Origin of the sequence: Kocuria aegyptia (assembly GCF_039530085.1) — a bacterium.
GTDB classification, from domain to species: Bacteria; Actinomycetota; Actinomycetes; order Actinomycetales; family Micrococcaceae; genus Kocuria; species Kocuria aegyptia.
In genome coordinates, this window is sequence record NZ_BAAAOA010000024.1 from 1 (window position 1) to 57,671 (window position 57,671).

Consider the following 57,671-nt stretch of genomic DNA (forward strand, 5'->3'; position numbering starts at 1 on the left):
CAACCGAATAAAACATCCGGTATCAACAAACATGGCACACTATTGAGTTCTCAAACAACAGACCGGTCAGCGTGTCGCTTTGACACCTTGCTGCCGGAGTGCTCTGCAACCTTAGCCCTCGCGGTCGGCCCCGGTCAATCTCAGGTGAACACTTGGTTACCTGATCGTGACGGCGCCGCCTTTCGGCGAAGCTCACAATCTCCCACTCTAACACTTCTCCGGCTCCGTGCAACTCGCTGGCTGCTCGGAGCGGACCGTTCCGGGTGGGATGCCGTCCCGTGGATCTCCCGGAGGAGTTCCTCGCCGCGACGACTTGGAAGAAGTTACTCCCTTTCCGCGGACCGTGCAACCCGGCCTCGGCGACCACGCTGCCGCCGCCTGACGACGGCTCCCGCGAGGTGGCCGCGCCACCGGGCCGCGGACGGCGGAAGGGCCCGGATCCGAGGATCCGGGCCCTTCCCGTGGTTCGTGGTCCGCGCCCGCTGGGCGGATCAGTGCTCGGCGGGCTTGAGGTACAGGACCGCCAGCGGCGGGACGGTCAGCTCGGCGGAGGCGGGGCTGCCGTTGTGGGCGCCCTCGGTGGCGGTGACCATGCCGAGGTTGCCCACGCCGGAACCGCCGAAGAGCTCGGAGTCCGTGTTGAGCGTCTCGACCCACTCACCGGCCCACGGCAGGCCCAGCCGGAAGTTCTCGTGCGGGTTGCCGGCGAAGTTCGCCACGCACACGAGCGGGTTGCCCTGCTCGTCCCAGCGGGTGAAGGAGAGGGTGTTGCGCCCGGCGTCGGCCGCGTCGATCCACTCGAACCCGGCGGGGTTGTTGTCCCGCTCGTACAGCGCGGGGGTCTCGCGGTAGATCCCGTTGAGGGTGCGCACCAGCTCCTGGACCCCCTTGTGCGGCGGGGTCTCGGAGAGCCACCAGTCCAGCCCGTGCTCCTGGGACCACTCGGACTCCTGGGCGTACTCCGTGCCCATGAAGATCAGCTGCTTGCCGGGGTGGGCCCACATGAACGCCAGGTAGGCGCGGACGTTGGCGAGCTGCTGCCACCGGTCGCCCGGCATCTTGCGCAGCAGGGAGCCCTTGCCGTAGACGACCTCGTCGTGGGAGATCGGAAGCAGGAAGTTCTCCGAGAACGCGTAGACCAGCGAGAACGTGAGCTTGTTGTGGTGGTAGTACCGGTTGACCGGGTCCTCCGCCATGTACTCGAGGGTGTCGTTCATCCACCCCATGTTCCACTTGAGGCCGAAGCCCAGGCCGTCCGCGTCGGTCGGCCGGGTCACGCCCGGGTAGGACGTCGACTCCTCGGCGATCATGACGATCCCCGGGGTGCGCTTGTACGCGGTGGCGTTGGCCTCCTTGAGGAAGGCGATGGCCTCGAGGTTCTCGCGGCCGCCGAAGGCGTTGGGCTCCCACTCCCCCTCGTTGCGGGAGTAGTCGAGGTAGAGCATGGACGCGACCGCGTCCACGCGCAGGCCGTCCACGTGGAACTCCTCGAGCCAGTAGGAGGCGTTGGCCACCAGGAAGTTCCGGACCTCGTTGCGGCCGTAGTCGGGGATCAGCGTCCCCCAGTCCTTGTGCTCACCCCGCCGGGGGTCGGCGTGCTCGTACAGGGGCTCCCCGTCGAAGCGGGCCAGCGCCCACTCGTCCTTGGGGAAGTGGCCCGGGACCCAGTCCACGATCACGCCGATGCCGGCCTGGTGGAGCTGGTCCACGAGGTAGCGGAACTCGTCCGGGCTGCCGAAGCGGGAGGACGGCGCGTAGTAGGACGTCACCTGGTAGCCCCAGGACCCGCCGAACGGGTGCTCGGCGACGGGCATGAACTCCACGTGCGTGAAGCCCTGCCAGGTGAGGTACTCGACGAGCTCCTTCGCGAGGTCCTTGTAGCCGAGTCCCTTGCGCCAGGAGCCGATGTGCAGCTCGTAGACGCTCATGGGCGCGTTGTGCGGATCGGTCGCCGCGCGGCGGGCCATCCAGGCGTCGTCCTGGAACTCGTAGTCGGACTCGAAGACGCGGGACGCGGTGGACGGCGGCACCTCGGTGCCGAAGGCCATGGGATCCGCCTTCTCGCGCCAGCCGCCGTCCCGGCCCAGGATGCGGAACTTGTAGGTGGCGCCGGAGCCCAGGCCCGGGATGAAGATCTCCCACACGCCCGAGGAGCCGAGGGAGCGCATGGCGTGCTCGCTGCCGTCCCAGCCGTTGAAGTCGCCGATGACCCGCACCGCCTGGGCGTTGGGCGCCCACACCGAGAACGCCACGCCGGTGATGTCGCCCATCACCGAGGGATAGCGGCGCACGTGCGCGCCGAGGACGGTCCACAGCGTCTCGTGGCGGCCCTCGCCGATGAGGTGGAGATCCAGCTCGCCGAGGGTCGGCCCGAAGCGGTACGGGTCGTCCAGCCGCTGCGGCTCCAGGTCCCGGTAGGTCACGTCCACGCGGTAGTCGGGGATCCGCCCCGGCTCGTGCGCGGGAACCACGCCCGTGAAGATGCCGCCCCACTCGTGCTCGAGCTCGAAGGTGCCGTCCTGCGTCACGACGGCCACGGCCGTCGCGAACCGCCGCAGCGTGCGCACGGTGACGCTGCCGTCCGGGTTGAGGTGGGCGCCCAGGACGCCGTGCGGGTCGTGGTGGCGGCCCTCGGAGACCGCGGCCAGCAGGTGCTCGGGCACAGGCACCGGTCCGGCGGGGGCCACGTCGTGGCCGGCCGGAGCGGTGCGGGACGTCTGGACGGGGTCGGATCGGTCCTGCGGAGTGCTGGGGCTCACTGCGTCCTCGATTTCCGTTCCCGCTGCCGCCGAGATGAGCCGCGCGGAGCGGGAGCTGTCGTCGTCGTGATCGGTGCCGGGCGCGGGGTCCGCACCGGCGGTATCAGGGTTCACGCTACGCGACCGGAGGCTCTCCAGTGAACGGCGAACCGCCGTGGCCGGGACGTCCACCCAGTCGGGGCGGTTGCGCTGCTCGTAGACGACCTCGTAGAGGGCTTTGTCCAGCCACAGTGCGAGGAACAGGGGGGAATCCCGGTCCACCGGGTGTCCCGCGCCCTGCTCGTAGCCCGCCAGGAAGGCGTCGCCGGCGCGCCGGCCCCAGGCCTCGGCGTCCTGCGCGCCGGCACGGGCGCCGAAGGCCGCGGCGTAGTCGAAGGAGCGCAGCATGCCGACCACGTCGCGCAGGGCGACGTCCGGCCGGGTGCGCTCCTCGATGGCCCGCAGGGGCTCGCCCTCGAAGTCGAGGACCTTGAACTGCCCGTCCTCCGTCTGCAGGACCTGGCCCAGGTGGTAGTCGCCGTGGATGCGCTGCAGCGGGGGCAGCTCCGGCACGTCGTCGAGGGAGGTGATCAGCTGGTCGAGGGCCGCCGCGTGCTCCGAGAACAGGGACCCGGTCTCGGTGCGGGCCCAGCGCAGGCGACCGCCGAGGTCGTTCAGGAGGCGGGCGCGGGCGGCGTCGTCGGGGTCGGCCGCGCCGAAGGCCCGGCCCAGGTCGCGGTGCACGCGCGCGGTCGTGCGACCCAGTTCCCGGGCCTCCTCGGAGAAGTCCGCGCCCTGCTCCGCAGCCTCGACGGCCCGGCCCCACGCGTCGGCGGAGCCGGCCAGGAACTCGGTGGCCACGGCCAGCTGACCCTGCACGGTGCTCAGCCCGCGGCGCCAGCGGGCGTCGAGCCACCCGAAGGTGCTCGGCACCGCGGGGCAGCCGAGCGCGGTGAGCTCGCGGCCCACCTCGACGTCCGGGTTGTCGCCCTCCCCCACCACGCGGAAGAACTTCACGATCACGGCGTCGGCGTCCGCCCGCCCCGCGGGCGGGGTGAGGATCACCGAGGAGTTCGACTGCTCGCTCGAGATCACGCGGACCTGCTCGGACGTCTCCACCGCGTAGGGGACGCGCAGCACGTCGCCGTGCGCGCCGGTCATGGTCAGCCCGAGGGGACCGGAGCCGACCGACTCCGCGCGCTGCATGAGCCCGAGGACCGGCCCGACGAACGCCGGGTCCCCGACGCCGTCGTACACCCAGGGACCGGCCACGGCGTCCTCCGCCCCGGGCAGCGGCAGCCCGGTGCGGTGGGCCACGGCTCGGCCGGCGCGGGCGGCGCGCTCCCGCAGGAAGCGCGCGGCCCGGCGCGGGGTGGCGTCGTCCTCCGGCGGGACGCCCGTCCCGGCCTCCTCGGCCGCGGCCGGCGCCAGCTCCCCGACGAGGAAGCGCTCGGCGCCCTCGAGGGGTGCGGAGCGGAAGCTCAGCGGCACCTGGAGGAGTTCGGTGCGCGCTCCCTCGGAGGCCTCCAGCAGCAGGATCCGGGCCCCGGCTCCCTCCTGGTCCGGCAGGGCCAGCTGGGCGGCGACCCGCAGTTCCACGCCCGCACCGCCGTCCGCGAACGGGAACCACCGCTGCCGCGGCAGCCACCGGCGCAGGAGGTCGAGGAGCTCGTCGGGGTGCTGGTCGGTCATGGGTTCGGGTCCTTCCGGAGCGGGCGAGGAGGTGGCCGGATGCGCGGACGCGCTCAGGACTTGGTCGCGGTGATGATCGGCATGGCCGTGGTCTGGGGGTGCGTGCCGTCGTCGCGGGGAGCGGCCCGGAGGCGCAACCAGAAGAAGTCCTGGCTGCCGAGGGTGATGCGGTACTCCCCGGCCTCGTCCACCTCACCGAACAGGTCGCCGCCGAAGAGCTCGCGCAGTCCGCGGCCCGCGAACTGGGGCAGCCGGATCCGGGCGCACGCGGGGGTGTGGGCGAGGTTGAACAGGCACAGCACGGTCTCGCCGCGCCCGTCGTCGGCCTCGTCGTCGGAGAGCACGCGCAGGAACGCGAGCACGGAGTCGTGGTCCGTCTCCACGTCGACGTACGAGCCGAGGCCGAACGCCGGGTGCGCCTTGCGCACCGCGAGCATCTGGCGCATCCAGTGCAGCAGGGACGACGACGACGCCAGCTGCGCCTCCACGTTGACCTGGTTGTAGTGGTAGACCAGCGACTGCACGACCGGCAGGTACAGCTTGCCCGGGTCCGCCTTGGAGAACCCGGCGTTGCGGTCCGGGGTCCACTGCATCGGGGTGCGGGACGCGTCGCGGTCGTCCAGCCAGATGTTGTCGCCCATCCCGATCTCGTCCCCGTAGTACAGGAACGGGCTGCCCGGAAGGGACAGGAGCAGGGCGTGGATCAGTTCGATCTCGGCCCGGGAGTTGTCCAGCAGAGGGGCCAGCCGGCGGCGGATGCCCACGTTGGCGCGCATCCGCGAATCGGGGGCGTACCAGCCGAGCATCGCCTGGCGCTCCTCGGTGGTCACCATCTCGAGGGTCAGCTCGTCGTGGTTGCGCAGGAACGTGCCCCACTGGGTCCCGCGCGGGATGTCCGGCGTCTCCCGCATGGTCTCCACGATCGGGGCGGCCTTCTGGTCCCGCAGGGCGTAGAAGATCCGCGGCATGATCGGGAAGTGGAAGCACATGTGGCACTCGGGGTCGTCCTCGCTGCCGAAGTACTCCACCACCTCGTGCGGCATCTGGTTCGCCTCGGCGATCACCACACGCCCCGGGTACTGGTCGTCGATCATGCGCCGCAGGTCCACCAGGAAGTCGTGCGTGCCGGGGAGGTTCTCGCAGTTGGTCCCCTCCTCCTCGATCAGGTACGGGATCGCGTCGGCCCGGAAGCCGTCGATGCCCATGTCCAGCCAGAACTTCACCACGTCGTGGACGGCCTCGACCACGGCGGGGTTCTCGAAGTTGAGGTCCGGCTGGTGGGAGAAGAACCGGTGCCAGAAGAACTGGCGGCGGATCGGGTCGAACGTCCAGTTCGACTCCTCGGTGTCCACGAAGATGATCCGGGCGTCCTGGTACAGCTCGTCCGTGTCCGACCAGACGTAGAAATCGCCGTAGGGGCCCTCGGGGTCCTCGCGGGAGGCCTGGAACCACGGGTGCTGGTCGCTGGTGTGGTTGAGCGGGAGGTCGATGATCACCCGCAGGCCGCGGGCGTGCGCCTCGGCCACCAGGCGCTTGAAGTCGCTGATCGTGCCGAACTCGTCGAGCACCGAGTAGTAGTCCGAGATGTCGTAGCCGCCGTCGCGCAGCGGCGACTCGAAGAACGGCGGCAGCCACAGGCAGTCGATGCCCAGCCACTGCAGGTAGTCGAGCTTGTCGATCAGGCCGGAGAAGTCGCCGGAGCCGTCACCGTTGGCGTCGGAGAACGCCCGGACGAGCACCTCGTAGAACACCGCTTTGCGGAACCAGTCGGGGTCGTGGGAGATGCCGGGGGCGTTGAGCGAGTACGGCGAGATGCTCATGCGGGGGTGTCGCCTTTCGGACGGGTGGGTCGGAGGCCATCGGTGCTTGAGGTGGGCCCTCCCGGGGCATCGCCCGGGAGGGCTCCGACGGGGTGCGGTCGAGCCCCTAATTCACGTTGCGGCGGATGTGCAGGACGTGCGCGGGATCGTAGTGCGGATCCAGGCGCACGTAGTTGTGCGTGCCCCACTTCCAGGAGTGTCCGCTGAGCAGGTCGTCCACCCAGAAGCTGCCGTCCTCGTTGAAGTCCGCGTCGTCCAGGTTCAGGGACTCCAGGTCCAGCCACACGGTGCCCTCGCGGACCGCGTGCGGGTCCACGTTGACGACCACGATGACCGTGTCCTTGTAGCTCGAGTCCCCGTGCCGCACGGTCTTCGTCTTCGTGTAGGCGACCAGGGCGTCGTCGGACGTGGACTGCACCGTCAGGTTCTGCAGGTCGCCCAGGGAGGCGTGCCGGCGCCGGATCTCGTTGAGCCGGGTGATGTACGGGGCCAGGGACTCCCCGCGCTCCTCGGCGCCCGCGAAGTCACGGGGCCGGTACTGGTACTTCTCGTTGTCGACGTACTCCTCGGCCCCCGCCCGGGCCACGTGCTCGTACAGCTCGTAGCCGGCGTAGACGCCCCAGAGGGGCGAGCCGGTGGCGGCCAGCACGGCGCGGATCTTGAAGGCCGCGGGCCCGCCGAACTGCAGGTACTCGGTGAGGATGTCGGGGGTGTTGACGAAGAAGTTCGGCCGGTACACCGCCGAGGTCTCGTGGCTGACCTCCGCCAGGTACTCCTCGAGCTCCTTCTTGGTGTTGCGCCAGGTGAAGTACGAGTAGGACTGCTGGAAGCCGACGCGCGCGAGGGCCTGCATCATGGCGGGGCGGGTGAACGCCTCGGCCAGGAACACGACCTCGGGGTGCTTGGCGTTGACGGTGCCGATCAGCCACTCCCAGAACCACAGGGGCTTGGTGTGCGGGTTGTCGACCCGGAAGATCTTCACCCCGTGGGAGATCCACAGCTCCACGATGCGCAGCACCTCGAGGGACAGGCCCTCGGGGTCGTTGTCGAAGTTGATCGGGTAGATGTCCTGGTACTTCTTCGGCGGGTTCTCCGCGTACGCGATGGAGCCGTCGGCACGGGTCGTGAACCACTCCGGGTGCGCCGTGACCCACGGGTGGTCCGGGGAGGCCTGCAGCGCGAGGTCCAGGGCCACCTCGAGGCCGAGGTCCCCGGCACGGGCCACGAAGCCGTCGAAGTCCTCGAACGAACCGAGGTCGGGGTGGATCGCGTCGTGCCCGCCCTCGGCGGCGCCGATGGCCCACGGGGACCCCGGGTCCTGCGGACCGGCCACCAGGGTGTTGTTCGGGCCCTTGCGGTGGGCCGTGCCGATCGGGTGGATCGGGGGCAGGTAGACGACGTCGAAGCCCATGGCCGCAACGCGGTCGAGGCTCTCGGCGGCGGTCCGGAAGGTGCCGGAGGTCCAGGTGCCGGACTCGGCGTCGAAGACGGCGCCCTCGGAGCGGGGGAAGAACTCGTACCAGGACCCGCGGCCGGCGGCGGCGCGCTCGACCTTCAGCGGGTGCCGGCGGCTCTCGGTCACGAGGTCGCGCACCGGGCGCTCGGCGACCACCGCCAGGACCTCGGCCGAGGTGGCGGCCTCGAGCCGGTGCTCGGCGGGCAGCTCGCCGTTGCCGAGCGTGCGCGAGACCGAGCGGAACAGCTCGGCGTCGGAGTCCGGGCGGCCGGCTTCCGCGGCGGCGCGGTCGAAGAGCACGATGCCCTCGGACATCATGAGGTCGACGTCCTGGCCCACGCCCAGCTTGATCTCGGCGGCGTGGCGCCACGTCTCGAACAGGTCGCCCCAGCCCTCGACGGCGAAGGTCCAGGCGCCCTCGGCGGTGGGCGTCAGCCACGCCTCGTAGCGATCGGTGCCGGGGGTGGTGAGGCGCATCGGCACGCGCTCGGCCTCCGCGCCCTGCGGGTCGTACAGCACCGCGGTCACGCCCAGGGCGTCGTGGCCCTCGCGGAACACGGTGGCGCCCACGCGGATCGACTCGCCCGGTACCGCCTTGGCCGGGAAGCGCCCGTCCTCCACCACGGGGCTGACCCCGACGATCGGGATCCGGCCGTAGACCAGGTTCTCGCGGGAGAACGCCGAGCCGGCGGCCTTCCGGCGGGTGGTCGCCGCCTTCCGCGGCGTGGAGGCCTTCTTGGCGGTGGCCGTCCTGGTGGTCCCGGCCTTGGCGGCCGGAGCCTTCGCGGCGGCGGGAGCCTTCGCGGCGGTGGTCCTGGACGTCGACGTCCGCTTGGCACGCGGCTTGGGCTCCGCCGCGGGGACGACGGCGATGCCGGGCTCGTCGGCCACGGGCGTCGTGGCCTCCGCGTCCGGAGCCTTCCGGGCGGTGGACGTCCTGCGCCGGGCCGGTGCCTTCTTCGCGGGCTGCTCGGCCGGTGCCGGAGCGGCACCGGTCCCGGCGCCGGGAAGGGCGGGCGTCGTCGAGGGGTCGGGGGCGGGCGCGCCGGCCGGGCTCGAGGCCGGGTCGGACGGGGGCGGCGTGTTGGCTTGGCTCACCTGGAACACGTTAGCGACAAACCCGGCGATCGTTAAGCCCGCTGTCGAACCGTGGGACGGTGTCGCCGTCCCCGTGCTGCGGCCCCGGCGGGACGGCCCGGCGCGCCGGAGCACGGATGGGCGGCGGCGCCCCCGCCCGGCGCCGCGGCACCGGTAGTCTGGCGGCGTGAAGGCAATCCGTAGATTCACCGTGCGCACCGTGCTGCCGGAGTCCATCGCCCCTCTGAGCCGCCTCGCGAGGAACCTCCGCTGGTCCTGGCACCGGCCCACGGAACAGCTGTTCGCCGAGCTGAACCCGCAGGCCTGGGACGCGGTCCACGGGGACCCCGTCAAGCTCCTCGGCTCCCTCACCCGCGAGGAGATCCAGCAGATCGCCCAGGACCCGGCCACGGTGCGCCGGATCGAGGAGCTGGACGCCGATCTCGAGCGCTACCTCACCGACGACCTGTGGTACCAGAGGACCCAGTCGGAGGACGCCCCGCGGGCCATCGCCTACTTCTCCGCCGAGTACGGCGTCACCTCCGTGCTCCCCCAGTACTCGGGCGGACTGGGGATCCTGGCCGGCGACCACCTCAAGAGCGCCTCGGACCTCGGCGTGCCGGTGGTGGGGGTCGGACTGTTCTACCAGCACGGCTACTTCAAGCAGTCCCTCTCCCGCGACGCGTGGCAGCAGGAGTCCTATCCCGTGCTCGACCCGGACGGCATGCCGCTGACACTGCTGCGGGAGGAGGACGGGAGCCCGGTCCGGATCACCCTGCCCCTGCCCAACGGCCGCTCCCTGTCCGCCCACGTCTGGCGGGCCGACGTCGGCCGCGTCCCCCTGCTGCTGCTCGACTCCGACATCCCGGACAACGACGACCACGCCCGCAACATCACGGACCGTCTCTACGGCGGCGGCGGCGACCACCGGCTCCAGCAGGAGCTGCTCCTCGGGATGGGCGGGATCCGGGCGCTGCGGGCCTTCTCCCGGCTGACCGGGGCGCCGGCCCCGGAGGTCTTCCACTGCAACGAGGGCCACGCCGGTTTCCTGGGCGTCGAGCGGATCGCCGAGCTCATGGACCCGGCGGACGGGACCGAGCCGATGACGTGGGACGAGGCACTGACCGCGGTGCGCTCGGCCACCGTGTTCACGACCCACACCCCGGTGCCCGCGGGCATCGACCGGTTCGAGCAGGCGCAGATCGCACACTTCCTCAACGCAGGCCTCGCCCCGTCCGTGCCCACGGCCGAGGTCCTGTCCCTGGGCGCCGAGGACTACGCCGGCGGCGACCCCGCCAAGTTCAACATGGCGGTCATGGGCCTGCGCCTGGCCCAGCGCGCCAACGGGGTGGCCAGGCTGCACGGCGTGGTCTCCCGGGGCATGTTCCAGGGGCTGTGGCCGGGCTTCGACGTCGAGGAGGTGCCGATCGGCTCCATCACCAACGGCGTGCACGTGATGACGTGGATCGACCCGCGCATGGCCGAACTGGCCCTCGACCCGATGGGCTCGGACCTGAACCGGGCCGCGCGGTGGCGCCGCATCTACGGCGTCGACGACGCCGAGCTGTGGGCCGTCCGCCGGGAGCTGCGCACCCGCCTGGTGGAGGACGTCCGGGCCCGGCTGCGGGCGTCGTGGAAGAAGCGCGGCCTCGCGGACGCCGAGCTGGGCTGGACCGACACCGTCCTCGACCCGGGCGTGCTCACGATCGGCTTCGCCCGCCGGGTGCCCACCTACAAGCGGCTCACGCTCATGCTGCGGGACCCGCAGCGGCTCAAGCGGATCCTGCTGGACCCGGAGCACCCCGTGCAGCTCGTGGTCGCCGGGAAGTCCCACCCGGCCGACGAGCAGGGCAAGCGCCTGATCCAGGACCTCGTGCGCTTCACGGACGACCCGGAGGTGCGCCACCGCATCGTGTTCCTGCCCAACTACGACATCGCGATGGCCCGGACCCTCTTCCCGGGCTGCGACGTGTGGCTGAACAACCCGCTGCGCCCGCTCGAGGCCTGCGGCACGTCCGGGATGAAGGCCGCCCTCAACGGCGGACTGAACCTGTCGGTGCTCGACGGCTGGTGGGACGAGATGTACGACGGCCAGAACGGCTGGGCCATCCCGACCGCCGACGAGGGCGCGCACCCCGACGAGCGCGACGACATCGAGGCCGCCGCCCTCTACGAGCTCATCGAGAACCACGTGGCCCCGCGGTTCTACGGCGAGACGGCGGAGGGCTCGGACCCGGAATCCGACGGCGTGCCGCACCAGTGGCTGGCCATGGTCAAGCACACCCTGGCGACGCTGGGCCCGCAGGTCTCCGCCAAGCGGATGCTCGAGGACTACGTGCGGCACCTCTACGTGCCGGCCGCCGTCTCCGGCCGCCGGGCCGCCCTGGACGGGCACGTGGCCGCCCGGGCGAAGTCCCGGTGGGTCGGGCGCGTGCGCCAGGCCTGGGACCAGGTGACGGTCGAGCACGTGGACGCCGAGGGCGTGGCCCAGGAACCGCAGATCGGCGACGAGCTCACGGTGTGCGCCTACGTCTCGCTCGGCTCGCTGAGCCCGGACGACGTGTGCGCCGAGATCGGGTACGGCCGGGTCTCGGAGACGGACCACATCCACGAGCGCAAGTACGCGGGCCTGAGCCCCGTCGACGACCTGGGCGGCGGCCGGCACAAGTTCTGCGGCACGATCACCGTGGACCGCTCGGGCCCGTTCGGCTACACCGTCCGGGTGCTGCCCGCCCACCCCGAGCTCGCCGACAAGGCGGAGCTGGGCCTGGTGACCAACGCCTGAGCCGGCGCGGCACCGCGCGGAACGCCGGAGGGGCCGCACCCGTGCGCGGCAGGTGCGGCCCTCCCGGCGGCCGCCGTGGCTCAGAGCATCCGGAAGAGCGTCACGGAGCTGGCGGGAACGCCCTGCGCCTGGCCCGCCCGGTAGCGCGTGCCGTAGCGCCCGTGGAGTACGGAGGCCGTGCTGTGCACCAGGGAGTAGACGCCGTCGGCCTTCTCCAGGGGGTGCCCGTCCTCGTCCGGGCGCAGGAGGTCCGTGAGGTCCGGGAAGGTGATCGCCATGTCGGCGCTCGCGCCGTTGATCACCATGAGCCCCGCCACCCGGCCGCCGCGGGACCCGATCAGCACCTGGATGGTCCGGGCCCCGGGGGTCTGCCACCCGGTGGCGGTCATGGCCGTCCCGTCCGGGCCGAACCAGTGCATCATGACCTCGTCGGGACGGGTCGGGAAGTGGGACGGCTGCCCCGCCAGGAACTCCCCCCGCACGCCCACCAGGGAGCGGGTGGCCGCGAGCATGGCGCGGTCCGCCGGGGTGAGCCGCCAGTCCACCCAGGACAGCTCGTTGTCCTGGCAGTAGGCGTTGTTGTTGCCGCGCTGGCTGCGGCCGAACTCGTCCCCGGCCGTGATCATGGGCACCCCTTGGGAGAAGAGCAGGGTGGCCATGACGTTGCGCGCGGTCTGGGCCCGGTCGGCCCGGATCCGGACGTCGCGCGCCGGGCCCTCCACCCCGTGGTTCCACGAGTGGTTGTCGTTGGTCCCGTCCCGGTTCTTCTCCAGGTTGTCCTGGTTGTGCTTGTTGTCGTAGGAGACGAGGTCCGCCAGGGTGAAGCCGTCGTGGGCGGTCACGAAGTTCAGGGACGCCAGGGCGCTGCGCCCGGACGCGGCGAACATGTCCGCGGAGCCGGCGAGCGCCCCGGCGAGCCGTGCGGCGTTGCCGCCGTCCCCGCCCAGGCTCATGCTGCGCGGGCCGGTGAGCCAGAAGTCGCGGACGGTGTCCCGGAAGCGGTCGTTCCAGTCCGCCCACCCCTCGGGGAAGTGACCGGTCTGCCAACCGCCCATGCCCACGTCCCAGGGCTCGGCGATGAGCTTCGTGCCGAAGAGGGCGGGATCGGCGCCGACGGCCACGAGGAAGGGGTGGTTGCGGGTGAAGCGGTGGCGCTCGTCCCGGGCCAGCTCGGGGGCGAGGTCGAAGCGGAAGCCGTCCACGTGGCAGCGCTCCACCCAGTAGCGCAGGGAGTCCAGCGCCATCTGCACCACCCGCGGGTTGCCGAAGTTCACGGAGTTGCCGCACCCGGTGACGTCCACGTAGCGGCCGTCCTCGCCGTGGCGGTAGTACGCCTCGTCGCCGAGCCCCCGCCAGCAGTAGGCGGGCTCCTCCTGACCGGCCTCCGCCGTGTGGTTGTAGACGACGTCGAGGTAGACCTCGAGCCCCGCGCGGTGCAGGTCCCGGACCATGGCCTTGAACTCGTCGAGCACGCCCTGCGGGCCCCGGGCGCGGGCGGCCTCGGTGGCGTAGCCGGCGTGCGGGGCGAAGAAGCCCAGCGTGTTGTAGCCCCAGTAGTTGCTCAGCCCGAGCGACGTGAGGTGGGGCTCGTCCAGGTGCGCGTGCACGGGCAGCAGCTCGACGGCCGTGACGCCCAGGGACGTGAGGTAGTCGGTCATCACGGGGTGGGCGAGCCCCGCGTACGTGCCCCGGAGGTGCTCCGGGATGTCGGGGTGCAGGGCGGTCAGGCCCTTGACGTGCGCCTCGTAGACGACCGTGTCCCGCCACGGGGTGGCCGGGTGGCGGTCCTCGTCCCAGTCGAAGTCCTGCTGGACGACCACGGAGACGTAGCGTCCGCCGTAGGCGTCGGGGCCGGGATCCTCGACGCCGGGCGGCGGGGCGACGCGGCGCAGGCCCTTGCCGTAGGGGTCGAGCAGGATCTGCTGGTCGGCCGGGTCCGGGGCGCGGTGCCTGGAGGCGACCGGCGAGTCGGCGGGCACGAAGCCGTACTCCGTGCCCGCGGGCAGGGCCGGGGCCTCGTCCCGGTGCCGCAGGTAGTCGAAGCCCGTCTCCGAGAGCCGCTGCTGCTCGGCCGGCGGGATCGTCCCGTGGTGCACGCCGCCGGTGCGGCCGGTGAGCCGTCGCCGCTGCCAGAGCCCGCCGGGCAGCCGGAAGACGATGTCCAGGTCGGGGACCCCTGGGGCGTAGACCGCCACGTTCGCGCTGCCGTCGCGCTCGGGCGAGGGGTGGACCCCGAGGGGGTAGGGGTGGGAGACGTACGGCCGGCCGGTGTCCTGCCGCCGGGGCTCAGGAACCAGCACGGCGTCGCGACACCTCGTACAGGGTGATGCCCACGGCCATCGAGGCGTTGAGGGACTCCATCGTGGAGTCGATCGGGATGGAGACGATCTGGTCGCAGTTCTCGGCGACCAGCCGGGACAGGCCCTTGCCCTCCGAGCCCACCACGACGACGAGCGGCTCGGTGGCCAGTTCGAGGCCGGGCAGCTCGACGTCGCCGCCCCCGTCGAGGCCGACCACGAAGTAGCCCATGGCCTTGAGCTCCTCGAGCGCGCGGTTGAGGTTGGCGGCCTTCGTGACGGGCACCCGGGCCGCGGCACCGGCGCTGGTCTTCCAGGCGGAGGCCGTGACACCCACGGACCGGCGCTCGGGCACGATCACGGCGTTGCCGGAGAACGCGGAGACGCTGCGGATGATGGCGCCGAGGTTGCGGGGGTCGGTGATCCCGTCGAGGGCGATCATCAGCGGGGGGCGGCGGATGTGCCGCTTCTCCCACTGGGTCATGAGCTTGCGGGCGGTCTGCACGGCGTCCTGGTACTCGTAGGCCGGCACCTGCAGGGCCACGCCCTGGTGCACGGCGTCGCTGGTGAGCCGGTCGAGCTCGCCCTTGGAGGCTTCGAGGATCGTGATCCCGCGTTCGGCGCAGAGCTGCAGGATCTCGCGCACGCGGTCGTCGACGTCGATCTTGCTGGCCGCGTACAGGGCCTTGGCGGGGATGTCCGCGCGCAGCGCCTCGACCACCGAGTTCCGCCCGGTGACGAGATCCTCCTGGACCTTGCCGCGGGTCCGGGCCGGGGAGCGCCCGCCCGCGTTCTGCCGGCGCTCGGCGGCCTTCTTCAGCTTGTGCGCCTTGTGGTACGGGCGGTCCTCGGCCTTGGGGGTGGGGCCCCGGCCCTCGAGGGACTTGCGGCCGTGGCCCCCGGTGCCGACCAGGGGGCCCTTCTTGTTCTTGCGGATCGCGCCGGGACGCTTGGGGGCTGGCATGGGTTCCTCTGTTCGGTGGTGGATGGTGGGGCGGGCCGGTCAGGCCACGGACCAGGTGGATCCGCCGCTGGCGTCGCGCACCGCGACGCCGGCCGCGGCGAGCTCGTCCCGGATGGCGTCGGCCCGGGCCCAGTCCTTGGCGGCGCGGGCCCGGTCGCGCTGGGCCAGCAGCGAGCGCACGAGGGCGTCGAGCGCTGCGTGCTCGCCCGGGTTCCCGGCGGCGTCCCCGAGGTCCATGAGCCCGGTCAGGCCCAGGACGTCGGTCATGGCGCGCACCGCGCGGGCCGGCAACTCCGCGGCCCGGCCGTCGGCGAGCGCGGAGTTACCGGCCCGGACGGTCTCGTGCAGGACGGCGAGGGCCTGCGGCACGTTGAGGTCGTCGTCCATGGCGTCCCCGAAGGCCCGCGGCACGTCCCCCGCCGTGCCCTCGAGGTCGGCGCCGGCGTCCCGGGCCGCCCGCAGGAAGGACTCCACCCGCTCGACCGCGGCCGTGGCCTCGGCGAGGGAGGTGGGCCGGTAGTCCAGCACGGACCGGTAGTGGGCCTGGCCGAGGTAGTAGCGCACGGCCAGCGGCCGGGCCTCGGCGAGCATGTCCGCCGGGGAGACGGTGTTGCCGATCGACTTGGACATCTTCTCGCCCGCGTAGGTGACCAGCCCGTTGTGCAGCCAGAGGGTCGCGAACCGCTGCCCCGCCGCCGTCGACTGGGCGAGCTCGTTCTCGTGGTGGGGGAAGCGCAGGTCCAGGCCGCCGCCGTGGATGTCGAAGTGCTCGCCGAGGTACTTCGCGGCCATGGCGGAGCACTCGAGGTGCCAGCCGGGCCGGCCTGCGCCCCAGGGCGAGTCCCACCGGGCGGTCTCGGGCTCGCCCGCCTTGTGCCCCTTCCACAGGGCGAAGTCCCGGGGGTCGCGCTTGCCGCGGGGGTCGGCGTCCGGGGCGTCCTGCATGTCGTCGACCGACTGGTGGGTGAGCTCGCCGTAGCGCTTCCAGGAGCGGACGTCGAAGTAGACGTCCCCCGAGCCGTCCGGCGCGGGGTAGGCGTGCCCGGCGTCGACCAGGGTGCGGATCAGGGCGTGCATCTCGGGCACGTGGCCCGTGGCGCGCGGCTCGTAGGTGGGCCGGCCGACGCCGATGGCGTCGTAGGCGGCGTTGAACGCCTGCTCGAACCGGTAGGCGAGCGCCCACCACGGCTCGCAGGGGTGGTCGCCGTCGTAGTCGGGGGCGAAGGACGCGGCCGAGTTCGCGAGGATCTTGTCGTCGATGTCGGTGACGTTGCGCACCGTGGTCACCCGGTAGCCGCGGTGGGCGAGCCACCGGGCCAGCTGGTCGAAGACCAGGGCCGAGCGGACGTGGCCGATGTGCGGCATGCCCTGGACGGTGGCGCCGCAGTAGTACAGACGGGCCTCGCCGGGGTGGGCGGGCGCGAAGTCCCGCACGGTGGCGGTGGCGGTGTCGTAGAAGCGCAGAGTCACACGGCCCATCATAAGGGCGGGCGGTGGCGCGCCGGTCAGGCCCCGGGCGCGTCCGCGGGGACGACGAGCGCGGTGGCCACGGCCGCGAGGCCCTCGCCGCGGCCCGTGAGCCCGAGGCGGTCGGAGGTCGTGGCACTGACCGTGACGGGTGCGCCGGCCGCGGCGGTGAGCACGGCCTCGGCCTCGGCGCGCCGCGGCGCGAACCGCGGCCGGTTGCCGATCAGCTGCACCGCGACGTTGCCGATCTCGAAGCCGGCCGCCCGCACGATCCGGGCCGCCTCGGCGAGGATCCGCGTCCCGGACGCGCCCGCCAGCTCCGGGCGGTCCACCCCGAAGTTGGCGCCCAGGTCCCCCGTGCCCGAGGCCGAGAACAGGGCGTCGGCGGCGGCGTGGGCCACGACGTCCCCGTCCGAGTGCCCGGCGAGGCCGCGCTCCCCCGGCCACTCGAGCCCCGCGACCCACAGCGGGGTGCCCTCGGGCCCGAAGGCGTGGACGTCCACGGCGATGCCGGTGCGGGGCAGGATCACCGGTCAGCGCTCCTCGGGGTCGGGACGGGCGGAGCCGGGACGGACGGGGACGGGACGGACGGGGACGGAGCGGCGGCCGTGGCGACGGGCACCGCCGCTGCTGTGTCCGGCGCGCGGGCGCGCAGGACGGCCTCGGCCAGCACCAGGTCGAGCGGGCGGGTGATCTTGAAGGCGTGCTCGTGGCCGGGCACCGTCAGCACGGGGGTCCCCGGGGCGTGGGCCTCCACGAGTGAGGCGTCGTCGGTGACGGACCCGGGGTCCGTCCCGGCCGCCGCGGCGTCGCGGTTCACCGCCCGGAGCAGGGCGAGGTCGAAGCCCTGCGGGGTCTGCACCGCGCGCAGCACCGTGCGGTCCACGGTGCCGAGCGACCGGCCGGCGCCGTCGACCCGGCGCATCGTGTCCGCCACCGGCAGCACGGGGACGACGGCGCGCGCTCCGGCGCGCAGCCGGTCCACGACAGTGCGGAAGACCTCGGGCGGGGTGAGGCAGCGCGCGGCGTCGTGGACGAGCACCGCGGTGCAGGCGGGCTCGATCCGCGCGAGCTCGGCCAGCGCCTCCCGCACGGACTCCGCCCGGGTGTCCCCGCCGGTCACCGGGCGCGCACCGTGCGCACGGGCCGTGGCGGAGAGCTCCAGGTCCCCGGCGGGGACGGTCACCAGCACGGGCCCGGTCAGCCCGGCGTCCCGGATGCCCCGCAGCGCATGCTCCAGCAGGGGCCGGCCACCGAGGGCCACCAGGGCCTTGGGGATGCCGTGCCCGAGCCGCGTGCCCGAGCCTGCCGCCACGACGACGACGGCGAACCCGCCCTCCGGGGAGGGCGGGTTCGCCGTGGTGGACCGTGCTGGGCTCCCGGTCACGGGTCGGTCAGGACGCCAGGATGTCGTCGAGGCGCTTCTCGGCCTCTTCCTCGTCAATCTTCTTGGCGAGCGCCAGCTCGGAGGTGAGGATCTGGCGGGCCTTCGTCAGCATCCGCTTCTCCCCCGCCGAGAGCCCGCGGTCGCGGTCGCGGCGCCAGAGGTCGCGCACCACCTCCGCGACCTTCAGCACGTCGCCCGAGGCGAGCTTCTCGAGGTTGGCCTTGTAGCGCCGGGACCAGTTGCTGGCCTCCTCGGTGTCCTTCGCCTGCAGGACCGAGATGACCTTCTTGAGCCCGTCCTCGTCGACGACGTCGCGCACGCCCACCAGGTCCACGTTCTCTGCGGGTACCTCGATCACCAGATCGCCCTGGGTCACCTTGAGCTTGAGATACATCTTCTCTTCGCCCTTGACGGTGCGGGTCTTGATCTCCTCGATGGTCGCCGCGCCGTGGTGCGGGTAGACAACCGTCTCGCCAACCTCAAAAACCATATGGAAATACCCCTTTCAGAACCCCCATTCTAACACGGTGTAGGATTCGCCGATCCGGGCCAGTGGGCCCCGCGCCCGGCGATGCGGACGATCCGTCGGCAAACGGATAAGCTGGGCGGGACATCGTCCTGAGCTCCCGAGGAGTACGCGCCGTGAAGACCGCCGCCCGCCACAAGCTGCGCCGCGCAGGCCTGAGTGCCGCCGCCGCGGCCGCCCTGCTGACCACCACCGGCTGCTCCTACATCAACCCGTCGGCGACGACCATGGTGTACTCGGCCGCGGACGGCATCGTGGAGCAGGTGGGCGACGTCAAGCTGGCCAACGTGCTGATCGTGGCCACCGGCGCCGACGAGGAGGGTCGCGTGCTGGGCACCCTCAGCAACCGCGGCGACCAGGAGGTCACGCTGTCGATGGACGTCGACGGCGCCACCGCCGAAGTGCAGATCCCGGCCGGCGGCTCCGTGGACCTCGAGACGTCCGAGCCGGTCATCCTGGACCGCGCGGGCGCCGATCCCGGCCTCATGGTCGAGACCGAGTTCACCGCCGGCGGCGAGTCCATCACCGAGCGGCTCCCGGTCCTGGACCACACCTTCCCCCGCTACGCCGAGTTCATCCCCGGCGGCGCGCCGACCACCCCGGCCAACCCGTCCAACACCCCTGCCGTTCCCGGCGAGGAGGGCTACGTCGGCGGTCAGCAGGCCGACGAGCACTGACCCCGCGGACTCCTTACTCCCCTCCGCACGGAAGGGCCCGGAACCCGACAGGGTTCCGGGCCCTTCCGGCTTCGGCGCCGTCGGCTCAGCCCTCGAACTTGTAGCCCAGGCCCCGCACCGTCACGAGGTGCCGCGGGGCGGAGGGGTCGGGCTCGATCTTGGCGCGCAGCCGTTTGACGTGGACGTCGAGGGTCTTGGTGTCCCCCACGTAGTCCGAGCCCCAGACCCGGTCGATGAGCTGCCCGCGGGTCAGCACGCGCCCGGCGTTGCGCAGCAGCATCTCCAGCAGCTCGAACTCCTTGAGCGGCATGGCCACGCGCTCGCCGTGCACGCTGACCACGTGCCGCTCGATGTCCATCCGCACGGGCCCCGCCTGCACGGTCGCCGAGACGAGCTCCTCGGGCTCCCCCTGCCGGCGCAGGACCGCGCGGATCCGGGCCACGAGCTCCCGGGACGAGTACGGCTTGGTGACGTAGTCGTCGGCGCCGAGCTCGAGCCCCACGACCTTGTCGATCTCGGCGTCCTTGGCCGTGAGCATGATGATCGGCACGGAGGAGCGCTGCCGCACCTGCCGGCACACCTCGGTGCCGGACAGCCCCGGGAGCATGAGGTCCAGCAGCATCAGGTCGGCCCCGGACCGGTCGAACTCGGCCACGGCGTCCACGCCGTTGTCGACGACCTCCACCTCGAACCCCTCCTTCCCGAGCAGGTAGGAGAGCGGGTCGCTGAGGGACTCCTCGTCCTCGACGATCAGGATGCGGGTCACTGTCGGTCCTCCGTGCTCCCGGCGCGCGCCGCGGGGGCGGCGGGCCGTGGGGTCGATGCCACTGGGCGGGCTGGTGCCTGCTGCGGCACCGGGCGGGCGGGCGCGCCGGAGGCCGGCTGCGCGGACTCCCCGGGGTCGTCGGCGCCCTCGATCTGGGGGATGCTGAGGGTGAAGGTGGAGCCGCGCCCCGGTTGCGACCACAGGGTGGCCTCACCGCCGTGCTGCGACATGACGTGCTTGACGATGCTCAGGCCCAGCCCGGTCCCGCCCGTCCGGCGGGAGCGGGCCGCGTCCACGCGGTAGAAGCGCTCGAAGATCCGGTCCTGCTCGTCCTCGGGAATGCCCGGCCCCTGGTCGGTCACCGAGATCTGGGCCATCCCGTCCCGCTCCCGGACGCCGACGCCCACGCGGGTGCCCTCCGGGGAGTAGTGCACGGCGTTGTCGATGAGGTTGCGCAGCGCGGTGACCAGCAGGTCGGGGTCGCCGAACACGGGCCGGGTGACGCGCCCGCCCACGGCGATCCGGATGCCCTTGTTCTCGGCCGGGAACCGGTTGCGGTCCACGGCGTCGGCGATCACCTGGTTGAGGTCCACGGGCCGGCCCTCGGTGACCACGTCCGCGCCCTGCAGCCGGGAGAGCTCGATGATGTCCTGGACCAGGGCGGTCAGCCGGGCGGACTCCTTGTGCAGGCGCTGGGCGAAGCGGCGCACGGCCTCCTCGTCCTCGGCCGCGTCCTCGATCGCCTCGGCGAGCAGCCCGATCGCGCCCACGGGGGTCTTGAGCTCGTGCGAGACGTTGGCGACGAAGTCGTTGCGGATCGACTGCGCCCGGACGATCTCCGTCTGGTCGTCGGCGAGCAGCAGGATGTACTCCTCCGCGATGGGGGCCACCCGGACGTCGAGCACGGCCGCGCCCGTCTGGAAGGGGCCGCGGGTCAGCTCGACCCGCCGTTCCTCGATCACGCCGCTGCGCCGGGCCCGGCGGATCATCTCGAGCATCTGCTCGTGCACCACGGTGTGCCCCCGGACGAGTCCGAAGGCGTAGGCGGCCGGGGAGGCGCGCACCACGCCGTCGACCCCGTCCACCACCACGTAGGCCCGCCCGATCACCGCGAGCACGTCTGCCGTGCCGTCGGGCAGCGTGGGCTCCTGGACGTCGGCGCGGGCGCGGCGGCCCCGGCCGCTCACCCGGAGGGCGATCAGACCGCTGACCCCGAGGGCGAAGCCGAGCAGACCCGCGGCGACGGCGATGGCAGTTGGACTCACGCCACCAGCTTAGGCACTCGGAGTCGCGGGGAGCCCGCGCCGGACGTCACGAGCTACAGGTTCAACGAACGTTCATCCTAAGATGAGCGAAAGTTCACTCCTGGCTGTGACGGTGGCGGCGGGTGTGCTCGCACCCGGCCCCCACGTCATCCGTCCCGCTCCGCGCCGCACCCCGGCCGCGGTTGCCGCGGACGCCGCCGCATCTCGAAAGGACGCATCCGTGCGCAAGGTTTTCCAGGCAGAACTCCACCAGGTCGGTGAGGAGCTCATCCAGATCGCGACCCTGGTGCGCGAGGCCCTCGCCCGCGCCAAGGACGCGCTCCTCGACGCGGACATCCAGCTCGCCGAGGAGATCATCTCCAACGACGCCCGGATCGACTTCCTGCAGAACGACCTCGACGAGCGCTCGATCGACATACTCGCCCTGCAGAGCCCCGTGGCCTCGGACCTGCGGATGATCGTGGGCGCGCTGCGGATGAGCGCCTCCCTGGAGCGGGCCGGCGACCTCGCCCGGCACCTGGCCCAGGCCGTGCGCATCCGCTACCCCGAGCCGGTCATCCCCGAGCCGCTCGTGGAGACGTTCACGCGGATGTTCGACCTCGACCTGCAGATCGTGGACCGGGTCATCCAGGTGCTCCAGACCCGCGACCTCTCCCTCGCCGACGACATCTACTCGCTCAAGGGCGAGGTCAACAAGCTGCACCAGTCCGTCTTCGACGCGCTCGCCGCGCCGACCTGGGACTTCTCGGTGCCCACCGCCGTGGACGTCACCCTGTGCTCCCGCTACCTCGAGCGGATCGGTGACCACGGGGTCTCGGTGACCCGCAAGGTCTCCTACCTGGTGACCGGCGACTGGGTGCCGGCGACCTCCGACCGCCCGACGGGCCACGGCCACGTGGGCCGCGACGGGGGCGAGTGAGCCCCCGCCCGGATGCGGCCTGAGCCGCCCCCGGGTACGGGCAAGGGCCGGGTCCACCGCTGCGGTGGACCCGGCCCTTGCCCGTACCGCGGGAGCCGGCCCGGACTACTTCTTGCCCTGGTTGGCGACCGCCTGGATCGAGCTGGCGGCGGCCTCGGGGTCGAGGTACTCGCCGCCGGGCACCAGCGGGCGGAAGTCCTCGTCGAGCTCGTAGTATAGCGGGATGCCCGTCGGGATGTTCAGCGCCGCGATGTCCTCGTCGGAGATGCCGTCGAGGTGCTTCACCAGGGCGCGCAGGGAGTTGCCGTGGGCCGCGACGATGACCGTGCGCCCGGCCTGCAGGTCGGGGACGATCTCCTGCTCCCAGTACGGCATGAAGCGGTCGAGGACGTCCTTGAGGCACTCCGTGCGGGGCGCGTCCGCCACGTCCGCGTAGCGGGGGTCGCCGGCCTGCGAGAACTCGGACGAGTCCTCCAGCTCGGGCGGCGGGACGTCGTAGGAGCGGCGCCAGGTCATGAACTGCTCGTCGCCGTACTCGTCACGGATCTGGGTCTTGTCCTTGCCCTGCAGCGCACCGTAGTGGCGCTCGTTGAGCCGCCACGACCGCTTCACGGGGATCCAGTGCCGGTCCGCCCGGTCCAGCGCGAGGTGGGCGGTGGTGATCGCCCGGCGCAGGAGCGAGGTGTGCAGGACGTCCGGGGCGATCCCCTTCTCGACGAGCAGCTCACCGCCGCGGACGGCTTCCTCCCGCCCCTTCTCGGTCAGGTCCACGTCCACCCACCCGGTGAACAGGTTCTTCTCGTTCCAGTCGGACTGTCCGTGACGGAGCAGGACGAGCTTGTGCGGTGCTGATTCGGTAGCCATGGGGCCATTCTTCCATCCGGGCGGCGGCGCGGGACAAGGGGGCGCCCCAGGCACCCCGTGTCGCGGGACCGGGGGCCCGGCGGCCGCCGGTCACCAGCTGTTGGGGCCCTTGGACTCCAGGCCCACGGCCGGGCGGACGTCGGCCAGGTAGACCCCCACGGCCGTGCCCGCGATCAGCAGGATGAACAGGCTCGGCCGCAGCAGCAGCAGCGTGAAGACCGTGAACGCGAGGGAGCCCCCCGTGAGCGCGAGCCAGAAGCCCTTGGTGCGCTTGAAGGCGCGTTCGAACTGCACCGGCGCCTTGCTCAGGCAGTCCACGAAGGCCCACACGGCCAGGCCGGCGACGACCAGCGCGAGCGCGATGTCGATGAAACGCACGAGATAGAAGACCCAGGGAATGTCCACGCCGCCCAGCCTACCGGTCGATCCCGGACAGGGCGCGGTCGAGGTCCTCCCAGAGGTCCTCGACGTTCTCGATGCCCACCGACAGCCGCAGCAGCGTCTCCGGGACGCTCTGCGGCTCCTCGTGGTGCCGGCGCCGCCGCTCGATCAGGGACTCCACCCCGCCGAGCGAGGTCGCGGGGGTCCACACGCGCAGCGCATCCACGGCCGCCTCGACAGCGTTGACGTCCCCTGCCGGGACGATCGCCACGACGGAGCCGAAGCCGTCCATCTGCGCGGCGGCGCGCTGGTGCCCGGGGTCGCCGGGCAGGCCCGGGTAGCGGACCTCGCGCACGGCCGGGTGCTCCTGGAGGCGGCGGGCGAGCTCTCCGGCGGTGGCCGCGGAGCGCTCGACCCGCACCGCCAGGGTGCGCATCCCGCGCAGCGCGAGCCACGCCTCGAACGGTCCCGGGATCGCGCCGTGCAGGGAGCGGTGCCCCTTCAGCCGGGTGCGCAGGGCGGGGTCGGAGGTGACGGCGGCCCCCAGGACGACGTCGGAGTGCCCCGCCAGGTACTTGGTCACGGAGTGCACCACGATGTCGGCCCCGTGCACGAGCGGGCGCTGCAGGAGCGGGGTGGCGAACGTGTTGTCCACGCACGTGAGCACGCCGCGCTCGCGCGCCGCCGCGAGCAGGACGGGGAGGTCGGCGACCTCGAGCATGGGGTTGGTGGGGCTCTCGAGCCAGAGCAGGTCGGCGCCGTCGACGGCGGCCACGACGTCCTCGGTGTCCGCGACGTCCACGGTCCGCACGGTGAGCATCCCGCGGGCCTCGAGGTCGGCGGCCAGGGCCAGGGAGCCCTGGTAGCTGTGCCGGGGCACCACCAGGTGCCCGCCCGCCGGGACGAGCGAGAGCACCGACGCCACGGCGGCCAGTCCCGAGGAGTAGAGGAGCCCGGGGAGCTGCGCCTGCTCGAGCCGGGCCAGCACGTCCTCGAGGTCCTCCCACGTGGGATTGCTGAAGCGTCCGTAGGTGCGGTCCTCGGCGTCGAGCCCGCCGGAGCCCCGGTAGGTGGAGGTCAGGACGATGGACGGGCCCACCGGCGCGTCGTGCTCCGGTGCGGGCCGCCCGCCCGAGACCAGCACGGTGTCCGGTCGGAGGTCGGTGGAGCCGGGGGCGGACGGGATCTCGGTGCGCGCAGTCATGGCTCCAGGTTATCGGCCCGGGGCGTCCCCGGTCCGCGCGCGGTCCGGCGGCACTGTCCGCGCGGGTGGATAGGCTGGGTCCGTGACCTCCCGACCGGCCCCCGCCCCGCCGCCCGTCCCCGCCGCGGAGTCCTCCCCCGCGCCGTCCGGCCGCGGCCTCTTCGTCGTGTTCGAGGGCGGGGACGGCGCCGGGAAGTCCACGCAGGTCGGCCGGCTCGTCGACGCCCTGCGCGCCGAGGGGCACGACACCCTGCGCACCCGGGAGCCCGGCGGGACCCCGCTGGGCGAGAAGGTGCGCGAGCTCGTGCTGGACCCGGCGCACGAGCCGGTCGACGCCCGCGCCGAGGCCCTGCTGTTCGCCGCTGCCCGCGCCGCCCACGTCGCCCAGCTCATCCGCCCCGCGCTCGAGGCCGGGCGGACCGTGGTCTGCGACCGCTTCGCCGATTCGTCCGCCGCCTACCAGGGCGCCGGGCGCGGCCTCGGCCTGGACCGCGTCGCGGAGCTCAACGCGTGGGCCACGGCCGGGCTCGTCCCGGACCTGACCGTCCTGCTCGACGTCCCTGCCGGGACGGGCCGCGCCCGCCGGGAGGCCCGCGACGGCACCGCGGGCGACCGGCTGGAGACCGAGCCCGACACCTTCCACGACGCGAACCGGGAGGCGTTCCTCGAGCTCGCCGGGCGGGCGCCCGAGCGCTACCTGGTGCTCGACGCCACCCGGCCGGCCGGGGAGCTCACCGCGGCCGTGCGCGCCCGCCTCACGGGGCTGGTCCGTCCTGCCCCGGCCGAGGAGGTGGGCGCGTGAGCGTGTGGGACCAGCTGCTGGGCCAGGACGCCGTGGTGGCGCAGCTGCGGCGCGCCGCCCAGGAGGACCGCCCCACCCACGCCTGGCTGTTCACCGGTCCGCCCGGCTCGGGGCGCTCCAACGCGGCCCTCGCGTTCGCCGCGGCCCTGCTGTGCGAGCAGGAGGACCCTGCCGATCGCGGGTGCGGGCAGTGCCACGCGTGCCGCACGGTCCTGGCCAGCTCGCACGCGGACCTCACCCACTTCGTCACGGAGAACCCGCAGATCACCATCGAGGAGGCCCGCGAGCTGGTGGTCCGCGCCCAGGACCGGCCCTCGGTGGGCCGCTGGCGCGTCATGGTGATCGAGGACGCCGACCGCATGGTGGAGCGCACCTCGAACGTGATGCTCAAGGCCGTGGAGGAGCCCCCGCCCAACACCATCTGGCTGCTGTGCGCCCCGAGCCCCATGGACGTGCTCGTGACCATCCGCTCGCGCTGCCGTCCGGCCACGCTGAAGGTGCCCGCCGTGGAGGACGTGGCCGAGCTGCTGATCCGCCGGCACGGGGTGCCCCGGCAGCGCGCGGAGGAGAGCGCCCGGCTGGCGCAGTCCCACGTGGGGATCGCCAAGCGGCTCGCGCTCTACGACGACGCCCGCACCCGGCGGCAGGAGGTCGTCTCCATGCCGCTGAAGCTCTCCGGGGTGCCGGACGCCGTGCGCGCCGCGGACCGGCTGCACAAGATCGCCGTGGAGGAGTCCCAGGCGGACGCCGAGTCGCGCAACGAGGCGGAGCGCCAGCAGCTGCTCGTGGCGCTGGGCGCACCGGAGTCCGGACGGGTGCCGCCGGCCATCCGCGGCGCCCTCAACCGGCTCGAGGCCGATCAGAAGCGCCGGTCCCGGCGGATCCAGACGGACACCCTCGACCGCTTCCTCATCGACCTGACCACCTTCTACCGCGACGTCCTGACCCTCCAGCTGCGCACGGGCTCCGCCCTGGTCAACGAGCACCTGGCCCAGCAGCTGCACGACCACGCGTCCAACTCGACCCCCGAACGGACGCTGCACCGCATCGACGTGATCAGCCGGACCCGGGACCGGATCCGCACCAACGTCAGCGCGCAGCTGGCCTTCGAGGCCATGGCCGTCTCCCTGCTCTGAACCACCCACGCCCCTCCCCGCCCCCCACCCCCTCGAGGAGCCCCATGATCCGCCGTGCCGACCCCGCACGCCGCACCCTCCTGCCCGCCACGGCCGCACTGACCGCGGCCGGCCTGCTCCTGAGCGGCTGCTCCTCCCTGGGTGCCGGCGCCTCGGGCGAGCCGACCTCCGGGGGCGCCACCGGCGCCGTCGTCGAGGGCATCCCCGAGGAGCTCCGGCGCTACTACAGCCAGACCGTCGTCTGGGCGGACTGCACGTTCGAGGTCGAGACCGGCGGCGCGCAGGACGACCTGCAGTGCGCCGACGTCGAGGTGCCCCTCGACTACGCCGACCCGTCCGGGGAGACGACCACCGTGGTGATGTCCCGCCTGCCCGCCCGCGGGGACGCCCGCGGCAGCCTGCTCCTGAACCCCGGCGGGCCCGGCGCCTCCGGCGTGGACGCGATGCTCTACGCCCAGCACACGGTCACCGGTGACGTGCGCGAGGCCTACGACGTCGTGGGCTTCGACCCGCGCGGCGTCAGCCGCTCCGAGGGCATCGAGTGCCTGGACGACGCGGAGCTGGACGAGTGGCGTGCCGAGCCGATGTTCGACCCGCAGGACCAGCCGGTGGAGCAGATCCGGGAGGAGTACGCGGAGCTCGGCGCCGCGTGCGTGCAGGGCTCCGGCGAGCTCGTGTCCCGGATGGACACCGTCAGCGCCGCCCGGGACATGGACGTGCTCCGGGCCGTCCTCGGCGACGAGCGCACGACCTACCTGGGCTTCTCCTACGGCACCCACCTGGGCGCGGTGTACGCCGAGCTTTTCCCGGACCGGGTCGGCCGGTTCGTGCTCGACGGCGGCGTGGACGCCACCCTGAGCGACATGGAGGCCACGGCCGACCAGGCCGAGGGCTTCGAGGACAACCTGCGCCACTGGGTGCGGCAGTGCCAGTCCGAGATCCGCGGCTGCGTGGTGGCCGGCGCCTCCGTGGACGAGGCGACGACCCGGATCCAGGAGCTCGTCGCCTCGGTCGACGCGGAGACCGTGACCGCCGCGGACGGCCGGCGCGTCACCACCACCAACGTGGTCGAGGGCATCCTGGGGCCCCTCTACTCGACCACCACCTACGAGACGCTCAACGAGTACCTGGGCGCCGCCTTCGACGGCGACTTCTCCGCGCTGCTCGCCCGGTCGGACGCCACGCACGGTCGCAACGCCGAGGGGCGGTACACGAGCAACACCACCGTGGCGTTCACGGCCGTCAACTGCCTCGACCGGCCCGACGTGACGGTCACGGCGGAGCAGATGGCCCAGCACCAGGAGGAGCTCGAGCGGGTCGCGCCGACCTTCGGCCCGTACCTCGGCTACGGCGACGCCGCGTGCCAGGGCTGGCCCGCCGCCCCGGCGGGCCTCTCGGAGCCGCTCGACGCCGCGGGCGCCGATCCCGTCCTCGTGGTGGGCACCACCCACGACCCCGCGACCCCCTACCACTGGTCCGAGGCCCTCGTGGAGCAGCTCGACAGCGCCCGGCTGCTGACCTACGACAGCTACGGCCACACCGCCTACACGTCCGGCAACCGGTGCGTGCGGGACGCCGTGGACGCCTACCTGCTGGAGGGCGAGCTCCCCGCGGAGGGGACGACCTGCTCCTGACCCGGCGCGGCCGTCAGGCCGGGTCCTGCTCCTCCGGCTGGAGCAGGCCGCCCGCGCGGAAGGCCAGCGCCAGCAGGCCGAGGAGCACCCCGGCGACCAGCACGACGGCGTCGGTGTCGCCGAAGGCGTAGCCGTTGACGAACGGGGCCCGGCCGAGGTCGACGCCGAGATCGGCGAAGATCCGCGCCTGGGCCGCGGCGAACAGGAGCGGTCCCAGCAGGGCCAGCCCCACGAGCGCCGCCGAGCAGACCGTGAGACCCACGGACAGGACCCGGCCGAAGGGCCTGCGGAGGTAGATGCGGCCGCAGACGTACGCCAGGAACCCGCAGACGCCGGCGAACACCGTGGAGCCGAGCGCGAGCGTCAGCGCGTAGGGCACCATGCTCGACCGGCTCACCCCCGCCACGCCCACGTGCACGTGGTCGTAGCCCTGGGACGACAGCCCCGGACCCAGGTCGACCATGCTGGGCGCGGTCACCGCCGCGGCCTCCAGCCACAGGTCCGCCGTGCCGTGCCCGGCCCGCACCACGGTCTCGACGCCCGACAGCAGGCTGAGCAGCCCGAGCGTCCCGAAGCAGACCAGGGTGCCCAGCAGCACCACCCGCTGCGAGGTCCGCCACGACCGGTGCCGGCCGCGGTGAGGGGACAGGTGTGCGCTTGCCATGGGGTCCTCTGCGGTGCTGACGATCGGTGACGGCGGCCGGGCACTCGCCGGCCGTTCCCAGCATGCCAACAACCGGGACCGGCGTCGTGCTCGGGCGCCCGCAGGCGTCACACTCGCGCACGGTCCGCGCCGGCACGGCGCGGTGGATCTCACCTCCTCCCGGGCACCGGCGCCCGGACGAGGCGGGGGAGGTCCCGGACCGAGTCGACCACCATGTGGGCGCCGGCCGCGCGCAGGGACGCGGCGTCGTGCGCGCCCGTGCGCACGCCGACGACCGCGGCCGAACCGGCCCGCAGACCGGCCTGCACGTCCGCCGCGGTGTCCCCCACGACCATGACCCGGCGGACGTCGTCGAGGTCGAGCGCCAGCACGGCGGTCAGCACCATGTCCGGCCAGGGCCGCCCGCGTCCCGCATCCGAGGGACACAGGCTGAGATCGGCGAGACCGGTCCAGCCGAGCTGCTCGAGCAGCGTGTTGAGGCTGTGGCGGTCGTAGCCGGTCGCCAGGCACACCCGCAGCCCGGCCCCGCGCAGCGCCGTGACCGCCTCCTCCGCGCCCTCCACGGGGGTGACCCCCTCGGTGGCCAGCAGCTCGTCGAGGTGGCGCTCGAAGTCCCGCACGGCCCGCCGCGCCCGCTCGGGGTCGGCGGCGAACAGCTGCTCGAGCACCGCCGTCTTCGACTGGCCCAGCGTGTCCCGGACGTGGCGGAGCATCCGACCGAACCGCACCGAGCCGGGGTCGACGCCGAGACCGGTCACGGTGCGCTCGAAGGCCCGCTCCATGATCCCGTTGTCGTGGAACACTGTCCCGGACATGTCCAGGAAGGCCAGTTCGAGGCCCGGCGCGATGCCGCCGTCCGGTGTGCGCACTGGGCTGCTCCTGTTCCGGGCGGACCGCTGCGGCCGGCCCCGTCGTCGTGTCCGTCCATGCTGTGCACCGGGCCCCCGGGCGGCCAAGGCCGGGCGGCCGAAGAGCCGGTGAACTCCCGGGAACGCCCGCAGCGTGCCCGGCCGCCCGATTGGGGACGGCCGGGCGCACTCTGCTACAGTTTCATCTGCACTGAGGCCGTCCCGGACGGCCGCGTGCAGGCCTCCTTAGCTCAGTCGGTAGAGCGTTTCACTCGTAATGAAAAGGTCGTCGGTTCGATTCCGACAGGAGGCTCCGGAAGGAGAAGGCTCCGGACCCGTTGGGTCCGGAGCCTTCGTCGTCGCCGGGCCCGGCAGGGGCCCTCATCCGCGCCGGCTGCCGGCCCCGGGGGCCGCCACCTCGGCCGGCGCGTCCGCGCCACCGTCCTCACCCGCCGGGAGGCCGAGGGTGAAGACCGTGCCCTCCCCCGGCGCGCTGTCGCAGCGGACGGTGCCGCCGTGGCGCTCGACGATCTCCCGCACGACCGCCAGGCCCAGGCCCAGCCCCGGGATCGCACTCATCCGGGCGTTGCTGCTGCGGAAGAACCGGCCGAACACGTGCTCGGCGTCATCCGGGCGCATCCCCATGCCGCGGTCGGCCACCTGCACCTGCACGGTGGTCCCGGCCGGGGTCACCCGGATGGTCACGGGCCCGCCGTCCGGGGAGTACTTGATGGCGTTCGACAGCAGGTTGTCGAGCACCTGCCCCAGGCGCACGGGGTCGCAGGGCAGGACCAGGCGGGACGGGGCCTCCACCTGCAGGTCCACCCCCGCCTCCGCGGCCCGGAGCCCGGCCGCCGCGACGGACTGCTGGACCACCTGGACGAGGTCGGCCTCCACCAGGTGCAGCTCCAGGACGCGCCCGACCGTGCCGAGGAGGTCCTCGACCAGGACGAGCAGCTGGTCGGCGTTGCGCTCCACGACCTCCAGCCCCGAGCGGACGTGCTCGGGAAGCTGCTCGTCCATGGCCAGCAGCTCGGTGTAGCCGCGGATCGACGTCAGGGGCGTGCGCAGCTCGTGGGAGACGCCGGCCAGGAAGTCGTCCTTGGCCTGCAGCGCGGCCACCAGCTCGGTCACGTCGTTGAACGACAGCACTGAGCCCTCGGTCCCCCCGGCCTCGTCCCGGAGCACGCGGGCGGACACGGACAGGACCCGCTGGAGCGGCGGCTCCCCCGCCCAGATCAGGGTGTCGGAGAAGGACTCGCCCCGGATGGCACGGAGGGCGGGTCGCCGGCCCGAGGGCAGCGGCGTCCCGTCCGCGTCCGCGTAGACCCGGAGGTCCGCTTCGGCGGCGTCCCGCATCCCCTCGGGCAGCGAGAGCTCGTGGATCCGGTGCTGGCGCCGGTTCATGAGGACGTCGTGGCCGTGCTCGTCGATCGCCAGCACCCCCACGTCCACCGTGTCCAGGACGGTGTCGAGCAGCCGCTCCCGCCGCGCGGTCACGTCCAGCAGCCGACGCAGCTCGGCGTCCTTGGCCTCGAGCTCGGCGTGCTGGCGCTCCATGCTGTTCGACAGCACCTGGACGGTGAGCCCGATGCCCAGCAGCATGACCGGGATCAGCAGCGGGGCCGCCAGCAGCTGCGCGCTCAGCGGCCGGGCCGACACCAGGAGCGGGACCCACACCATGGCGAGGCTCAGGAGGAATCCCAGCGGGGCGGCCGCCCGGGGCAGCCGCCCCGAGCCGGTGAGCCAGACGATGGGGAACGCGGCCATGATGCCCACCCCGGTCACGGTGCTCAGCGTGCCCTCCCGCAGCAGGGTGAGGGGGACGAAGTCCAGGACCGGGACGGCCAGGAACGCCCCGTAGGGCAGCCGGTCCCACGGGACCAGCACGCACAGGGCCGTCAGCGCGACCGTGAGCACCAGGGCCAGCTGCACCCGCAGGTCGTCGCGCAGCGGCTCGTGGACGGCCCAGATCCCCGCGACGAGGACGACGGTCGTGACGAACAGCGGCATCTGGCTCAGGAGCACGCGCCGGCGCATCGACAGCTCGTGGAAGCTGATCCGGTCGAGGGAGAGGACGGTGAGCAAGCGGTCCACGGGAGAACTCTTCCGACTGGGTGCGTCACCCTCGGGGGGTCGGGATGACAATTGCAAAGAATAGCGGCTTAATGAGTCCATGACCCCCTCCCCCCAGGGTCGCCGTGCCGTCGTCATCGAGGACCACGACGACATCCGCAGCCTTCTCGCCCGGACCATCGGCATGCGCGGCTTCACCGTGACGACCGCCTCGACCGGCCTCGAGGGCATCGAGGCCGTGCGCCGCGACGGCGCCGACCTCATCACCCTGGACCTCAGCCTCCCGGACCTCGACGGGCTGGAGGTCTGTCGGCGGGTCCGGGAGTTCTCCGACGCCTACCTGCTCATGGTCACGGCCCGGCCGGGCGAGATCGACCGGCTGGAGGGCCTCGAACTGGGGGCCGACGACTACATCAGCAAGCCGTTCAGCCCCCGGGAGCTGCAGGCCCGGATCGAGGCGATGTTCCGCCGGCCGCGCGCCCGGGCGGAGCAGGCCGACGCCGAGGAGCTGCGCCGCGCGGCCGAGGTCCAGCGCAGCCTGCTGCCCGCCGCCGCCCCGTCCGTGCCCGGCTACGACGTCGCCGGTGCGTGCCGGCCCTCCCGCAGCGTGGGCGGGGACTTCTTCGACTGGTACACGGCCGGGGGCGGGCTCCAGGTCTCGCTGGCGGACGCCATGGGCAAGGGCATGGGCGCCGCGCTGATCGCCGCGACCGTGCGCGCCGTGCTGCGCTCCGCGGCCGGGCAGCCGGACATGGCGCGGGCCTTCCACGACACGTGCCGGCACCTCGAGAACGACCTCGCCCACTCGGACTCCTTCGTCACGCTCTTCCACGCCCGCCTGGACACGGCCCAGGGGGTCGTGGAGTACGTCGACGCCGGCCACGGGCTGGGGCTGCACGTGCGTCCGGACGGCATCGACCGGCTGCGCCCGGGCGGCCCCCCGGTGGGGGCGGTGCCCGGGACGGAGTGGGTGCCCGGCCGGATCGTGCTCGCGCCCGGCGACGCCCTCGTCGTCGTCAGCGACGGCCTGCTCGACGCGTACGAGGACATCGACGACGCCGTGCGGGCGGTCGCGGACGCGGTCTCCCGCCACGAGGACGCCGGGTCCGTCTGCACCGCGGTCCTCGACCTGGCCGGCGGGGAGGCCCGCACCGACGACGTCACCGCCGTGGTCGTCCGCCGGGCCGCCCCGTGAACCGCTTCCTCGTCCGTCTGCTGGTCCTCCTGACCCTCCTGCTGGGCGTCAACTACATCGCCTGGCGCTGGCTGGAGTCGCTGAACTGGTCGGCGTGGTGGATCGCCGTGCCCCTGGTGCTCGCCGAGACGTACAGCCTGATCGACGTCTCGCTCTTCGGGCTCACCGTGTGGCGGCTGCGGCGCCGGGGGGAGGCCGGTGCCCCGCCCGCGGGCGCCACGGTGGACGTCTTCATCACCACCTACGACGAGCCCCTCGACCTCGTGATGGGCACCGCCCTGGCGGCGCAGGCGATCCGGCACCCGCACAGCACGTGGATCCTCGACGACGGGGCCCGCCCGGAGCTGGAGGCGCTCGCCGCCGAGCACGGGCTGGGCTACCTCACGCGCAGCGCGGACTGGGCCGACCGGCCACGCCATGCCAAGGCCGGCAACCTCAACAACGCCCTGATGCTCACCCAGGGCGAGTTCCTGCTGATCCTCGACGCCGACCAGGTCCCGGACCCGGAGATCCTGGACCGCACCCTGGGCTGGTTCAACGACCGCAAGGTGGCGCTCGTGCAGACGCCGCAGTGGTTCGTCAACGTGCCCCGCCACGACCCGCTCGGCAGCCAGGCGCCCCTGTTCTACGGTCCCATCCAGCAGGGCAAGGACGGCTGGAACGCCGCCTTCTTCTGCGGCTCCAACGCGATCCTGCGCCGGGAGGCGCTCATGCAGCTCGGCCTCTCCGGCTACGTCCAGGAGGTCGAGCAGGACGTGAAGGAGTCCCTCGCGCGCACCCGGGCCGCGCTGCGGAAGGCCCGGCGCGCCCCGGAGGCCGCCAACCCCGTCGTCGCCGGCATGCTCGACGACGTCGAGGCCGCCACCGAGCGGGCCCGCGCCGAGCTGAAGGCCGGCGCCCCCCTGACCGAGCTGACCTACCGGCTGCAGCGGGAGGTGGACGCGGCGGCCCGGCGGACCGTCACGCAGGACTTCTCCCAGATCGAGGCGGACCTCGCCTCGATCGCCGCCCTGGAGCTGCCGCCCGAGGACGGTATGGTGTGGCCGGACGAGCTCGCCTCCGCCGTGGACCGGATGTCCCGCCGCGACCTGTCCCCGCTGGCCGCCGTGGAGCCGGTCCGGGAGGTGCTCGAGGCCGTCTCCGTGGACCGGCCCGGCGAGGCACAGCCGGTGATGCCGCTGGCGACGATCTCGGTCACCGAGGACATGGCCACCGCAATGCGTCTGCACGGCCTGGGCTGGCGCAGCGTCTACCACCACGAGGTCCTCGCCCACGGCCTGGCCCCCGAGGACCTCAAGACCATGCTCACCCAGCGCCTGCGCTGGGCGCAGGGCACCGTGCAGGTGCTGCTCCGGGAGAACCCGCTGCTGCAGCGCCGGCTCGGATGGGGCCAGCGGCTCATGTACTTCGCCACGATGTGGAGCTACCTGTCCGGCTTCGCGGCCGTCGTCTACTTCGCCGCGCCCATCGTGTACCTGGTGCTGGGGATCCTCCCGGTCACGAGCCTCAGCTGGGACTTCTTCGTCCGGTTCATCCCCTTCATGGTGGTGAACCAGCTGCTGTTCCTCGTGGTGGGGCGGGGCATCCCCACGTGGCGCGGGCAGCAGTACAGTCTCGCCCTGTTCCCCATCTGGATCAGGGCGTGCACCACGGCCGCGCGCAACGTGTGGTTCGGCCGTCCCCTCGGGTTCGCGGTCACGCCGAAGGTGCGGCAGGACTCCGGCCCCGCCTGGCACCTCATCCGTCCGCAGCTGGTGGTGATGGGGCTGCTGGCCGCGGCCCTCGTGGTGGGGACCGTCCGGCTGGCGGTGGGGCTGAACGAACCGGTGGGCACCCTGGTCAACGTGGCCTGGGTCGCCTTCGACCTGGTGGTGCTGAGCGTGCTCGTCACCGCCGCCAGATACACGGGCTTCGAGCCCGAGGAGAGGAGTGCCGATGCAGTTCACGATTGAGCAGAAGCCGGGGTTCGCCCAGATCACAGGCACCGGACGGCTCAACATGGTGGGGGCGCCCAAGCTCCGGGAAATCGTGGCGAAGGTCGTCGACGGAGGCAGCAACCACGTGGTGGTCGACCTCGGCGGCACCGAGTTCATGGACTCCTCCGGCTTGGGCGCCCTCATCGGGTGCCTCAAGCTGGCCCGCCAGGCCGGCGGGGACCTGCGGATCGCGAACGTCCGCCCCCAGGTGCGCATGGTCCTGGAGCTCACCAGCATGCACCGCGTCCTGACCCCCTACGACACCGCCGACGCGGCCTTCGCCGATGACTGAGCCCACCGCCCGCCGTTCGCGCCGGGGCCCGGCCACCGCCCTGACGGTGGACGCCCTGCACGAGGACCTGGACGCCCTGTGGTCGGAGGCCGCGTTCGTGCCCGAGACCGACCGGATGGCCTTCACGCTCGCTGTCGTGGAGGCGGCCGGCAACGTGGTGGTCCACGCGGTGCCGGCGGCGGAGGAGCCGATCGAGCTCTCGGTGGACCTGGCCGCGGGCCCGCACCGGCTGGAGGCGAGGATCTACGAGATCGGCGCCGCACCGGCGCAGGTGGACCTCGCGGGGACCATGGCGCAGGAGCACCACGAGTCCGGGCGCGGGCTCGCCCTGATCCAGGCGCTGGTGAGCCGGGTCGTGTTCGAGCGGCACGGGGACACGAACGTGTGGAAGCTGTGCCGGGAGTGCGGCCGGGACGAGGCGTAGCACCCCGAGGACCCGCCGAACCCCTGTGCCGCCCGGGCGGACGTCCCCTGATTTGCGGATGTAAACTGTCTGCCGCGGTGCCTAGACTTCGGTGCAGGACAACACGTCAGGGGGCTCACGTTGTCACCGAGAACATCTGTTCAGGGGCCGGTCGCGCTCCGCGCCGCAGGAGGACGTCAGCGGCGGGGCGCGTGCCGGGCACGCCGGGAGACGTCGTCATGATCGCCGCGATCATTCCCGCCCACGACGAGGCGTCCCGCGTCGAGCACGCGGTCGCCTCCCTCCACCGTCAGACGCGCCCGCCGGAGCGCATCCTCGTGATGTCGGACGACTCCACCGACGCCACCGTCGAGGTCGCCCTGCACGCCGGCGCCGAGGTCCTGCTCACCGTCGACAACCGGCACCACCGGGCCGGGGCGCTGAACCAGGCCCTGGACAGCGTGCGAATGGACCCGGACGACCTGGTGCTGGTCCTCGACCCGGGCGTCCGGCTGCCACCGGGCTTCCTGGCCCGCGCCCTGGCCGCCTTCCAGGACCGCAACGTGGGCGCCGTCTCCGCCCGGCCCGCCGCCGTCGGCGGGGCGGCGGCGCTGATCCGCCGGCGGGCGCTCGAGGACGTCCACCGGTCGTTCGGCCGCTACTGCGACGAGGGCGCCGTGACCGGTCAGATGCGTCTCGCCCTGGACCTCGAGGCCGTCGGCTGGCGCCTGTGCCCGCCCCTGGAGGCCGAGGAGGACGCGTCCGGCCCGGTCGAGCACATCACGCCCGCTCCCCGCGGGTACGGTCCGGTCGAGGTCCTCCGGCCGGAGCCGGCGGCCGCGTAAGCCGCCGGCCGGCCCGCCCGGTCGTTCAGCCGCGGGCAGCGCGCCCTGCGAGGACCGCTGCCGCGCCCGCGAGGACCGTGGTGGTCAGGCACCCGATGGGCAGGGGCAGGCAGCAACCGCCCACCGTGACGTTCGTGCCGCGGCGGGTCCGGGTCGAGTAGCCGGGGAAGGGGAGCATCCGGAAGCCGGAACGGCGCCCGTACGCCCCGCCCCGCCGGCCGGGCAGGTCGTAGCCCGGGCCGAAGCGGCCGGGGCCCCCGCGGCCGGGACGGCCCAGGGGTGAGCGGGACCAGCGGGCGTCGAACTCGTCGTCGGCCGCGCGGTAGTCGAATCCGGAGGCGTTCATGCCGCCCATCAAACCATCAGCAGGCTGTCGGGTCCACCCCGCTGTCGGCGGGACCGGGGTCAGCCGCGCTGCAGCAGCTCCCCCGCGCGCTCCACGTGCTCCCGCACCGCCTCGGCCCGGCGGACGACCGCGTCCAGCCGGTGGGCCGAGGACTCCTCCTCGGCGCGCACGAACCGGGCCATGGTGAGGGCCTCCGCCGCCTGGGCCATCGCGTTGCCGGCGCGGGAGAGCTCGCGGTGGACGTCGTTGAGGTAGCCGCCCGGGGAGGCCGGGATGTCGTGGCTGGTGCTCGGCGCCGTGCGCTGCGCCGCGGCGCACACGGCCCGCACCTCGGGCAGCAGATCGGCGAGCGCGTTGGCGGTGGGCACCACGGACTGCGCGAGCGTCTTGTCCGGAAGGCTCTCGAGGATCTGGTGGAAGCGGTCCAGTCCCCGGCGGAACCGGTCGTGGGCGCGGCGCCACACGCCCAGGCCGAGCTCGGCCTCGTCACGGCGAGCGGCGCGGTAGTCGCGCAGGAATGCCACGGGCGGTCCTTTCGAGTGGAGACAGTCCATCCTACGGCGCGCCGGAGCGCCCGCCGCGCGCACGGACGGCGGGCGGGACGGCGGACCGGGCCGGGAGCGGGGCCGCGCCGGCCGGTGCGCTCAGGGGACGAGCAGGAGCTTGCCGATGTGCGTGCCGGAGTCGAAGTACTCGTGGGCCCGCGCGACCTCGTCCAGGGGGAAGGCACGGTCGACGACCGGGCGGACGGCCCCGGACTCGACGTGCGGCCACACGTGCTCCTGCACGGCGGCCATGATGCGGGTCTTCTCCGCCACGGGCCGCGGGCGCAGCGTGGTGCCGATCACGGCGGCCCGCTTGGCCATGAGCTTGCCGAGGTCCAGCTCCCCCGTCCGCCCGCCCTGGGTGGCGATGACCGCGATGCGGCCGTTGGTGGCCAGCGCGTCGAGGTTGCGCCCCAGGTAGGACCCGCCCACGACGTCGAGCACGATGTCGGCGCCGTGCCCGTCCGTGAGCTCCCGCACGCGCTCGACGAAGTCCTCCTGCCGGTAGTCGATCGCCTCGGCGCCGAGCCGGCGTGCGGCGTCGGCCTTCTGCGCGCTGCCGACCGTGGTCAGCACGCGCAGTCCGAGCGCCCGGCACATCTGGACGGCATTGGTGCCGATCCCGCCCGTGCCGCCGTGCACCAGGACCGTCTCGCCCTCGCGGGCGGCGGCGGCCATGAAGACGTTGGAGAACACCGTGGCGCACACCTCCGGCAGCCCGGCGGCGGCGGCGAGGTCCACCCCGGCGGGTGCGGGCAGGACCTGTCCGGCCGGGGCCACGACCTCCTCGGCGTAGCCGCCGGAGTCCAGGAGGGCGACGACCTCGTCGCCGACCGCGAGACCGGGGGGCACCGCGGGGCCGAGCTCCTGGACCGTTCCCGAGACCTCGAGACCGAAGACGGCCGACGCGCCGGGCGGGACCGGGTACCTGCCCTGCCGCTGCATGACGTCGGCCCGGTTGATCCCGGCGGCCCGGACCCGGATCCGCACGCCGTCGGGCGTGAGCTCCGGGGCCGGGACCTCGGTGACGGCCAGGACCTCCGGTCCGCCGGGAGTGGTCTCGAGCACTGCGCGCATGGTGGGGCCTTCCGGTCGGGGACGACGTGCGCTCCCATTGTGTCGCGGGGCGGGGAGCCGGGCACCCGGCGTCGGCCCCTGGCGAACAGGGCTGCGCCGGGGCCGGGCTCAGCGGATCGAGGCGTAGGCGTCGAGGGCCCGCGCACGGCTGGCCGGCAGGTCCACGACCGGCTCGGGATAGCCCACCGACGGGCCGAGCAGGCCGGGCTCGTGCGGGTCCACGGCCTCGTCCCCGGCCAGCTCGGGGATCCAGCGGCGGATGTAGCGGGCGTCGGGGTCGAACTTCCGGCCCTGGGTCAGCGGATTGAAGATCCGGAAGAACGGGCTCGCGTCCGCGCCGGAGCCGGCGACCCACTGCCAGTTCCCGGGCCCGCTCGCGGGCTCGGCGTCCACGAGGGTCTCCCAGAACCACTGCTCCCCGGCCCGCCAGTCGACCAGCAGGTTCTTGGTGAGCAGGGAGCCGGCGACCATCCGGACCCGGTTGTGCATCCACCCCGTGCTCCGCAGCTGCCGCATGCCCGCGTCCACGAGCGGGAACCCGGTGCGCCCCTCCTGCCAGGCCCGGACGTCGGCGGCGGCCTCCGCCGGGTCCCGCCACGGGAACGCGTCGAAGGCCGGGCGGACGTGGCGCACGTGCAGGTCCGGCACCTGGTGGAGCAGGTGCCAGTTGAACTCCCGCCAGCCCAGCTCCGCCAGGAACTTCTCCAGGCCCGGGCTGCTCCCCTGCTCGGACCGGTGCCGGACGGCCGCGTCCCACACCGCGAACGGGCTGATCTCGCCCCACCGCAGGTGCGGGGAGAGCCGGCTGGTGCCGTCCCGGTCGGGCCGGTCGTGGCCCTCGTCGTAGTCCTCGACGCGGTCCAGGAAGTCGTCCAGCCGCTCCCACGCGGCCGCCTCCCCGCGTGTCCACGCCGCCTCCAGCCCGGCCGCGCCCGCCGGGGACGGCACGAGGACCCACCCGTCCTGGTCCTCGGTGCCGGTGACCGCCGTGACCGCCGCGGCGGCACCGCGCCCCGGACCGGGCACGGGCAGCGGCTGCCGGATCTCCAGTGCCCGGAGCGCCTTCCAGAAGGGGGTGAACACCTTGTACGGGCCGCCGGCGCCGGTGCGCAGGGTCCACGGCTCGTGCAGCAGCGCGGCCTGGAACGAGTGCGCCTCCACCCCGTGCGCGGCGCACCACTGCTTCACCCCGGCGTCCACGGCGAGCTCGGGACCGCCGTAGCGGCGGTTCCACGTGACGCCGCCCGCGCCCGTGCGCTCGAGGACCTCGGGGAGCACGACCCCCGCGGGGCCGCGGCGCAGCACGAGGGGGATGCCCAGTTCGCGGAGGGACTCCCGCAGGGACCGCAAGGAACCGTCCAGCCACCACTTCGCGGCCGCGCCGAGGGGCCGGACGCCTTCGGACTGCTGGTCCAGGACGTAGAGGGCCAGCACCGCGCCGCGCCGGCACGCCGCGTCGAGGGCGGGGTGGTCGGTGACGCGCAGATCGTCCCGGAACCACACGATCGTCGTCGTCCCGCGGTCGGGGCTCCCGGGTGCATCCACGCGCTCACCCTAGCCGGGGCTTTGGCGGCGTTCCAGGCGCCGTGGAAGAATGGGCGACGCGCTCCGCCGCCCCTCCGGGGAACGGGCGAGCGCGGGGAAGGTTGTCCGAGCGGCCTAAGGAGCCGGTCTTGAAAACCGGTGTGCGGTGACCCCGTACCAAGGGTTCAAATCCCTTACCTTCCGCCCCGCACGGGGCCCCCACCGCGCACCGGCCGGTGGGGGCCCCGGCGCGTCCCGGGCAGGGGCCGCGGGTCAGCGCGCGGCGGGGGCGGGCTGCGGGTCCAGCACCGCCGCGGCGATGCGGTCGGCGTCGCCCAGGGTCCGGGCGCCCAGTTCCGCGGACGCGCCGGCCTCCGCGGCGATCGCCACGCCCCACTGGACGGCCGAGAGCTGCAGGCCGAGCACGAGCACACCGGGCTCCACGCCGCCGTCCACGCGCACGGCCCGGTACGGAGGGCGGCTCACGTCCAGCCCGGTGCCGGGCACGGTCGCGACGCCGTCCCGGGTCTCCATCGCCCGGACCCGCACCAGTCCCTCCCGGTGCATCGCGGACAGCAGCGGGGAGATGTTGCGCCGGACGTCGTTGGGCGGGGACATGGCCTCCACGAGGTGCTCGGCGTGGAACGGCTCGTCCTTGACCCACGGCGAGCTCGCCACGAAGCGGCCCTCCTCCTCGTCCACGAGGAACTGCGGGTCCGGGCCCAGGAAGCGGACCACGCCGGCCCGGGCCAGCGCCGCCAACTGCCGGTTCCGCAGCACCGGCGGCCCGGAGGCGAGCCCCTCCACGAACGGCTCGAACGCACGCCGCAGCTCGTCGGTCCAGGAGGCGTCGCTGATCCCGATGTCCGCGAGCACGGCCTTGAGCACGGTGCGCGCGGCGTTGAGGGAGGCGACGGCCATCTGCAGCGGGTCGTCCTCGCCGGCCAGCGCACCGTGCACGTCCCGGTCCAGGTGGTGGACCAGGGCGGCCGCGTACTCGTCGTGGGAGCCGAAGCTGAGCCCCTCGAACGGGCGGGCGAGCCGGAGGGCGTTGAGCTGCCGGCCCGGGACCACCGCGGACGCGATCAGCCGCTCTGCCCGGGTCGTCCACGGCCCCTCGGGGTGGTCGTCGCCGGCGCGGAGCACGGCGTCGAAGCGCTCCAGGAACTCCTGCGGATCGGTCTCGAAGGCGTCCGGGGCGGTCCGCGCCAGGACCGTGTAGTAGTTCCACTGGGCGTCCTTGCGGATCAGCGGGTAGAGGTCGGTCTCGAAGGACAGCGGTCCCTCCGCCCGCGCCGCGAGCGCCCGCACGGCGCCGAGGGTGAAGAACCGGGTGACGAGGGAGTCCGCGTAGTAGCCCTCGAGCACCGCCTTGGAGCGGTACGGGGCGCCGCGGCGGGAACCGGCCACGATCACGGGCTCCCGCCCGGAGGGGTGGTACACGTAGCGCTCCCCGTCCTGGGTGTAGATCCCGCCCCGGCCCTCGGTGACCTGGGCCAGGACGTCGCAGAAGTTCAGGCCCATGCCGCGCACCAGCACCGTGCGCCCGGCGGGCAGGTCGTCCCAGTGCACGTCGGCGGGCACGGCGGGCGGCCAGTAGGTCAGCCCGAACTCGGCGGCGCCGTCCACGAGCTCCCGCTGGTCGGGGCGCAGGTCGGCGTCGAGATGGCCCAGGGCGAGCACCACGGCGTCCGCCGGGAGGTTCTGCCCGCCGCTGATCTCCACGTCGTAGCGGTGCCGGGCCTGCTCCCGCACGTGCACGCCCACGGCCTCGGCGCGGTGCACGGCCAGCTGCACGGTGGCCGGCAGGGCGTCGTGCAGCGTGCGGAAGATCCAGGAGAGGTAGACGCCGTACATCCTCCGGGAGGGATAGGACTGCGGCGTCATCCGGGTCAGGTGCGCGGCGTCGTCGGGGTCCACGGCGATGGTCCCCGCCACGGCGGCGAGCCGCCAGTGCTCGAAGCTCATGTTCCGCAGCGGCTCGAGCGGGTCCACGGGCAGCACCCCGTCGTCGGCGATCACCGTGGGGAACACCGAGGGCGTGTTCATGAGGTACAGCGGGGACTGGTTGGTCCGCCACACGTGCCCGGGACCCGGCGGGAAGGGGTCGACGACGTCGATGCGCACCCGGGCGCCCGAGGCCGCCGCGCGGGCCGCGAGCCGCTCCACCACCGACAGACCGCGGGGGCCCGCCCCGACCACCGTGACTCGTCGTTCGGAACCTGTCCTGCCCGTTGCGCTCATGACCCTCAGGGTATCGACCCGGGCCGCGGGCCCGGAGGTGGGCCTACGATGGCGGACATGACCGAGACCGCGCAGACCGCCGCCCGCCCGACCGCCGAGCAGCCGCACGACGAGAACCTGTGGCTGGAGGAGATCACGGGGGCCGCGCCCCTGGAGTGGGTCGCCGGGCAGAACGCCCGCGCCCTGGCGGCGCTCGAGAGCCCTCGGCTGCGCCGTCTCGAGGCCGACGTGCTCGCGGTCATGGACTCGACCGAGCGGATCCCCATGGTCTCCAAGCACGGGCCGCACTACTACAACTTCTGGCGCGACGCCGAGCACCCGCGCGGCGTCTTCCGCCGCACCACGTGGGAGTCCTGGCTCGGCGAGGACACCGAGTGGGAGGTCCTGCTCGACGTCGACGCGCTGGCGGCCGCGGAGGGCGTCGACTGGGTCTGGGGCGGGGCCCGGCTGCTGCGCCCGCAGTACACCGGCGGGCGGCACCGGCGGGCGCTGTTCAGCCTCTCCCCCGACGGCGGCGACGCGAAGCGGGTGCGCGAGTTCGACCTCGACGAACGCCGGTTCGTGCCCGGCGGCTTCGACGTCCCCACGGCCAAGTCCTCCGTGACCTGGGTGGACGCCGACACCCTGCACGTGGGCACCGACTTCGGCCCCGGCTCGATGACCACGTCCTCCTATCCCCGCACGGTCCGCGTGCTGCGCCGCGGCCAGGACCTCGCCGAGGCCCGGCAGGCGTTCGAGGTGGCCGAGGACCACGTCCAGGCGGTGCTCGTGCGCGACCACACCCCGGGCTTCGTCCGGGACGTGGCCGTGGACGTGGTCGACTTCTTCGCCTCCCGCACCCACCTGGTGCGGGAGGGAGAGCTCGTGCACGTCGAGGTCCCCGACTCGGTGACGGTGGACCTGCACCGGCAGTGGCTGCTGCTGCGCCCGCAGGAGGAGCTCGAGCTGGACGGGGCCGTGCACCCGGCCGGGTCCCTGCTGGTGGCCGAGCTCGAGGCGTTCCTGGCCGGGGACCGCTCCGTGACCGCCGTGTTCGTCCCGGACGCACGCACCTCGCTGCAGTCCTGGTCCTGGACGGCCGACCGGCTGCTCCTCAACCTGCTGCGGGACGTGTCCTCGGTGGTGCAGGTCGCCGAGCCGGGCCCGTGGACCACCGCGGAGCTGCCCGGGGCGCCGGCGCTGTCCAGCGTGGACGCCTACGCCGTCGACGACGAGGACCCGGAGGCGGGCAACGACTACTGGCTGGTGGCCACCGGCTTCCTCACCCCCACCACCGTGTCCCGCGGCACCCTCCCGGCCGGCGGCGCGACGGCGGCCCCGCCGCGCGTGGCGAGGACCGCACCGGCGTTCTTCGACACCGCCGGACTCTCGGTCGAGCAGCACTTCGCGGTCTCCGCGGACGGCACCCGGGTGCCGTACTTCCAGGTGGGGCCGGCCGAGCCGGTCCTCGACGGGGCGAACCCCACGCTGCTCTCCGGCTACGGGGGCTTCGAGGTCTCCCGGACCCCTGCCTACTCCGGGGCCCTCGGACGGTCCTGGCTGACCCGCACCGACGACGCCGGGCGGTCCGGGGTGTACGTCCTCGCCAACATCCGCGGCGGCGGGGAGTACGGTCCGGCGTGGCACCGGGCCGCGCTGCAGGGCAACCGGCACCGGGCGTACGAGGACTTCGCGGCCGTCGCCGCGGACCTGCAGGCCCGCGGGGTGTGCTCCCGGAGGACGCTCGCGTGCTCGGGCGGGTCCAACGGCGGGCTGCTCGTGGGCAACATGCTCACCGGCTACCCCGAGCTGTTCGGGGCGGTCTCCTGCGGGGTGCCCCTGCTGGACATGCGCCGCTACACGAAGCTGTCCGCGGGCTACTCCTGGATCGCCGAGTACGGCGACCCGGACGACCCCGAGCAGTGGGAGTCCGTGCGCACGTTCTCCCCGTACCACCTGCTGGAGGAGGGCCGGGACTACCCGGACGTCCTGTTCTGGACCGCCACCAGCGACGACCGGGTGGGTCCCGTCCAGGCGCGCAAGGCGGCCGCCCGGATGCTCGGCATGGGCTACGAGAACGTGTGGTTCTACGAGGCCACCGAGGGCGGGCACGCGGGCGCGGGCGACAACAAGCAGGCGGCCCGTCTGCACGCGCTCTCCCACGAGTTCCTCTGGACCGCGCTGCACCGGGGCTGAGCCCCGGCGCGGGTCAGCCCCGCCCGCGGTCGGGGACGATCCAGCCCATCACGAGGGAGACCGCACCGATGATCAGGGTGGCGAGCACTGCCGTCCAGAGGAAGGAGTCGATCTCGAGCCGCAGCGGCGTGAAGGAGCTCAGCCAGGACGTCAGCCACAGCATCGCCGCGTTGACCACGACGGCGAACAGCCCCAGCGTGAGGCAGGTGATCGGCAGGGACAGGATCGTCAGCACCGGGCGCACGACCGCGTTGACGACGCCGAAGAGGAGGCCGGTGAACAGGTAGGCCAGCACCGACGCCGCGGTCTCGCCGCCGACGGCCGAGACGACGGACGGGTCCGCCGCGATGCCCATCCCGGGCAGGATCCAGGCGGCCACCCAGATGGCGAGCGCGTTGACGAGGACACGGAGCAGGAACGACATGGTGCCATCCTGTCAGGCGCGGCGGGCGGGGTCGCTTCAGGCGCGGCGGGTGACGGCGGCCCAGCCCACGACCGTGGCCGCGCCGCACAGCGCCAGGCCCAGGGCGAGGGCGATCCGGCCCGCGTCCACGGCGGGCCGCCACGTGACGCAGTCCCCCCGGACCACGTAGGCCCCGGCCGGCTCGGCGTGCACGCCGTAGCCCACGCCCGATCCGCTGCCCGAGCTGTCCTTCTCCTCGCCGGAGCCCCCGCCGCCGCCGCCCCAGCCCCTGACGCGGGCGACCGGCACGACCGTGGTGCCGTTCACCTCGTACGCCTCGCCGAAGACCCGGCGCACCGTCACGGCGTCGACGGCCTGCTCGAGGACGGAGCGGTCCGTGAGCCCCGGACGCCAGGCGGGGGCGGAACGGGATGCGGCGGACGTGGCGGACGGGGTCCCCGGACGGTCCTGCTCCGGCATGGTGCCTCCCTGCTCCCGGGCGCCGGCGGCGCGCTGACCCTCAGTCTAGGAAGCGGACGGTCCACGGTCACGGGGGCGGCCGCAGATGACGGGCGGCGCGGGTCCTGGCAACGCGAAACACCCCCGGACCGGTGGGTCCGGGGGTGTTTCCGACGTCCTAAGACGTCGAGAGCGCGGAGACGGGGGGATTTGAACCCCCGGTCGGGTTTAACCCCGACCCTTCATTAGCAGTGAAGTCCATTCGGCCGCTCTGGCACGTCTCCCTCCGTGGCCCACCACGCGGGTGGACAACACGGGCCAGCTTAAGGGAGGACCGGGCGCCGGGTCAAAGCCGGCGGCGCCCGTGCCGCCCGGCGAGCACGGAGCGGTAGAGCCGGTCGAGGTCCGCGGCGATCCGCTCGGAGCCGTAGACGGAGCGGATCTCCTCCGCCATGGCCTCTGGGCCGAGCAGGCCGGGGTCGGCCACGACGTCGAGCACGGCGCGGCCGAAGGCCTCGGGGGTGCGCTCGGCCACGAGGCGCCCGTTGCCCGGGTGCACGAAGTCCCCCTGCCCGCCGAGGGCGCCCATGACCACCGGCCGGCCCGCGGCGAGGGCCTCGGCCGCCGCCACGCAGAACGTCTCGGAGCGGGTGGGCAGCAGGAACACGTCGGCGGCCGCCAGGCGCCGCTGCACCTCGTCGGCGCCGACGCCGCCCGGGAGCCGCACGCGCTCCCCGACCCCGAGCCGGTGCGCGCGGTCCCGGACGTCCTGCTCGAGGCCGCCGGAGCCGCACCAGGTGAGGCGGACGTCGTGACCGGCGTCGCGCAGCCACGCCACGGTGTCCACCGCCAGGAGGGGGTCCTTGATCTCCCGCAGGGCGCCGACCGCGACGAGCTCGAGGGTGCGCCCGCGCGGCGGGGCCGTGACGTGCTCGGCGTGGTCCACCACGTTGCCGATCCGCTCGACCCGCTCGGCCGGCGCGAAGCGGCGCAGCACGTCGCACATCATGGTGCTCACGCCGGTGACGCGGTCCGGGACGCGCAGGATCCGGCGGATCCCGGCGAGGCGCCGCCACACGGGACCGTTCTGCTCGGGGGTGAGCACCCCGTTCCAGTGCTCCGTGTGCACCCACGGGCGGCGGCCCGCGAAGGGCAGGCAGACGAGCGCCGCCGAGAAGGGCATGGTGTGCAGGACGTCGGCGCCGGCCAGGTGGCGGTGCAGCGCGGTGTAGGCCCGCAGCAGCGTGACCGGGTGCCGGGGGTGGAACGGGAGCCGGAGCACGGGCACCCCGTCCCGCTCCTCCTGGACGGCCGGCCCGGTGCGCAGCAGCCGCAGGTGCAGCACCCGGACGTCGTGGTGACGGGCGGCGGCGCGGACGTGCCGGGGGACGAACGGGGTCTCCCCGGGCCGCTCCGCGGACGGGTACCAGGTGCTGACGACGAGCACGCGCACGGCGCTCAGCCCCTGTCCGCGCGGCCGGGGGCGTCGCCGGGCGCGGTGCTGGACGGGGTGCGGGGAGCCGGGCTGGACGGGGTGGGGGCGGCGATCATGGTGCCACCCTATCGGCGGGTCACGGCCGAGGCGGTCCGGGGACGCCGCCGGGGCGCGAGTAGACTCGGGCGCGATGACCAGCCCAGCCCCCGGGTCGGCCGCGTGATGTCCCGGCTGCGCTCGATCCTCTTCCCCCCGCCCAACCACGCGAACACCGACAACCCCCTGGGGTCGGCGTTCGCGCTCACGGTGGTGGCCGTGTTCGTCCAGGGGCTGTCCCGCTTCGGCTACAGCGTCCTGGTGGGCAACCTGCTGGGACAGGAGGCGCTCGCCGAGGTCAACCTGACGATCTCGCTGGCCCTGTTCCTCGTCCTGCTGTGGCCCCAGGCCTCCGGCACGGGGGCCGCCAAGTTCATCGCGATGGCCCGGGGCCGCCAGGACCCGGAAGGGCAGGCGGCGACGGCCTCCTTCACCGCGACCAGCGCGTCCGCGGGCATGGCGCTCCTGTCCGTCTCGGCAGTGCTCTACGCCGCGTTCGCGCTCGAGCTCTCCTGGGGCTTCGCGGCCTCGGCGGGGCTGCTCGTGCTCTCCCTGTCGGCCTACAACTTCGTGCGCGGCGTCCGCACGGGCAACAACCAGTTCGTGACGACGACGGCGTGGGACACCATCAGCTCGTTCCTCACCCTCACCCTGCTGCTGCTGGTCCTGCTCGCCGGCTGGCACTGGGTCCTGCTGCTGCCCCTGATCCTCGGCTACTCGGTCTACGCGCTGCCCTCCTGGCCGCGCCGCACCGGGGCGCGCCTCGACCCGGCGGTGCGCCGGGAGATCCTCGTCTTCACCGCCTGGGGATCGGCCCACCTGCTGGCGGCGAGCGGACTGATGCAGCTGTCCCTGGTGATCGGCGACAGCTTCGCCACGAAGGCCGAGGTCGGCCTCTACGCCGCCGCGGTGTCCCTCGCGACCCCCGCCAGCATGCTGTCCGGGGCCATGCTCACCGCACTGTCCCCCAGCGTGGCCCGCATGTACGCCGCGGGGGACACCGCGGGCCTGACCCGCCAGGTGGACACGATCCTGCGCACGATGGTCACGGTGTTCCTGCCGGTCTTCGGCGTGGGGGCCCTGTGGGCGGAGCCCGTTCTCCGGCTGGTCTATTTCGCGGACCCCGAGTTCGTCGATGCCGAGCCGCTGCTGGTCGTGCTGTTCCTGGCGGTCTCGGCGACCAGCTTCAACGCCGCGAACGCCCGGCTCAACGGCACCGAGCCCTGGGGGGTCAAGGTGCTGGCCGCCGCCAACGGCCTCGGCCTGGTGGTGGGCGTGCTGACGATGCTGCTGCTGGGCCCCCAGCTGGGGATCATGGCCTCCGCGGTCGGCTACCTCGTGGGCTCGCTCCTGAGCGCGGTGCTGCCGCTGCTCGTGGTCTGGCGGCTCGACCGGATGCGGTGGGGCACGGTGCTGCTGCGGATCGTGGCCGGCTACGCGATGGTCCTGGGCGCTCTCCAGGTGCTGGGCCCCGACTTCAGGGTGCTGCCGGCGCTCGGGGTGACCGCCGTGTTCCTCGCGGTCTGGGCCGGGCTCAGCGCCCGGGACCTGCGGCCCGCGCTGCGGGCCGCGCGGACCCGGCTCCGGCGCTGAGCCGGCTGCCGCTCACCCGCCGGGCAGCGGCCGGGCCCGCTGCCCGAACTGCCGGTCGAACTGCTCGGCGAAGGCCGGGACCATCGTGACCACGTAGTCGCGGGGCATGTGGTTGTCGTCCATGTAGACCCAGCGGTTGCCGATCCGGGACGGGCACGTGCCGTCGGGGCAGATCCAGTCGCTCATGTCGACGCTGACGAAGTTCCTGTGCCGCCCCGTGAGCGCGTCGGCCGGGTTGCGCGGGGCGAGCTTCTGCGCCCGAGGCGGGTTGCAGCGCTCGGCGTCCGGGCCGTCCTGGTCGATGCAGGCGACCATGTTGAAGGAGAACCGCGGGTTGTCCCGGATCCCGACCACCGTGATGCCCCGCTCGCCGAGGTCGTCCAGGACCTGCGCGAAGCCCGGGGCGACCTGCTCGCCGGGCCCCTCGTCGGCGGTGACGGTGGACGTGGTGAGCACGACGTCGATCCCGTGGTCCTCGATGTACTGGTCGGTGAGCTCGATCAGCTCCTGGCACTCGGTGTTGTCGGTGGTCTCCACGGGCTGGAACCGGCAGGCACCCCGGATGACGGAGACCAGGTTCCAGCCGCGGTCCTCGGCGACGCGCTGGAACGCCGGCAGCCACTGCTCGGCGTGGGAGTTGCCGACCACCATGGCGTCGACCTCGGCGTCCGGGTCGACCGGCAGGGTCGAGCAGGCCACCTTGTAGCCGTCGAACCACTCCTCGGTCGCGGCGTCGCAGGGCTCCGGCAGCTCCGACCACTGCCCCTCGCGGACCAGCGGGTCGGGGATCGTGGGAACCTGCGGGTCCCGCTCCCAGGTCGGGTCCCCGGTCAGCACCGCGGCGCCCGGGTTCTCGAGCACGGCCCGCTCCGCGGCCTCCTGGGCGTGCCGGTCCAGGACCACCCGCGCCCCGGCGGCGGGGACCAGCACGAGGGCCACGCACAGCACCACGAGCCCGAGCTGGTGCAGGCTCGCGCGGGGCCCGGTGCGGGGCCGCAGGGGCCGTTCGACGAGCCGGTGCACCAGCACGCCCAGGACGATGCTCCCCAGGAGGATGAGCAGCCCGTGCAGCAGCGTGGCCTTGGCGCGGTCCGTGACCACCAGGTAGGTGACGAGCACGGGCCAGTGCACCAGGTAGACGGCGTAGGACGCCTCGCCCAGGACCAGCAGGGGCCGGCGGCTGAGCAGGGCGTCGGCCCCGCGGGGGTCGCCGGTGTGCCCGGCGAGGATCACCAGGGCCGCTCCGGTCAGCGGCCACAGGGCGGCCCAGCCCGGGAAGGAGCCCTGGACGTCGAGGACGAGCCCGCACACGGCGATGGCCACGAGCCCGGTCCAGCCCAGGAGGAGGCGCAGCGCGCCCGGCAGGGTGACGCCGCGCAGCACGGCCAGGGCGAGCAGCGACCCGAGGGCGAACTCCCACAGCCGGGCGCGGGTGTCGAAGTAGGCGAAGGCCTGCTCACTGCCCGTGGAAACCACCGAGAAGGCGAAGGAGGCCAGGAAGACGGTGCCGAACACGCCGGTGGCCGCCGTGGCCACGGACCACCGGGTGCGGCGGGCGATCAGCCCGCACAGGGCGAGCAGCAGGGGCCACAGCAGGAACACCTGTCCCTGCACGGACAGGGACCAGAAGTGCTGGAACGGGCTGGCCCGGGAGGTGTCCGCGGCGTAGTAGTCGACCGCGTTGAACGCCAGCACCCAGTTCTGGGAGTACAGCACCGTGGCCGCCGCCTCCTCGATCGCGGCGTACCACCGGTCGGACGGGAACAGCATCCGCACCAGGACGAGGGTGCCCAGGACCGTGACGACGACGGGGGGCAGCAGCCGCGAGAAGGTCCTGGTCCAGTAGCGGCCCAGCTGCGGCCCCTTCCCGGCTTCCAGCCTCCGGACGAAGGAGAGCGTCATGAGGAACGCCGAGATGAACAGGAAGACGTCCACTCCACCCGAGACCCCGCCGATCCACACGTGGTAGACGGCGACCAGGAGGACGGCCACGGTGCGCAGCCCTTGGACCTCCGGGCGGAAGCGGTGGGCGGGCTCGGCCGCGCCCGCCGGGGGCACGGTGCTGCTCGCGACCCGGGGGGAAGGGTCGGCGGGGAGGAGGCGGCTCATGGAGTTCTCTCGTCGGGCGGGGGGTCGGACGACTGGCTCGGCCCCCATTGTTCCACCGAAGGGCCGCGCCTTCCGGTCAGACCAGCAGGGACGCGGCCATGAACCGCAGCGGGGCCTCGCGGTGCAGGACCCTGCGCAGGTCCCGGGTGAGCAGCGTGGTGGGCCGGCCGAAGCGACGGCGAGCGTTGTCCACCCGGAGGATGGCCCCGGCCGTCGCCCCCGGCCGGACGGCGAGGTCCAGGACCTCGCCGTCCGCGCGGGAGAGCACGGTGAGCGCCTGCGGTGCGCGCGAGTCGACCAGCTCGAGCAGGCTGCGCACCCGGTGCGCGTCCTCCGGGGACCACCGTCCGGCCGCGGTCCGGCGGCGGACCGCGCCGAACACCTGGACCCGGAGGATCTTGGCGGCGATCGCCGTCCGCTGCTCCGGGGCCAGCCCGGCGTACCAGGGACCGGCGAGCAGCTCGGTCGCCGCGGCGAGGTCCTCCGTCAGGGGGCGGGGCTCCGCACTGATCCGGTCGGCCGCTCCCGCGCGCAGGAGGTAGCGGGCGCCGCGGGGCGCGAGGTCGATCCGCCCCTCCCCGAACCAGGCGCGGGCCACCAGCTCCTGGTCCTCCCCGGTGGCGTAGCGGCCGTTGAAGCGGACCCCGCGCTCCACCAGGAGCTCCCGGCGGAGCAGCCCGAAGACGTGGGTGCGGTAGGCGAGCCGGTCCTTGACCGGGTCGAGGTCCGCGCGGCGGAAGGGCCGCGGCACGGGGGTGCGCACCGGCCGACCGGAGTCCTTGACCAGGCGCGGGAGCACCGCCGCCGAGCCGTGGCGTTCGGCGGTCGCCGTCCAGGCCGCGAGAGCGCCCGGGGCGAGGGTGTCGTCGCTGTCCACGAAGGACACGTACCGGGCGCGGGAGCGCTCCAGGGCCAGGTTGCGGGGCCCTGCCGGGTTGCCGGTGCCGTCGGAGCACTCCACGAGCTCGACGAGCGGCCGGTGCTCGGCGGCGAGGCGGTCGCGGATCAGCGCGGCCCCGACGTTGTGGCACACCACCGTGATGTGCACCCCGCCGTGGTCGTCGACCGGGAGCCCGCCGGCCACCACGGAGCCCACGGCCCGGTCGACGGGCCGGGCGGTGGTGTGCACCGGGATGATGACGTCGACGAGCGGCGCGGGGGCAGGAGACACGCAGGCCAGCGTACAAGACCTCGCCGGGGCCCGCGCCCCGGCGCGGTCCGCGCCTCAGCCCTGGGAGGCCAGGACGAACGGCAGCACCGGCCCGGAGCCGGCCCGGCGCAGCGCGCGGGCGGCCACGGCGAGCGTCCAGCGGCTGTCCACGAGGTCGTCGACCAGCAGCACCGGGCGCCCGCCGAGACGGTCCAGCCCCTCGGCGAGCTCGGGGGGCACCCGGAACTTGTCCCACAGGGCCGCGAGCCGGTACGCGCTGTTGCCGCCGTGCCCGCCGGACGGGAAGCCCTCGGGAACGTCGAGCTCCCCGAGATAGGGCAGGTGCCCGACCCCGGCCATGCCCTCCGCCAGGGAGCGCACCAGCCGGGGACGCGAGCGGGACGGGACCGAGACGACGGCCGCGGGCCGGTCCGCCCAGCGCCACTCGGCGAGCACCTGGACGCACGCCCGGCCGAGGGCGGGGTCCACCGGTCCATCGACCGGCGCGCCCTCCTCGTCGGTGCGGAACACCTCGCGCAGCCGGTTGCCCCAGCCGAGGTCCGTGAGCCGGGCGAGCGCCCGGCCCTCGGCGCAGCGCTCCTCCTCCGGGATGCGGCCCTTGACCTCGACCCCGAGGCGGGGCATCCCGGTGGGCCACTGGGCGCGCGGCTCCACCACGACGCCCACCCGGGTCAGGGCGGCACCCGCGGAGTCGGTGGCGGCCTCGTCGACGTCCGTGGGGTACCAGGGGCCGGCGCAGCTGTCGCAGCGCCCGCAGGGCTCGGCCGTGGCGTCGTCGAGCTGCCGGGCGAGGAACTCCATGCGGCAGCCGGTGGTGCGCTCGTACTCGAGCATGGCGTCCTGCTCCGCCACCCGCGCCGCGGCGATCCGGCCGTAGCGCTCGGCGTCGTAGCGCCACGGCACGCCCGTGCTCCGCCAGCCGCCCTGCACGCGCTCCACGGCGCCCTCGACGGCGAGGACCTTCAGGAGCAGCTCGAGCGGGCTGCGCCGGACGTCCACACGGGACTCCAGCACGGCCACGGACAGGGCTCCGCCCGCGGTCTCCAGCTCGCCGAGCACGGCAGCGGCCTTCTGCTCGGTGGGCATCGACGAGGTGGCGAAGTACTCCCAGATCCGGCGGTCCTCGGTGCCCGGCAGCAGCAGGACGTCGGCGTTGTCCGTGGCGCGGCCCGCACGGCCCACCTGCTGGTAGTAGGCCACCGGTGAGGACGGCGCCCCCAGGTGGACCACGAAGCCGAGGTCCGGCTTGTCGAAGCCCATGCCCAGCGCGGAGGTGGCCACCAGGGCCTTGACCCGGTTCTCCTTGAGGGCGGCCTCGAGCTCCTCGCGCTCGCCCTGGTCCGTGCGCCCGGTGTAGGCGCGCACCGGGATCCCGGCGTCGGCGAGCGCCTGAGCGGTGTCCTCGGCGGCCCCCACGGTCAGCGCGTAGATGATCCCGCTGCCCGGGAGGGACTCGACGTGCTCGAGCAGCCAGGCCAGGCGCGCCGTGGCCGAGGGCAGGTTCAGCACGCCGAGGCGCAGGGACGCCCGGGAGAGCGGGCCGCGGAGGGTGAAGACCTCCCCCGTGCTGCTGCCGCCGGGCCGCACGCCCAGCTGCTCCTCGACGTCGGCGACCACGCGCTCGTTCGCGGTGGCGGTCGTGGCCAGGACGGGGACCTGCTCCGGGAGCCGTGCGATGAGGTCGCGGATGCGCCGGTAGTCGGGGCGGAAGTCGTGGCCCCAGTCGGAGATGCAGTGGGCCTCGTCCACGACGAGCAGCCCGAGCCGGGCCACCAGCTGCGGCAGCTGCTGCTCCCGGAACACCGGGTTGTTGAGCCGCTCGGGGGAGACGAGCAGGACGTCGAGCTCGTCGGCCTCGAGCTGCGCGGCGATCTGCCCCCACTCGGTGGCGTTGGCGGAGTTGATGGCCGCCGCCCGCACGCCCGCGCGGGCGGCGGCGGTGACCTGGTCCCGCATGAGGGCCAGCAGCGGCGAGACGATCAGGGTGGGTCCGCGCCCCCGGGCGCGCAGCAGCAGGGCGGAGAGGAAGTAGACGGCGGACTTGCCCCACCCGGTCCGCTGCACCACCAGGGCCCGCCGGCCGCGCCCCACGAGGGCCTCGACCGCCTCGAACTGCCCGGGGTGGAAGGCGGCGTCCGCCCGGCCGGTGAGCGCGCGCAGCAGGCGGAGCGCGTCCTCGTGCAGGGCCGGGTCCGGCGCGGTGTCGTGGGCGGCGATGTCGTGGGCCGGGGAGGTCGTCATGGCCCCAGTCTTCCAGGGCCCCCCGACGCCGCCCCACCGGAGGGCGGGACGTGCCGTGCCGGCAGGGCCCGGACAGAGCGATGCGCCCGCTGCCCATCCGTCGAACGGATGGCCCCCGCAGCGGGCGCATCGACCGGCCTGACGGCCGGTGGCGAGCAGAGACTCGCCTGGCGGGAGTACCGCCCCCCAGCGGTGCTCCCATTCGGTTCACCCCCCGATGAACCGGTCGCACCGGCACCCCCCGATGCCTGCGTGCACACGGCCCATCCCCCGATGAACCGCTGTTGACCCGCCCCCCGGCGGATCGGTTGGTTCTGCCCCATCGGGTGAACCAATTGCCACCATGGTGGCAGGGTTTCTGTGACCTGTCACGGGTGGCGAAGTCACATTCGACGTGGGGGACACGACGACAGATTCATTCGTTTGCACTGGTCAATGACGGGTTCGGCGACGACTTCACGCTCCCGGTCGGCATGGCGCGGCGGCCGGCGTGGCACGAAGTGGGGACACCCCGCCCGCCGGGTGTCCCCCGTTGGGCGCACGGTCGGCGCTGTGCATTACGTCACGTTGCGGGTCCCTGCCCCGTGCCCCGGGCCCCGTGCCCGGGCGCTCAGCCGCGCAGCCCCGGGAAGTCGGCCTCCGTGTACTCGACGCCGTACCCGTCACCCCCGGGGGTCGAGGTGCCGGAGCGGTCCGCGGCCTGCTCCCGCTCGCGCAGCACCACCCGGCGGATCTTGCCGGAGATCGTCTTCGGCAGGTCCGTGAACTCGACCCGGCGCACCCGCTTGTAGGGGGCGAGGTTCTCCCGGGCGAAGCGCAGGATCTCCCCCGCGAGCTCCCGGGTGGGCTCGGCGCCGGCGGCGAGCACCAGGTAGGCCTTCGGCACGGCGTGCCGGACCGGGTCCGGCGCCGGGACCACCGCGGCCTCGGCCACTGCGGGGTGCTCGATGAGCACGGACTCCAGCTCGAACGGGGAGATGCGGTAGTCGGAGGCCTTGAAGACGTCGTCGGTGCGGCCCACGTAGGTGTAGACGCCGTGCTCGTCCCGGCGGGCGATGTCGCGGGTGTGGTACCAGCCGTCCTTGACGACCTCGGCCGTGCGCTCGGGCTCGTCGATGTAGCCCGCCATGATCCCGGGTGGGTCGTCGTCGACCTTCAGGCAGATCTCGCCCTCCTCGGCGGGCGCGCCCGTCTGCGGGTCGAAGAGGTCCACGACGAACCCCGGCAGGGGCCGGCCCATGGCCCCCGGCACCACCGGCTGTCCGGGGGTGTTGGCGATCTGCAGCGTGGTCTCGGTCTGGCCGTAGCCGTCCCGGATGGTCACGCCCCACGCGTCCTGCACCCGGCGGATCACCTCGGGGTTGAGCGGTTCGCCGGCGGAGACGGCGGACGTGGGCGGGTCCTGCACGCGGTGCAGGTCGGCCTGGATGAGCATCCGCCACACGGTGGGCGGGGCGCAGAAACTGGTGACCCCGGCCCGGCCCATCTGCTCCAGGAGCCCGGCCGCGTCGAAGCGGGCCTGGTTGTGGATGAACACGGTGGCCTCCGCGATCCACGGGGCGAAGAAGTTGGACCACGAGTGCTTGCCCCACCCCGGCGAGGCGATGTTCAGGTGGACGTCCCCGGGGCGCAGGCCCATCCAGTAGACGGTGGACAGGTGCCCGAAGGAGTAGGAGTAGTGGGTGTGCTCCACGAGCTTCGCCTGGGACGTGGTGCCGGAGGTGAAGTACAGCAGCAGGGCGTCCCGGGAGCGCGTGGCGCCGTCCGGGACAAAGACGGGGTCCGCGGCCGCGGCCTCCGCATACGGGTGCACGGGACGGCCGGGCAGCTGCGGGCGCACCGCCTCGACCTCCGCACCGGCGCCGACCACGACGAGCTCGTAGTCCCCGTCGACGCCCGCGAACTTGGGCGCGTTGGCGGTGTCCGTGACGACCCAGGAGACCTTGCCCCGCTGCACGCGGTCCAGCAGATCGGCGGGCGGCATCATGACGGCGGTCGGGATCAGCGGCGCGCCGAGCTTCATGCCGGCGAGCTGGGTCTCCCACAGCTCGAGCTGGTTGCCGAGCATGAGCAGCACGCGGTCGCCGCGCCGCACCCCCAGGCCCCGCAGCCAGTTCGCAGCGCGGGACGAGGCCTCGGCGAGCTCCCGGAAGGTCCGCCGGATCTCCGTGCCGTCCTCCTCGACGATCCACAGCGCGTCCCGGGCCCCGCGCTCCGGGTCCCGGGCGACGTGGTCGAACCAGTCCAGGGCGTAGTTGAAGTGCTCCATCCGGGGCCAGCGGAACTCCGCACGGGCCCGGTCGTAGTCCTCGCGCAGCTCCAGGACCCGGTCCCGTGCCGCCTCGTACTGCTCGGAGACGCCGGGGGCGGCGTCGGACATCGCGCTCGTGGGGACCGGCTCGGACATCGGGGACCTCCATCTTTCCGCTGCGGGCCGGGCGGAACCGTCCGGCGGGCCATCCCGAGCAGTCTAGTGCGGTGTCTGCCGCCCGCACGGGCCCGGGGCCGGCTCTGGAAGGATGGGTGCCGCACCCCCCTCGGAAGGAGCCCGTCCCGCCATGCTGTCCCCGGCACCCGACGTCCCGGTCCGAGCCGGCGCCCGCGAGTGGGCCGCCCTCGTGGTCCTGATCCTGCCGGTGCTGCTGATCTCCGTGGACAACACGGTGCTGAACTTCGCCCTGCCGGAGATCTCCCGCGAGCTGTCCCCCACCGGCACGCAGCTGCTGTGGATGGTGGACGCCTATCCGCTGGTGCTCGCCGGGCTGCTCGTGCCCATGGGCTCCCTCGGGGACCGGGTGGGGCGCCGCCGGCTGCTGCTGGTGGGCAGCACCGGCTTCGCGGCCGTGTCCGCGCTCGCCGCGTTCGCCCCGACCGGGGAGGTGCTCGTCGCCGCCCGGGCGCTGCTGGGCCTCTTCGGGTCGATGCTGATGCCCGCCACCCTGTCCCTGCTGCGGAACCTCTTCCACGACCCCACGCAGCGGCGTGCGGCCATCGCGGTGTGGGCCACGGGCTTCTCGGCGGGCGGGGTCCTGGGGCCGGTCGTGGGCGGGCTCCTGCTCCAGCACTTCTGGTGGGGGTCCGTGTTCCTCCTGGCGGTCCCGGTGCTGCTGCCGCTGCTGGCCCTGGCCCCGGTGCTGGTGCCCGAGTCCCGCAACCCGGCCCCGGGTCCGGTGGACGTGCCCAGCGCGGCGCTGATCATGACCGCCATGGTGGCGCTGGTCTACGGCCTCAAGGAGCTCGGCGGGCACGGCCCGTCCCCCGGCGTGCTGGCCGCCGGGGTCGTGTCCGTGGCCGCCGGGGTGCTGTTCGTGCGCCGCCAGCTGCGCAGCCCGGTGCCGATGCTGGACCTGCGGCTGTTCCGCCACGCCCCGTTCACCGGCGGGCTGCTCAACAACCTGGTGGTCTCCACCACCTTCATCGGCTTCCTGTTCTTCGTCTCCCAGCACCTGCAGCTCGTGGAGGGCATGCCGCCCCTGGAGGCGGGTCTGGCGCTCATGCCGGGCGCGGTCGTCACGATCGTCTCGGGGTTGCTGGTGGTGCACGTGGTCGGCTTCGTGCCCCCGGCGCTCGTGCTCGGCGGAGGGCTGCTGGTCATGGCCTCGGGCTTCCTGCTCGTCCTGCTCGGGGACCTCTCCGGCGGGCTGGTGCTCGTGGTCGCCCTCATGGTCGTCGGGCTGGGCTCGGGCGCGGCCCAGACGATCGCCGGGGACCTGATCCTGACCGAGGTGGCCCCCGAGCAGGCCGGCGCCGCCTCGGCGATCTCGGAGACCGCCTACGAGCTCGGCGCCGGGCTGGGCGTGGCGGTCCTGGGCACGGCCGTGACCGCGACCTACGCCCGGCGGGTGACCGTGCCGCCCGGGCTGGAGCCCGAGCAGGCCGCCACCGCGTCCGAGACCCTCGGCGGGGCGGTCGACGTCGCCGCCGTCCTCGGCCCGGACGCCGCCGGGCCGCTCCTGGCCTCGTCCGTCGCGGCCTTCGAGGCCGGCGTGCACCTCTCCGCCGGGATCGGCGCCGCCCTGCTGGCCGGGACCGCCGTGGTGGTGGGCCTGCTGCTGCGCCGGGTCCCGCGGCTCCGGCGCCGGTAGCGGCTGCGCTCA

Annotated in this window: 44 protein-coding genes and 3 tRNA genes (1 of these 47 running past the window's edge); 16 read left to right on the forward strand and 31 right to left on the reverse strand. The window is 73.6% G+C overall.

Translation table 11 applies throughout. From position 1 onward, the window contains the following. Positions 1-491: 491 nt before the first annotated feature. The 3 genes from glgB to ABD220_RS10275 form a co-directional block, all read right to left on the reverse strand. Positions 492-4,430, reverse strand: coding sequence for a 1,4-alpha-glucan branching protein GlgB (glgB, locus tag ABD220_RS10265; protein WP_344122242.1), 3,939 nt, complete (start codon positions 4,428-4,430; stop codon positions 492-494). Between the two features lie 53 nt (positions 4,431-4,483). Then, on the reverse strand, positions 4,484-6,250 hold the full coding sequence (gene treS / locus ABD220_RS10270; protein WP_344122244.1) for a maltose alpha-D-glucosyltransferase: 1,767 nt from the start codon (positions 6,248-6,250) through the stop codon (positions 4,484-4,486). 106 nt (positions 6,251-6,356) lie between these two features. Then, positions 6,357-8,813 carry an alpha-1,4-glucan--maltose-1-phosphate maltosyltransferase gene (locus ABD220_RS10275; protein ID WP_344122246.1) on the reverse strand — a complete coding sequence of 819 codons (2,457 nt, stop codon included), beginning with the start codon at positions 8,811-8,813 and terminating at the stop codon, positions 6,357-6,359. Positions 8,814-8,970: 157 nt separating this feature from the next. Here ABD220_RS10275 and glgP point away from each other — a divergent pair, with 157 nt between their 5' ends. After that, on the forward strand, positions 8,971-11,568 hold the full coding sequence (glgP, locus tag ABD220_RS10280; RefSeq protein ID WP_344122248.1) for an alpha-glucan family phosphorylase: 2,598 nt from the start codon (positions 8,971-8,973) through the stop codon (positions 11,566-11,568). Between the two features lie 80 nt (positions 11,569-11,648). Here glgP and glgX read toward each other — a convergent pair whose 3' ends face one another. Genes glgX through ABD220_RS10310 form a run of 6 tightly spaced genes read right to left on the reverse strand, consistent with a single transcriptional unit; the run spans position 11,649 to position 18,173 of the window. Next, on the reverse strand, positions 11,649-13,868 hold the full coding sequence (gene glgX / locus ABD220_RS10285) for a glycogen debranching protein GlgX (RefSeq protein ID WP_344122250.1): 2,220 nt from the start codon (positions 13,866-13,868) through the stop codon (positions 11,649-11,651). Continuing rightward, on the reverse strand, positions 13,855-14,829 hold the full coding sequence (gene rlmB / locus ABD220_RS10290) for a 23S rRNA (guanosine(2251)-2'-O)-methyltransferase RlmB (protein WP_344122252.1): 975 nt from the start codon (positions 14,827-14,829) through the stop codon (positions 13,855-13,857). The genes glgX and rlmB overlap by 14 nt, the downstream gene beginning before the upstream one ends. A 39-nt stretch (positions 14,830-14,868) precedes the next feature. Further along, positions 14,869-16,299, reverse strand: coding sequence for a cysteine--tRNA ligase (cysS, locus tag ABD220_RS10295; RefSeq protein WP_344122253.1), 1,431 nt, complete (start codon positions 16,297-16,299; stop codon positions 14,869-14,871). Positions 16,300-16,334: 35 nt separating this feature from the next. After that, positions 16,335-16,826 carry a 2-C-methyl-D-erythritol 2,4-cyclodiphosphate synthase gene (gene ispF, locus ABD220_RS10300; RefSeq protein ID WP_344122255.1) on the reverse strand — a complete coding sequence of 164 codons (492 nt, stop codon included), beginning with the start codon at positions 16,824-16,826 and terminating at the stop codon, positions 16,335-16,337. Then, a complete protein-coding gene (gene ispD, locus ABD220_RS10305; protein ID WP_344122257.1) occupies positions 16,823-17,683 on the reverse strand; it encodes a 2-C-methyl-D-erythritol 4-phosphate cytidylyltransferase in 861 nt (286 codons plus the stop codon). The genes ispF and ispD overlap by 4 nt, the downstream gene beginning before the upstream one ends. 7 nt (positions 17,684-17,690) lie before the next feature. Continuing rightward, the gene (locus ABD220_RS10310) at positions 17,691-18,173 is read right to left on the reverse strand and encodes a CarD family transcriptional regulator (protein ID WP_017831963.1); all 483 of its coding nucleotides are present in this window, start codon (positions 18,171-18,173) and stop codon (positions 17,691-17,693) included. 152 nt (positions 18,174-18,325) lie between these two features. Between ABD220_RS10310 and ABD220_RS10315 the strand changes: the two genes are divergently transcribed. Further along, on the forward strand, positions 18,326-18,886 hold the full coding sequence (locus ABD220_RS10315) for a hypothetical protein (protein ID WP_344122261.1): 561 nt from the start codon (positions 18,326-18,328) through the stop codon (positions 18,884-18,886). Between the two features lie 85 nt (positions 18,887-18,971). Here ABD220_RS10315 and ABD220_RS10320 read toward each other — a convergent pair whose 3' ends face one another. Together ABD220_RS10320 and ABD220_RS10325 are read right to left on the reverse strand one after the other, a co-directional pair. Continuing rightward, positions 18,972-19,652 carry a response regulator transcription factor gene (locus tag ABD220_RS10320; protein ID WP_035926161.1) on the reverse strand — a complete coding sequence of 227 codons (681 nt, stop codon included), beginning with the start codon at positions 19,650-19,652 and terminating at the stop codon, positions 18,972-18,974. Continuing rightward, complete coding sequence (locus tag ABD220_RS10325; RefSeq protein WP_344122265.1) at positions 19,649-20,917, reverse strand: sensor histidine kinase; 1,269 nt, start codon at positions 20,915-20,917, stop codon at positions 19,649-19,651. Before ABD220_RS10325 ends, ABD220_RS10320 begins: the two co-directional genes overlap by 4 nt. A 220-nt stretch (positions 20,918-21,137) precedes the next feature. Between ABD220_RS10325 and phoU the strand changes: the two genes are divergently transcribed. Further along, a complete protein-coding gene (gene phoU, locus ABD220_RS10330) occupies positions 21,138-21,836 on the forward strand; it encodes a phosphate signaling complex protein PhoU (RefSeq protein WP_344122266.1) in 699 nt (232 codons plus the stop codon). 105 nt (positions 21,837-21,941) lie between these two features. Here phoU and ABD220_RS10335 read toward each other — a convergent pair whose 3' ends face one another. The 3 genes from ABD220_RS10335 to ABD220_RS10345 all read right to left on the reverse strand — a co-directional run bounded on the left by ABD220_RS10335 (position 21,942) and on the right by ABD220_RS10345 (position 24,285). After that, entirely contained in the window at positions 21,942-22,700 is a 759-nt protein-coding gene (locus tag ABD220_RS10335) for a phosphoglyceromutase (protein ID WP_344122268.1), read from the reverse strand. Between the two features lie 90 nt (positions 22,701-22,790). Continuing rightward, positions 22,791-23,105: a DUF2516 family protein gene (locus ABD220_RS10340; RefSeq protein ID WP_344122270.1), complete on the reverse strand. Its 315-nt coding sequence runs from the start codon at positions 23,103-23,105 to the stop codon at positions 22,791-22,793. Positions 23,106-23,115: 10 nt separating this feature from the next. Continuing rightward, positions 23,116-24,285, reverse strand: coding sequence for a trans-sulfuration enzyme family protein (locus ABD220_RS10345; protein WP_344122271.1), 1,170 nt, complete (start codon positions 24,283-24,285; stop codon positions 23,116-23,118). An 82-nt stretch (positions 24,286-24,367) separates the two neighbouring features. On the opposite strand from ABD220_RS10345, the gene tmk reads away from it, so the two are divergent. From tmk to ABD220_RS10360, 3 genes are read left to right on the forward strand one after another with little or no spacing between them, the layout of a single operon-like run. After that, positions 24,368-25,087 (forward strand): dTMP kinase, encoded by a 720-nt coding sequence (gene tmk / locus ABD220_RS10350; RefSeq protein WP_344122273.1) that lies wholly within the window; start codon positions 24,368-24,370, stop codon positions 25,085-25,087. Next, positions 25,084-26,223, forward strand: a complete 1,140-nt coding sequence (locus tag ABD220_RS10355; RefSeq protein WP_344122275.1) for a DNA polymerase III subunit delta' — start codon at positions 25,084-25,086, stop codon at positions 26,221-26,223. Before tmk ends, ABD220_RS10355 begins: the two co-directional genes overlap by 4 nt. A 44-nt stretch (positions 26,224-26,267) precedes the next feature. Next, on the forward strand, positions 26,268-27,857 hold the full coding sequence (locus ABD220_RS10360) for an alpha/beta hydrolase (protein WP_344122277.1): 1,590 nt from the start codon (positions 26,268-26,270) through the stop codon (positions 27,855-27,857). 13 nt (positions 27,858-27,870) lie between these two features. On the opposite strand, the gene ABD220_RS10365 is transcribed toward ABD220_RS10360, so the two are convergent. Next, positions 27,871-28,521 (reverse strand): hypothetical protein, encoded by a 651-nt coding sequence (locus tag ABD220_RS10365; RefSeq protein ID WP_344122279.1) that lies wholly within the window; start codon positions 28,519-28,521, stop codon positions 27,871-27,873. 149 nt (positions 28,522-28,670) lie between these two features. Continuing rightward, entirely contained in the window at positions 28,671-29,390 is a 720-nt protein-coding gene (locus tag ABD220_RS10370; RefSeq protein WP_344122281.1) for an HAD-IA family hydrolase, read from the reverse strand. A gap of 219 nt (positions 29,391-29,609) precedes the next feature. Between ABD220_RS10370 and ABD220_RS10375 the strand changes: the two genes are divergently transcribed. Then, positions 29,610-29,682, forward strand: a tRNA-Thr gene (locus ABD220_RS10375). Between the two features lie 68 nt (positions 29,683-29,750). On the opposite strand, the gene ABD220_RS10380 is transcribed toward ABD220_RS10375, so the two are convergent. Then, complete coding sequence (locus ABD220_RS10380) at positions 29,751-31,466, reverse strand: sensor histidine kinase (protein ID WP_344122283.1); 1,716 nt, start codon at positions 31,464-31,466, stop codon at positions 29,751-29,753. A 79-nt stretch (positions 31,467-31,545) separates the two neighbouring features. Between ABD220_RS10380 and ABD220_RS10385 the strand changes: the two genes are divergently transcribed. The 5 genes from ABD220_RS10385 (at position 31,546) to ABD220_RS10405 (ending at position 36,156) form a co-directional block, all read left to right on the forward strand. Beyond that, positions 31,546-32,640 carry a PP2C family protein-serine/threonine phosphatase gene (locus ABD220_RS10385; protein ID WP_344122285.1) on the forward strand — a complete coding sequence of 365 codons (1,095 nt, stop codon included), beginning with the start codon at positions 31,546-31,548 and terminating at the stop codon, positions 32,638-32,640. Further along, a complete protein-coding gene (locus ABD220_RS10390; protein WP_344122286.1) occupies positions 32,637-34,592 on the forward strand; it encodes a glycosyltransferase family 2 protein in 1,956 nt (651 codons plus the stop codon). The genes ABD220_RS10385 and ABD220_RS10390 overlap by 4 nt, the downstream gene beginning before the upstream one ends. Further along, positions 34,576-34,908 (forward strand): STAS domain-containing protein, encoded by a 333-nt coding sequence (locus ABD220_RS10395; RefSeq protein WP_344122288.1) that lies wholly within the window; start codon positions 34,576-34,578, stop codon positions 34,906-34,908. The genes ABD220_RS10390 and ABD220_RS10395 overlap by 17 nt, the downstream gene beginning before the upstream one ends. Next, the gene (locus tag ABD220_RS10400; RefSeq protein ID WP_344122290.1) at positions 34,901-35,332 is read left to right on the forward strand and encodes an ATP-binding protein; all 432 of its coding nucleotides are present in this window, start codon (positions 34,901-34,903) and stop codon (positions 35,330-35,332) included. Before ABD220_RS10395 ends, ABD220_RS10400 begins: the two co-directional genes overlap by 8 nt. A gap of 218 nt (positions 35,333-35,550) precedes the next feature. Continuing rightward, on the forward strand, positions 35,551-36,156 hold the full coding sequence (locus ABD220_RS10405) for a glycosyltransferase family 2 protein (RefSeq protein ID WP_344122293.1): 606 nt from the start codon (positions 35,551-35,553) through the stop codon (positions 36,154-36,156). Between the two features lie 25 nt (positions 36,157-36,181). On the opposite strand, the gene ABD220_RS10410 is transcribed toward ABD220_RS10405, so the two are convergent. The 4 genes from ABD220_RS10410 to ABD220_RS10425 all read right to left on the reverse strand — a co-directional run bounded on the left by ABD220_RS10410 (position 36,182) and on the right by ABD220_RS10425 (position 39,669). After that, a complete protein-coding gene (locus tag ABD220_RS10410; RefSeq protein WP_344122295.1) occupies positions 36,182-36,502 on the reverse strand; it encodes a hypothetical protein in 321 nt (106 codons plus the stop codon). 59 nt (positions 36,503-36,561) lie between these two features. Continuing rightward, on the reverse strand, positions 36,562-37,026 hold the full coding sequence (locus ABD220_RS10415; RefSeq protein WP_344122296.1) for a hypothetical protein: 465 nt from the start codon (positions 37,024-37,026) through the stop codon (positions 36,562-36,564). Between the two features lie 120 nt (positions 37,027-37,146). Beyond that, on the reverse strand, positions 37,147-38,124 hold the full coding sequence (locus tag ABD220_RS10420) for an NAD(P)H-quinone oxidoreductase (RefSeq protein WP_344122298.1): 978 nt from the start codon (positions 38,122-38,124) through the stop codon (positions 37,147-37,149). Between the two features lie 108 nt (positions 38,125-38,232). After that, positions 38,233-39,669 (reverse strand): cryptochrome/photolyase family protein, encoded by a 1,437-nt coding sequence (locus ABD220_RS10425; protein ID WP_344122299.1) that lies wholly within the window; start codon positions 39,667-39,669, stop codon positions 38,233-38,235. A gap of 95 nt (positions 39,670-39,764) precedes the next feature. Here ABD220_RS10425 and ABD220_RS10430 point away from each other — a divergent pair. Next, positions 39,765-39,852 (forward strand) — tRNA-Ser (locus ABD220_RS10430). A 69-nt stretch (positions 39,853-39,921) separates the two neighbouring features. Here the strand turns inward: ABD220_RS10430 and ABD220_RS10435 are convergent. Next, a complete protein-coding gene (locus ABD220_RS10435) occupies positions 39,922-41,892 on the reverse strand; it encodes an FAD/NAD(P)-binding protein (RefSeq protein WP_344122301.1) in 1,971 nt (656 codons plus the stop codon). A gap of 57 nt (positions 41,893-41,949) precedes the next feature. Between ABD220_RS10435 and ABD220_RS10440 the strand changes: the two genes are divergently transcribed. Further along, entirely contained in the window at positions 41,950-44,067 is a 2,118-nt protein-coding gene (locus ABD220_RS10440) for a prolyl oligopeptidase family serine peptidase (RefSeq protein ID WP_344122425.1), read from the forward strand. 13 nt (positions 44,068-44,080) lie between these two features. Here the strand turns inward: ABD220_RS10440 and ABD220_RS10445 are convergent, their stop codons facing one another. The 4 genes from ABD220_RS10445 to ABD220_RS10460 form a co-directional block, all read right to left on the reverse strand. After that, positions 44,081-44,491 carry a phage holin family protein gene (locus ABD220_RS10445; RefSeq protein ID WP_344122303.1) on the reverse strand — a complete coding sequence of 137 codons (411 nt, stop codon included), beginning with the start codon at positions 44,489-44,491 and terminating at the stop codon, positions 44,081-44,083. Positions 44,492-44,527: 36 nt separating this feature from the next. Beyond that, a complete protein-coding gene (locus ABD220_RS10450; RefSeq protein WP_344122305.1) occupies positions 44,528-44,950 on the reverse strand; it encodes a spore germination protein GerW family protein in 423 nt (140 codons plus the stop codon). A 174-nt stretch (positions 44,951-45,124) separates the two neighbouring features. Continuing rightward, positions 45,125-45,213 (reverse strand) — tRNA-Ser (locus tag ABD220_RS10455). 62 nt (positions 45,214-45,275) lie between these two features. Further along, positions 45,276-46,382 (reverse strand): glycosyltransferase, encoded by a 1,107-nt coding sequence (locus tag ABD220_RS10460; protein WP_344122306.1) that lies wholly within the window; start codon positions 46,380-46,382, stop codon positions 45,276-45,278. Between the two features lie 96 nt (positions 46,383-46,478). Here ABD220_RS10460 and ABD220_RS10465 point away from each other — a divergent pair, with 96 nt between their 5' ends. Beyond that, positions 46,479-48,053, forward strand: coding sequence for a lipopolysaccharide biosynthesis protein (locus tag ABD220_RS10465; protein WP_344122308.1), 1,575 nt, complete (start codon positions 46,479-46,481; stop codon positions 48,051-48,053). 12 nt (positions 48,054-48,065) lie between these two features. On the opposite strand, the gene ABD220_RS10470 is transcribed toward ABD220_RS10465, so the two are convergent. The 4 genes from ABD220_RS10470 to ABD220_RS10485 all read right to left on the reverse strand — a co-directional run bounded on the left by ABD220_RS10470 (position 48,066) and on the right by ABD220_RS10485 (position 55,981). Continuing rightward, a complete protein-coding gene (locus tag ABD220_RS10470; RefSeq protein WP_344122309.1) occupies positions 48,066-50,162 on the reverse strand; it encodes an acyltransferase family protein in 2,097 nt (698 codons plus the stop codon). A gap of 76 nt (positions 50,163-50,238) precedes the next feature. Then, on the reverse strand, positions 50,239-51,333 hold the full coding sequence (locus tag ABD220_RS10475; protein ID WP_344122311.1) for a glycosyltransferase family 2 protein: 1,095 nt from the start codon (positions 51,331-51,333) through the stop codon (positions 50,239-50,241). 54 nt (positions 51,334-51,387) lie between these two features. Then, positions 51,388-53,574 carry a RecQ family ATP-dependent DNA helicase gene (locus ABD220_RS10480; protein WP_344122313.1) on the reverse strand — a complete coding sequence of 729 codons (2,187 nt, stop codon included), beginning with the start codon at positions 53,572-53,574 and terminating at the stop codon, positions 51,388-51,390. A 610-nt stretch (positions 53,575-54,184) separates the two neighbouring features. Continuing rightward, positions 54,185-55,981, reverse strand: coding sequence for an AMP-binding protein (locus ABD220_RS10485; protein WP_344122315.1), 1,797 nt, complete (start codon positions 55,979-55,981; stop codon positions 54,185-54,187). A gap of 151 nt (positions 55,982-56,132) precedes the next feature. Here ABD220_RS10485 and ABD220_RS10490 point away from each other — a divergent pair, with 151 nt between their 5' ends. Then, positions 56,133-57,659 (forward strand): MFS transporter, encoded by a 1,527-nt coding sequence (locus tag ABD220_RS10490; RefSeq protein WP_344122317.1) that lies wholly within the window; start codon positions 56,133-56,135, stop codon positions 57,657-57,659. 9 nt (positions 57,660-57,668) lie between these two features. Here ABD220_RS10490 and ABD220_RS10495 read toward each other — a convergent pair whose 3' ends face one another. Next, positions 57,669-57,671 carry the 3' end of a DUF2254 domain-containing protein gene (locus ABD220_RS10495; RefSeq protein ID WP_344122319.1) on the reverse strand. It continues 1,290 nt past the right edge of the window, so the window shows 3 of its 1,293 coding nt (coding positions 1,291-1,293); its start codon lies off the right edge, out of view; the stop codon is at positions 57,669-57,671.

Coding starts and splice junctions, on each gene's coding strand:
- ABD220_RS10410 (WP_344122295.1), bottom strand. CDS start 36,502: ATGAACGCCTCCGGATTCGACTACCGCGCGGCCGACGACGAGTTCGAC.
- ABD220_RS10465 (WP_344122308.1), top strand. CDS start 46,479: ATGGTGCCACCCTATCGGCGGGTCACGGCCGAGGCGGTCCGGGGACGC.
- ABD220_RS10485 (WP_344122315.1), bottom strand. CDS start 55,981: ATGTCCGAGCCGGTCCCCACGAGCGCGATGTCCGACGCCGCCCCCGGC.
- ABD220_RS10395 (WP_344122288.1), top strand. CDS start 34,576: ATGCAGTTCACGATTGAGCAGAAGCCGGGGTTCGCCCAGATCACAGGC.
- ABD220_RS10335 (WP_344122268.1), bottom strand. CDS start 22,700: ATGGCTACCGAATCAGCACCGCACAAGCTCGTCCTGCTCCGTCACGGA.
- ABD220_RS10470 (WP_344122309.1), bottom strand. CDS start 50,162: ATGAGCCGCCTCCTCCCCGCCGACCCTTCCCCCCGGGTCGCGAGCAGC.
- ABD220_RS10480 (WP_344122313.1), bottom strand. CDS start 53,574: ATGACGACCTCCCCGGCCCACGACATCGCCGCCCACGACACCGCGCCG.
- ABD220_RS10420 (WP_344122298.1), bottom strand. CDS start 38,124: ATGCGCGCAGTGCTCGAGACCACTCCCGGCGGACCGGAGGTCCTGGCC.
- ABD220_RS10445 (WP_344122303.1), bottom strand. CDS start 44,491: ATGTCGTTCCTGCTCCGTGTCCTCGTCAACGCGCTCGCCATCTGGGTG.
- rlmB (WP_344122252.1), bottom strand. CDS start 14,829: ATGCCAGCCCCCAAGCGTCCCGGCGCGATCCGCAAGAACAAGAAGGGC.
- treS (WP_344122244.1), bottom strand. CDS start 6,250: ATGAGCATCTCGCCGTACTCGCTCAACGCCCCCGGCATCTCCCACGAC.
- ABD220_RS10310 (WP_017831963.1), bottom strand. CDS start 18,173: ATGGTTTTTGAGGTTGGCGAGACGGTTGTCTACCCGCACCACGGCGCG.
- ABD220_RS10440 (WP_344122425.1), top strand. CDS start 41,950: ATGACCGAGACCGCGCAGACCGCCGCCCGCCCGACCGCCGAGCAGCCG.
- ABD220_RS10400 (WP_344122290.1), top strand. CDS start 34,901: ATGACTGAGCCCACCGCCCGCCGTTCGCGCCGGGGCCCGGCCACCGCC.
- ABD220_RS10435 (WP_344122301.1), bottom strand. CDS start 41,892: ATGAGCGCAACGGGCAGGACAGGTTCCGAACGACGAGTCACGGTGGTC.
- glgB (WP_344122242.1), bottom strand. CDS start 4,430: ATGACCGACCAGCACCCCGACGAGCTCCTCGACCTCCTGCGCCGGTGG.
- ABD220_RS10360 (WP_344122277.1), top strand. CDS start 26,268: ATGATCCGCCGTGCCGACCCCGCACGCCGCACCCTCCTGCCCGCCACG.
- ABD220_RS10365 (WP_344122279.1), bottom strand. CDS start 28,521: ATGGCAAGCGCACACCTGTCCCCTCACCGCGGCCGGCACCGGTCGTGG.
- ABD220_RS10345 (WP_344122271.1), bottom strand. CDS start 24,285: ATGACTGCGCGCACCGAGATCCCGTCCGCCCCCGGCTCCACCGACCTC.
- ABD220_RS10385 (WP_344122285.1), top strand. CDS start 31,546: ATGACCCCCTCCCCCCAGGGTCGCCGTGCCGTCGTCATCGAGGACCAC.
- ABD220_RS10450 (WP_344122305.1), bottom strand. CDS start 44,950: ATGCCGGAGCAGGACCGTCCGGGGACCCCGTCCGCCACGTCCGCCGCA.
- ABD220_RS10405 (WP_344122293.1), top strand. CDS start 35,551: ATGATCGCCGCGATCATTCCCGCCCACGACGAGGCGTCCCGCGTCGAG.
- ABD220_RS10490 (WP_344122317.1), top strand. CDS start 56,133: ATGCTGTCCCCGGCACCCGACGTCCCGGTCCGAGCCGGCGCCCGCGAG.